The sequence below is a fragment of the uncultured Tissierella sp. genome, assembly GCF_902479755.1.
GTDB lineage: Bacteria > Bacillota > Clostridia > Tissierellales > Tissierellaceae > Tissierella > Tissierella carlieri.
This window is the reverse complement of sequence record NZ_CABSQO010000005.1, coordinates 57672-115342: the sequence shown is the minus strand read 5'-3', so window position 1 is coordinate 115342 and position 57671 is coordinate 57672. Positions and strand designations below refer to the sequence as shown.

Sequence of the window (57671 nt, the reverse complement as noted above, 5' to 3'; positions counted from 1 at the left end):
AAAATATGCATGTACTAGATAATAAATAATAATTTTGGAGGGAGATAATATGATTTATAAAAAAATAAAAACTATAATCGCAACACAATTTAATATTGATGAGGATGAAATTACAAAGGATACTTCTTTTAAAGATACACTAAATGCTGACTCACTAGATTTAGTAGAGTTAATAATGGCACTAGAAGATGAGTTTGGTCTTGAAGTAGAAGATGAAGAAATGGAAAATATAAAAACCGTTGGAGATGCTGTTGAATATATTACAAATGCTCTAGAAGAATAATAATCAGGGCTAAGTTTGGCCCTGATTACTCTTGAAAATTTGGGGGTATTAAAGTGAAAGAAAATATTAAAGGAGTTAAATGGTTAGAACCCTTAGAAATGAACTTAAATTATAAATTTAGGAATATTAATTTATTGAAAACTGCACTGACTCATAGCTCCTATGCAAATGAAAATAAGATGAAAATAACTGATAATAACGAAAGACTTGAATTTTTAGGTGACACTATTTTAAACTTAATAGTAAGTCAATATTTATATAAAAAGTATCCATATTATCCAGAAGGGGAATTAACCAAAATCAGAGCAAAAGTAGTCTGCGAATCTTCTCTAGCGTTTGCAGCTAGAAAGATTGATTTAGGCAAATATCTTCTATTAGGCAAAGGCGAAGAAACTACAGGAGGACGTGATAGGGATTCGATTTTAGCTGATGCCAGTGAAGCATTAGTGGGTGCTGTTTATATGGATAGTGACTTTCAAGTTGTAAACAAACTATTACTTGAAAATTTTGAAGCTGATATAGTATATGCAGTAGCAAAAGGAGCATTATTTATTGATTATAAAACTGAATTGCAGGAGAATCTTCAAAAAATAACTAGAGCTAAAATAGAGTATAAGGTTGTGAAGGAAGAAGGTCCAGATCATAATAAAATATTTTATATGGATGTAATAGTTGATAATAAAACTGTTGGGACAGGAACAGGACGTAATAAAAAAGAAGCAGAACAAATGGCTGCTAAAGAGGCACTTCTAGTAATGGGGGAAACTGGTGATGAGTAAACATTATATAATCCCAATATTTGTTCCCCATTATGGTTGCCCCCATGATTGCGTTTTTTGCAATCAGAAAAAAATCACTGGATTATCAACTAATGTAACACCAAGAGATGTGAAAAATATCATTGAGGAACATTTAGTTACTTTTAAGCCTGGGTCTACTATAGAAGTTGCATTTTATGGAGGGAGTTTTACTGCAATAGATATAGATATTCAAAAAGAGTTACTAGCTATTCCATACCAGTATAAGATTGAAGGAAAGATAAGTGGTATTAGATTATCTACTAGACCAGATTGTATAGATAAAATAATACTAAGAAATTTAAAGGACTATTTAGTAGATACTATTGAACTAGGTGTTCAATCCTTAGATGATTCAGTACTATTTGCAAGTGGAAGGGGACATACTTCGAAAGATGTATATAAAGCAGCGGATTTAATAAAGGAATTTGGATTTAATCTTGGACTGCAAATGATGGTAGGTCTTCCAGAGGATACTAGAGAAAAGACAATATACACCTGTAAAGAATTTATAAAGCTAAATCCATACTGTGTAAGGATATATCCAACTTTAGTAATAAAGGATACTTATCTAGAAAGACAATTTTTCAATGAGAAATATTCACCTGTATCTTTTGAAGAAGCAGTAGATACATGCTCTATACTTCTTATGCTTTTTGAGATAAATAGCATTGATGTTATTAGAATTGGGTTACAGCCTACGGAAAATATTCAATTAGGGAAAGATGTGGTTTCAGGACCATTTCATCCTGCTTTTAGGCAGATGGTAGAATCAAATATATTTAAACTTCTATTAGAGTATTATTTTGATATAAATAACATTAAAACCGAAGATAAAAAACTAACTATAGACTCTAATAGTAAAAACATATCCTCTATTGCTGGTCAAAGGTCAAGTAATGTAATGCATTTTACTGATAGATATAAGTTTAGTAATATAAAAATATATAGAAAAGAAATAGATGCAAACCATATTGGAGTTACAATTGATGAATTTTATGATAAAATAAATATGAAATTATTAATAGAGTCCTATTTAAAGGACAATTCTATTATTTAGATTAGTATTAAAGGTTTCCTTTAGCCTAGGAAACCTTTAATTATAAGAAGAGGTGTTTTGCTTGCGACTAAAAAAGGTAGAGATACAAGGATTTAAGTCCTTTGCTGATAAGACAGAAATACAAATTAAAAATGGAATTACAGCTATAGTAGGGCCAAACGGTAGCGGTAAGAGTAATATATCTGATGCCATAAGATGGGTTCTAGGTGAGCAAAGTGTAAAAAATCTTAGGGGTAGTAAAATGGAAGATATAATCTTTGCTGGTACAAGCAAGAGAAAAGCATTAGGATATTCAGAAGTTACTATTACATTTGATAATAAGGATGGAGAAATACCTATAGATTATACTGAAGTAGCAGTTACACGAAGGATGTTTAGATCAGGAGAATCGGAATATTATATAAATAAAAATTCCTGTAGACTAAAAGATGTCCGAGAATTATTTATGGATACAGGAGTAGGAAAAGATGGATATTCAATTATTGGACAAGGCAGAATAGAGGAAATACTTAGCAATAGACCTGAAGATAGAAGAAGTATTTTTGAAGAAGCAGCAGGAATAGTAAAATATAAATCAAAGAAAGAAGAAGCTGAAAGAAAACTAGAGAAAACAGAAGGAAATATAATAAGGATAAAGGATTTAGTATTTGAGTTATCTAGTCAATTAGAGACATTAGAGGTACAGTCCCATAAAGCCAATTGCTTTACTGAATTATATAATCGATTAAAAAAATTAGAGATTAATTTATTTATAAAAGATATAAAAAAAATTAATACACAGATAGAGGAAATAAACAAAGAAAATCTTAATTTAGAAGAACAGCTTGCTGGAAAAACAGATGAGAGACAAAAGATTGAGGATAAATTCAATTTACTTAAAGAAACTATTGAAGATTTAGAATCAAAAATTGAAATATGCAGAAATAAAAGTTTGGGAATTATAAATGAGTTAGATAAAAATCAAAATCAACTTGCTATAATTGAAGAAAAGGATAAATTTTTTAATAAGGATTTAGAAAGATTAAAAGAAGAAAAGCACAATTTAAATTGTAGATTAAAAGATATCCAAAAGGTGAATGTTGACTTAGCAAGAGAAAAAGACATAACTCAAGAAGAATATAATAAGCTTCTAGAAGAATATAATAAAAAAACATTGGAACTAGAAAAAAGTTTTGAGGTCCTGCAAGAGAAAGAGAGAGAGATTGAACTTGAAAAAAATAATATAATTAAAATATATAATAATTCATCAGATAAAAAATCGGAATTAAATAGTATTATTTCTTTTAATGAAAATATCGAGAAGAGAATATCTCAATTAAGTAAAGAGATAAATAGTATGTATATTGAAAAGAAGATAAATATAGAAAAGTATGATGATTTGGTTAATAAGGAAGATGAATTAAAAAAACAATTATGTACTTTAAGAGATGAACTAGAGAATATAAAGAAATTAGAACTAGATAATAGCAATGATTTAGATATTATTAATAAAAAGATAAATACTAATAATATGGAGATCCAGTCTAAAACTTCTAGCTTTAAGTTACTTAAAAATATGGAAGAAGATTATGAAGGATATTATAAAGGTGTTAAATCTTTACTAAAGGCTGCCAAAAAGGAAATAAGATTAAAAGAAGGACTTATGGGGGTAGTAGCAGAGCTTATAAATGTAGATGAAAAATTTGAAAGAGCTATAGATATTGCATTAGGATCTAATGCACAGAATATAGTTACTAAAACAGAAGAGGATGCAAAAAATATAATAGAGTACTTAAAACATAATAAACTTGGAAGAGTAACATTTCTACCACTTAATATAATTAAAGGTAATACTTTAGATATAAATCCTCAAGATAGAAATAATTTTATGATTCATGGTTTAGGATTTGAACTAATTAAATTTGATAGAAAATATGAAAATATATTTAAATTTTTACTTGGAAGGACTATAGTAATTGAAAATATAGACTATGGAATTAAGTTTGCAAATAAATCTAACCACTCCTATAGAATCGTCACTTTGGAAGGAGAAGTTCTAAATCCAGGTGGCTCTATGACTGGAGGAAGTCATAACACAGGTGGAATAAGCATAATTAGCAGAAAAGGCAGGATACAAAAACTAATTGAGGATATTAATGAATTAAATAAAATTCAAGAAAGCTTAGAAGAAGAAAGAAATATATTTTTAGATAAACAAAAGGATATTAGAGAAAAGAAAATTAAATTAGAGGAATCTATTAAAGATACGGAGTACTCAATAATTGATGTAAAGAATCAAAAAGAAAAGTATATGAATGAAGCAACTAGACTAGAAGAAATTATAAACAAGTCTAAGAAAGAAATAGATAGTCTAGATGTTGAAATAAATAACTATGAAAATAAAAAGAAAGAATTACTTGCTTTATTAGCTCAGTTAGATGAAGACAGTATAAATCAGAAAGAAAAAATTAAAGATTTAACAAATCATTATAATGAGGAGAAGTTAGTTAGGGAAGATAAAGTGAAAGTTGTTACAGATATGAAAATTAATCTTAATTTAATCCATAGTAAAATAAATAATTTACAGGAAAAACTAGCTAAAAATGAATCAGAATTTGAAAACATTAATAATTCAATCAAAGAAAAAGATGAACTAATAATATCTAATAAAGATAATATTGAAGAAATAATAGAGAATAGAGCTACTTTAGATGAAAAGATAAAAGAATTAAATATTATAGAAGGAGATACAAAGAAGGAGTTAGAAGGTTTGATATCTGACAAAAATAAGTTTATGGAAGGTTTTTACTCTGAACAGGATAGGCTAAAAGAAATTAATAAATTAATTGTGGATACTGAAAAAAATATTAATTCTAATGAAGTCAAATTAGCTAGAATTTCTGTACAACTTGAAAATTATCATAAAAAATTAGCCGATGATTATGAATTAAGTTATGAAGAAGCATTGGTCTATGAAGGTGAAATAAAAAACACTCAAGAGGCAATAGTGGAGGCAAGAAGATTAAAGGTAGAAATAAAAGAACTAGGTACAGTTAATTTAAGTTCCATAGAGGAATATAAAAATTTGAAAGAAAGACTGGATTTTATTTTAAATCAACAAAAAGACTTAATTAATGCAAAAGAAAATCTAAAAGAAGTAATTAAGGATATAGAAAATAAAATGAAAAATCAATTCCTTATAAATTTTAATGAAATAAATACTAACTTTCAAGAAATATTCAAGATTTTATTTAATGGAGGACAAGCAGAGTTAATTATAGAAAATAATGAAGATATTTTAAATTCTGGAATTGAAATTAAAATACAACCTCCAGGAAAGAAACTTCAAAGTTTGACTTTATTATCTGGTGGAGAGAAATCTTTAACTGCAGTAGCACTTTTATTTGCAATATTAAAATTGAAACCTTCTCCCTTCTGTATTCTAGATGAAATAGATGCTGCTCTTGACGAAGCTAATATTAGCAGATATACTAACTATTTAAAAACTTTTTGCGATGATACTCAGTTTGTTCTTATTACTCATAGAAAAACAACTATGGAGATAGCAGATATATTATATGGTGTAGCTATGGAAGAGGAAGGAATATCCAAACTAATATCGGTTAAACTAAAAGATAATGTAGATGAAATAGCAAGTTAGGGGGAATAAAATGTTTAAGTGGTTTAAGAAACTTAGTAAAAAAAATGAAGAATTAAATGAAGATGAAAAAATTATTGAAACAAATGAAGAAGAATTCCTTGAGGAAAAAATTGAGGAGTTGATTGAAGAAGAAATAGATCAGTTAGAAGAACAAGAAGAAATTATAGAAGATATGGAAGAATCTGTGGAAGAAACTATAGAGGATTTTCAAACAGAGTTAGTGGAAGAATCTTTAGAGTTTGAAGAACATGAATTTGAAGATGAAGAGATTATAGAAGAAAATTTAGAAGAGTTACCTATAGATGCGGAAGAGGAAATTGAAAATTTCCAGCAATCTCTACCTGAAGAGGCTGAAGAAGAAAAAAATACTAAAAAGAAAATTGGATTTTTTGAAAAACTCATGAATGGACTAACTAAGACCAGAGATGATATCTCCAATAAGATTGACGGAATTTTAAAGTCCTATAAGAAAATAGATGAAGAGCTTTTTGATGATCTAGAAGAAGTATTAGTTACTGCTGACGTAGGTGTAAACACCACTATGGAACTTATAGATAGGTTAAGGACTAGAGTTAAGGAAGAAAAGGTAACTGAGCCAGAAGAAGTAAAAGAACTTCTCAAAGATGAAATTAGAAAACTTATGTTAGAGTCAGTTTCTGATAATGAGTTAAACATAGAGCCTTCACCTGCATTAATTTTGGTTGTAGGCGTAAATGGTGTTGGTAAAACTACTACAATTGGAAAGCTTTCTAATAATTATAAAAAACAAGGTAAAAGGGTTTTAATAGCTGCAGGAGATACTTTTAGAGCCGCCGCTATTGAGCAATTAGAAGAATGGGGTAATAGAGCTGGGGTCGAAGTTATAGCTCATAGTGAAGGTGCAGACCCAGCAGCAGTTATTTATGATGGTATCCAAGCTGCTAAAGCAAGAAAAACTGATATATTAATTTGTGATACAGCTGGTAGACTTCATAATAAATCTAATCTTATGAATGAATTAAATAAGATATTTAGAGTTGCAGAAAGAGAATATGGGGATGCTACTAAAGAAGTGTTGCTAGTATTAGATGCTACAACTGGACAAAATGCTATAAACCAAGCAAAGGTATTTAAAGAAGTAGCAAATATCACGGGTGTTGCACTTACTAAACTAGATGGAACAGCAAAAGGTGGCGTTATCATAGCTTTACAAGCAGAGCTAAAAATACCTGTTAAACTAGTAGGTGTGGGAGAAGGAATCGAAGATTTACAGCCTTTTATTGTGGAAGATTTTGTAGAAGCAATATTTCACTAATAATCATTGACAAAAGAGAAATTATATACTAGAATAATACTGTCAAGTAAAACACTTGACAGTATTATTTAGTTGGTGATATAATGGTTGAGAAACTTGTAGAGATAGGTACTTTATTTGATTTTTACGGGAAACTACTTAGTGAAAAACAATATTTAGTAGTGGAATTATATTATATTCACGATTTATCCTTAGCTGAAATCGGAGATGAACTTAGTGTTACTAGGCAGGGTGTATTTGATCTTTTAAGGAGGGCAGAGCAAAAGCTATATCAGCATGAAGAAAATTTGGGATTGGTAAGGAAATTTTATAGCAGCCATGAAGAGATTAAAAACATAATAAATATTTCGGAAGAAATAATAAAAATTGCGAAGGCAGAGGATAATGATGAAATTCAAGAAAAAGCTATGACTATTAATGAAATCGGTAAAAAAATATTAGATAATAGTCGGGAGGTTGTTGATTGATGGTATTTGAATCTTTGTCAGAAAAGCTTCAAAATGCTTTAGGAAAATTAAAAGGAAAAGGTAAACTTTCAGAAAAAGATGTAGACTTGGCTATGAGAGAAGTAAGATTAGCTTTATTAGAGGCTGATGTTAACTTTAAAGTAGTAAAGGATTTTATTAAAACAGTCAAGGAAAGAGCTATTGGTTCTGAAGTAATGGAAAGCTTAACTCCTGGACAACAAGTTATTAAAATAGTAAATGAAGAATTAACTAATCTTATGGGTAAGAGCGAAGCTAAGCTAAATTTCTCTTCGACTCCACCTACAGTAATTCTTATGTGTGGTTTGCAGGGTGCTGGTAAAACAACTACTACTGGTAAATTAGCTTTTAATTTAAAAAAACAAAATAAAAGACCTTTGTTAGTGGCTTGTGATATCTATAGACCTGCTGCTATTAAACAGCTTGAAGTTGTAGGGGAAAAAGTAGGTGCTCCAGTTTTTACTATGGGAGATAAGATAAATCCTGTAGATATAGCTAAAGCCGCCTTAGAACATGGAAAAAAACATGGTAATGATGTCATTATTATAGATACTGCAGGAAGACTTCATATTGATGAAGAATTAATGATTGAGATAAAAAACATTCATGAAGCGGTAAAGCCAAATGAAGTACTTTTAGTACTAGATGCTATGACTGGTCAAGATGCAGTTAATGTTGCTGATTCTTTCAATCAGAGATTAGGTATTACAGGAGTTATACTTACTAAGCTGGATGGTGACGCCAGAGGTGGTGCTGCATTATCCATAAGAGCTGTAACAGAAAAACCTATAAAGTTTGCGGCTATGGGAGAAAAATTTGATCAATTAGAACCATTTCATCCAGATAGAATGGCATCAAGAATACTTGGAATGGGTGATGTACTTAGTCTTATTGAGAAAGCACAGGCCAATATAGATGCTAAGAAGGCAATGGAGTTGGAGCAAAAAATTAGAAACCAGCAATTTTCTTTCGACGATTTTTTAGACCAGCTAGATCAGATGAAGAATTTAGGACCTATTGACCAATTATTAGGTATGATTCCAGGAATGAATTCTAAGGCTTTAAAAGGTTTAGATGTAAATGAAAAAGATATTAATAGAATCAAAGCTATAATTCAGTCTATGACTAAGAAGGAAAAAGATAATCCTGACATAATAGACAGTAGTAGAAGAAAGAGAATTGCCCAAGGTAGTGGTACTACCGTCCAAGATGTAAATAAGATACTAAAACAATTCAAAGAAACAAAAAAAATGATGAAAAGATTTACAGATATGGAAAAAACCATGAAGAAAAAAGGGAAATTTGGATTCCCCTTTTTCTAAATAGATAGTTAAATTTATAAGGAGGTGAAAATAGTGGCTGTTAAAATTAGATTAAGAAGAATGGGAGCTAAAAAAAGTCCTTTCTATAGAATAGTTGTTGCTGATTCTCGTGCTTCAAGAGATGGAAGATTTATTGAAGAAATTGGCTATTATAATCCATTAACTGAGCCTAAGACAGTTAAAATAGATAATGAAAAAGCAATTAACTGGATGAAAAATGGAGCAAAACCAACTGATACTGTAGATAGACTATTTAAGGAAAATGGTCTATATGAGAAGGAAACTGAATAATTACTTAGGGATAGTATCTAGGAGGTGCTAGAAATGGGAGAATTAGTAGAATTTATTGCAAAATCTCTTGTGGAGAATCCAGATGAAGTGGTAGTCAATGAGATAGAAGGAAGTCAATCTATCATTATTGAACTTAAAGTCCACCCTGAAGATATGGGTAAAGTAATAGGTAAGCAAGGTAGAATTGCAAAGGCCATTAGAACTGTGGTTAAAGCAGCTGCTATTAAAGATAACAAAAGAGTTGTTGTTGAAATTATTCAGTAAGGGATTAGAGGACCTAATCCCTTTAAATAATAAAGATAGGTGAAAAAATGGATTATACAATAATTGGAAAGATAATTAGTACCCATGGAATTAAAGGAGAAGTAAAAGTTTATCCAATGACTGATAACCTTGATAGGTTTGATTATTTGAAAACTGCATATATTGGTGATAAAAAAATCAAAGTAGAATTAGAGAAAGTTAAATATCATAAAAATTTAGCTATATTAAAATTTAAAGAATTCAATGATATTAATGAAATAATTCCATTCAAGGATAGTTTTATCTATGTTGATGAAGAGGGAAAAATTATTTTGCCTGAGAACCATTTTTTTATTTATGATTTATTAGCCTCTCAAGTTTTCGATACAAAATCTAATTTGATTGGCACCATAGTAGATGTTTTACAAGGGGCTAGTAATGATATCTACGTAATTAAAGATATTGAAAAAGATAAAGAATATCTTATCCCTGCTGTGAAACAATTTGTAGTTGATGTTAATCCAGTTGACAAGAAAATAGTTATTGATCCTATTGAAGGAATGATAGAATGAAGATAGACATTCTAACACTGTTTCCAGAGTTTTTTTCTCCACTAATAAGTTGGAGTATAATAGGCAGAGCTTATGAGGATAATAAAATTGCAATAAATAGTATAAATATTAGAGATTTTTCCCAAAATAAGCATAGAAAGGTAGATGATTATCCTTTTGGAGGAGGCTCAGGTATGGTCATGAAGCCAGAGCCAATTTTTGATGCTATTAGTAGTGTAAAAAATAAAAACTCTAGGGTAATTTATCTATCACCTCAAGGTAAGAAATTTAATCAAGAACTAGCAAATGAATTGTCGAAAGAAGAGCATTTAATTCTACTATGTGGACATTATGAGGGTATAGATAATAGGGTTATTGAACATTATGTAGATGAAGAAATATCAATTGGTGATTTTGTATTGACAGGCGGAGAAATCCCTGCAATGTTAATCATTGATGCTGTTGTAAGACTATTACCAGGTGTACTTCGTTCAGATGAATCTTTTATAGATGAATCTCATTATAATGGGTTATTAGAATATCCTCAATATACTAGACCTAGAGAGTTTAAAGGACATTTTGTGCCTGATGTACTACTATCTGGTAATCATCAAAAGATAGAGACATGGAGAAAAGAGGAGGCTTTAAAAGCTACTTTGTTAAAAAGACCTGATTTACTTGAAAAGAAAACTTTATCAAAGGAAGAAGTAGTTATTCTATCAAAAATAAAAAAAGATTTAGAACTATAAATTAGTTGTAATTAAATCACGCATATGCTATAATACCTAGCGTATGGAATTACGGATGGTCCTCTACCATTGGGGTAAGAACATCTAAGGAGAAGGGAGGTCTATACAGTGGATATAATTAAAATGTTAGAAGATGAACAATTAAGAAATGATTTACCAAGTTTTAATGTAGGAGATACTGTTCAAGTTCATTACAAAGTTGTTGAAGGAACTCGTGAGAGAATCCAAGTATATGAAGGTACAGTAATTAAAATTCAAGGTGGCGGAGCAAGAAAGACATTTACAGTAAGAAGATTATCTTATGGTGTAGGTGTAGAAAGAACTTTCCCTATACACTCTCCAAGAATTGAGAAATTAGTTGTTACTAGAAGGGGTAAAGTAAGAAGAGCTAAACTTTACTATCTAAGAGATAGACAAGGTAAAGCTGCTAAGGTTAAGGAAAAAAGAATTTACTAATTTATTGGGACTATATAGTCCCAATTTTATTTAGGTGGTGAAATCATGAATATTAACTGGTATCCAGGGCATATGAAGAAAACAAGAGAATCCATACAAAAATCTCTTACAATGGTAGATATTGTTTTTGAATTAATTGATGCTAGAATACCCGCAAGTAGTCAGAATCCTGTTATAGATTCAATAGTTGGAGAAAAGCCTAGAGTAATTATATTGAATAAATCAGATTTAGCTAACTCCCATGGAAATAAGATATGGCAAGAATATTTTTTGAAAAAAAACATCTCTTCAGTCTGTCTAGATGCATTAAGTGGGAAAGGCATAGATAGATTGCTAGAAATTTCTTATAGTCTTACAGATGAAAAAAGAAAAGCCTATGAGAAGCGTGGTGTAATAAGTAGACCCACAAGAGCTATGATTTTAGGAATACCAAATGTAGGAAAATCAACTTTAATCAATTCCCTTTCCGGCAGAAAAGGAGCAAAAACTGGGAATAAGCCAGGTGTCACAAAATCTAATCAATGGATTAAAACTAAGGGAAATTTAGAATTATTAGATACACCAGGTATATTATGGCCAAAGTTTGAAGATCCAGATGTAGGTTTAAATCTTGCCTTTACGGGCGCAATAAAGGATGAAATATTAGATATAGAAACCTTAGCTCTTAGATTAGTGGAAAGACTTGCCAATTATTTTCCAAATCTTTTAAATAATCGTTATAATATTGAAATAGAGGGTAAATCATATTTAGAAATAATGGAAGAAATCGGCAGACGAAGAGGATGTATCATTAAAGGTGGAGAAATAGATTATACAAAGGTTAGTAATATTGTTCTAGATGAATTCAGAAAAGGTGTAATTGGGAATATAACACTTGAATTCCCTAAAGAATAGGAGATGTTACCGTGTTAGAGATTGAAAACAATATTTGGCAATTAGGATTTGATAATGTTGCTTGCATAGATGAAGTAGGTAGAGGATGCTTAGCTGGAGATGTGGTTGCCTGTGCAGTAATAATGCCTAAAGATTTAATAATTAATGGGGTAAAGGATTCTAAAAAGCTTTCCGAAAAAAAACGTGAAGTTTTATATGATGAAATTTTATCTAATTCAATTGCATGTGGTATAGGCAGAGTAAATTCCAATATAATAGATAAAATTAATATAAAAAAAGCTACTCTCTTAGCTATGAAGATAGCAGTAGAAAATTTGCAGGATAGAGATGGAAATAAAAATTATCCAGATTTTTTACTTATTGATGCAGAAAAGATTGATCTGAAGATACCACAAGAATCTATTATAAAGGGGGATGATAGATCTCATGGTATAGCTTGTGCATCCATCGTTGCTAAAGTGTTTAGAGATAGATTATGCATAGAATGGGATAAGGAATTTCAAGGATATAATTTGAAAAAACATAAAGGCTATGGAACTAAAGAACATAGAGAACTTATTAAAGAGTTAGGTCCATCACCTATACATAGAATAACATTTTTAAAAAATATATTAAAGTAGATTATAAAGGGTGATTGTATTGAGAATTGAGAATCTTTTATTAAATAAATTTATATTAGACAATAGGGAAGGAATATTCAAAGAAGGATATTCTTTTAAGGGGAAGGTGTTAGAATTAATAGATAATCTAATACTTATTGATATCAAGGGGCATGGAACTATTCAAGCTAAATTAGATTCCAATGTAAAGATCGCTGTAAATGATGAAATATCCTTTCTAGTAGAATCAGTGGATAATAATGAGATTATCCTAAAGCCTTTAATCAAAGACAAACTTCCAGAAGTACAATTATCTAAGGATTATAAAGAAAACAATCCTATATCCCATTTGCTTAAGAGTATTAATATAAAAGAAACTAAATTATCAATTGGAATTGTAGAAAATCTAATGAAATATAATGCACCTATAACTGAGCAAAATTTAACAGATGGGATAAAAATCTTAGAAAAGTTATTTCAATTATCTAATTTAGAAGATGGAGAAAAGGTTATTCAAGTTAATTCCCCTACTGTAGAGAAAGATTCTATATTAGGAAAAATGGAATTGGATAAAATAGAAGTCCATAAAGAAAATTTTACTATAGATTTAGAAACAAAGAAAGCATCATTAACTGGAGATAATGCTTTAGAGAAGTATGTTCCATCAGAAAAAGTAGATATAAAATCTTTGTTAGTTATTCCTAAAGATGATTATGAGGGAAGTGAGGATGTAACTCAGCTGGTAAAAGAATTTCTAGGAAACCAAGTAGATATAGATAGAGAAGATGAATATATTAAAATAATTAGTTTCTTTTTAAAGAACAATATTAAGCCCTCACTTAATAACATAAAAAACTTTCAAGAGTTCAATAAAAATCCTATAGAGTTTATAAATGAATTAAAACTAATAGATAAAATGATAAATAAACCTGAATTTAATGAATTAAATAAAATATTGTCTGATGATAATGAAAACATTAATAAAAGATATATAATTTCAAATAGAGATGAAAAGCTTATTGATCTACAAAAGAATATTCGCAATTTAGATAATATAACAGATTTGAAATTGAAGGAAGATCTTAAAAGCTTAAATAACAAAATAGATTTTTTTAGAGACATGAATAGAGACCTATCTTTTATATTTTTGCCTATTAGCAATAGACAAAAACAACTTGATGGTATATTAACTTTTATAAAAGAGAGTAAAAAACGAAAAAACTATAATGAAAGAACGAATATTTATATAAATGTAGAAACACATAATCTAGGAAATATCAAGGTTTCTTGCCAGCTTATATCTAATTCCTTATCTATAAGAATGAATATAAAAAGTGAAGATTTAGAATTATTTAAATCAACAGAAAAACAATTAGTTGAAAAAATTTCATTAATAGGTTATAGTCTAGACAAGATTGATTTTGTATTAGATAATGATATTCAAATAATTGATACCATGGTTTCTAATCCAAATCCAATTTATATTTTAGATTTGAAGGTGTAATCCCATGGATAAAGGAAAAGATTTAGTTAAAAAAACAACAAGTAAGGCAGTTGCATTATCTTATGAAACTAATGATGTAGCACCAAAAGTCATCGCTAAAGGTGAAGGATTTGTTGCAAATAAAATAATTGAAAAGGGATTAGAGGAAGATATAACTATTTATAAAGATGAAAACTTAGTAGAAAGCCTTATTGGATTGGAAATAGATGAAGAAATACCTGAAGAGTTATATGACGCTGTTGCAGAGATAATCTTTTATATCTATAATTTAGATACACAAAGAGGAAAAAATTATGGGAAATAATATAAAAAAGGGAAAAAAGGGCGAATTGATTGCTAAAGAGCACCTTATTTTAAAAGGATATAATATTTTAGATTTAAATTATAGAAATAAAGTTGGAGAAATAGATATAATTGCTTTAGATAAAAATACATTGGTTTTTATCGAGGTTAAATCAAGGACAAGTACAAATTTTGGATATGCTTATGAAGCAGTTAATAGAAGGAAACAAGAGAAGATTATTTATTGCTCTTATCTATATCTAAATCAAAAAAGATTAATGTCGTATCAGATAAGATATGACATAATAGAAGTATATTTGACACCGAATATAAAAATAAATCATATAGAAAATGCTTTTTGTTGATAATGATTGGAAAATTGAAAATTTTCACTATTGCCTAGGTAATAAAGTAAACTATTGATGGAATAAAGGGATAAATTAAATGGGGAAAAGGGGTTTATTATGTATTCAAAAATTAATACTTGTGTACTTCAAGGACTCAATGGTAGTATCGTTGAGGTTGAAGCCGATTTATCTAGAGGTTTGCCAGTATTTAATATAGTAGGATTACCTGATACATCTATAAAAGAATCTAAGGAAAGAGTGAGAGCGGCAATCAAGAATAGTGGATATGAATTTCCTCTTAGCAGAATCACTATTAATTTAGCTCCAGCTAACCTGAAAAAAGAAGGCTCTCAAATAGATTTAGCAATTGCTATAGGTATTTTGAAATCTTCTGGTGTTATAATAGAAAAAAACATGGATAATACAATTTTTATAGGAGAACTGTCCTTAGAAGGAAAGATAAATCCAGTTCAAGGGGCATTACCAATGATTATTTCAATGAGAGAATTAAATGTTTCAAGATGCATAGTTCCTTATGATAATAAAGAAGAATGTAGTGTTATAGAGGACATGGAAATAATACCCGTAAGAAGCCTAAATAATGCGGTTGATTTTCTGAATAATGATTTACACATAGATCCATATATTAGAGAATTAAATGAGTTTAATACTGAGAATAGTGAGTATCTTTTAGACTTTGCAGATATAAAAGGGCAAATTGGTCTTAAGAGAGCCTTGGAGGTAGCTGCCGCAGGTTCTCATAATTTGATTATTATAGGACCTCCTGGTGCCGGGAAGACTATGGCTGCAAGACGACTGCCCACAATATTACCTAAACTATCATTTGAAGAAGCAATAGAAGTGACCAAAATCTATAGTGTTTCAGGACTATTACAATCTAATTCTTTAATTAAAGAGCGCCCATTTAGGGCTCCTCATCACACTGCTTCTGCTATATCTTTAATTGGTGGTGGCAGAATTCCAAAACCTGGAGAAGTTTCATTGGCAAATAATGGTGTTTTATTCTTAGATGAGCTCCCCGAATTTTCGAAAAATGTATTAGAAGTGCTACGTCAACCATTAGAGGATGGAATCGTTACTATTTCAAGAGCAAATGCAAGCTTGTCATATCCTGCTAAGTTTATGTTAGTGGCAAGTATGAATCCTTGTCCTTGTGGTTATTTCGGAGATCCCCTACATGAATGTACATGTTCTCAAGCTAGTATTGATAGATATCTAGGTAAAATTAGTAATCCATTACTTGATAGAATTGATATTCATATTGAGGTATCGCCTGTAGAATATAATGATTTGAAAGGAGATAGGGAAGAAGAGTCATCTTTAATTATTAGAGAAAGAGTAAGAAAGGCAAGAGATATTCAAATTAATCGATATAGAAACCAGAAAATATTTAATAATTCGCAAATACCCAACAAAGATATAAAAAAGTATTGTAAGCTTACTAATAGCTCTGAGAATATAATGAATCAAGCTTTCAAAAAATATAAATTTAGCGGTAGAACTTATAATAAATTGCTGAAGGTATCTAGAACTATTGCAGATTTAGATGGGGAAGAAGTTATTCAAGATAAACATATTTTGGAAGCTATTAGATATAGAACTTTAGATGATAAATATTGGGGGTAGAAGGATTTGAATATTACTCAAAGGGATATTCTTATTTGGTTAAGTAGTTTGGGAGTAGGAAATGTTAATATAGGGAAGATTATTGATCATTTTAATGATATAAGAGATTTATGGGAACTTAATAGTAATCAATTTAGTTTTATAAAAAATCTAAATAATGAAGTAAGAGAAAAACTCATATATAATCGAAACAATGAATATATAAAAAGATTATTTGATAATATAGAGAAAGAGAATGTTCATGTTATTACTATATACGACGAAAACTATCCTACTAGATTGAGATATATTAATGATAGTCCAAGAGTGATTTATGTTAAGGGTAATATAATCGAAGAAGACAGGGTTGCAATTGCCATAGTAGGTTCTAGAAAAGCAACAGCATATGGTAAATGGGCTTGTGAAAAATTCACTAAAGAATTAGCAAATTTAGGAGTAACAATTATTAGTGGGTTGGCTTCAGGTATAGATACAATTGCACATAAAACAGCTTTAGATAATGGAACTAGAACAATTGGCGTTTTAGGCAATGGCATTGATATTGTTTATCCAAAGAAAAATTTATTTTTATATAATGACATAGAAAAAAATGGCGGCATAGTTTCTGAGTTTCCTCTGGGAACTCCTCCTTTGGCTTTTAATTTTCCACAAAGGAATAGAATAATATCTGGATTATCTATGGGAGTTATAGTAATTGAAGCCCAGGAAAAATCAGGGTCACTGATTACTGCCCATCATGCATTAGAGCAAGGGAAGGATATTTTTGCATTGCCTGGTAATATTAATAGTATATTTAGTGGTGGAACAAATAAACTAATTAAAGATGGAGCAAAGCCGCTTTTAGAAATAGATGATATAATTGAAGAAATTAATGAACTGCAAGAAAAATTAATATTAAGTAAAAAAGATGGTTTAGATTATTCAAATTATAGTGAAACAGAAATTAAAATAATCAAGTTTTTAGAAGAAGGACCTTTACATTCAGATACTATTGCATATAAAATGGGCATAGATATAGTTACTTTAAATAGTATACTAACAATTTTAGAATTAAAGGGTTCAGTTAAAGAACTATCTGGTAGAGTATTTACCATTTGTTAGATTTATTTAGTGGAGGTGTAAATATTGCAAAAAAACTTAGTAATAGTTGAGTCCCCAGCTAAAGCAAAAACTATTGAAAGATTCTTAGGAAAAAATTATAAAGTTGTAGCTTCTGTAGGGCATATAAGAGATTTACCAAAGAGTAGTTTAGGAATTGATATAGATAAACAATTTGAGCCTAAATATATAACGATAAGAGGTAAAGGTCCTGTAATTAAGGATTTAAAAGAGGTGGCTAAAAAATCAAAGAAGATATTTCTTGCTACTGACCCTGATAGAGAAGGGGAGGCAATTTCTTGGCATTTGGCTCATATTTTAGGGATAGATGAAAAAGAAAAAGTAAGGGTAGAATTTAATGAGATAACTAAAGATGCTATAACAAATGCTATTAAGAAACCTAGAGCAATAGATTTAAGCTTAGTTGATGCACAGCAGGCTAGAAGAATATTAGATAGACTTGTTGGTTATAAAATTAGTCCTTTGTTATGGAGAAAAATCAGAAAAGGTTTAAGTGCAGGAAGAGTACAATCTGTTGCTGTTAAATTAATTTGTAATAGAGAGAATGAAATTCAAAATTTTATACCTGAAGAATATTGGAGTATAAAGGTAAAACTAGAAAAAGATAAAGAGAAATTTGAGGCTAATTTTTACGGAGAAAATATAAATGGTAAGGAAACAAAAATCGAATTAAAGACAAAGTCTGATGTAGATGATATATTAAAAAAAGTTGATAATAATAGTTTTACAGTTAGTAATGTAAAAAATGGGACAAAAAAAAGAAATCCCTATCCACCGTATACTACAAGTACATTACAACAAGATGCTTCAAAAAAACTTGGATTTTCTACTAAAAAAACTATGATTATAGCTCAACAATTATATGAAGGAATCGATATTAAGAGTGAGGGTTCTGTAGGTTTAATTACTTATATGAGAACCGATTCTACAAGAATTTCTAAAGAAGCTATCCAAGCGGCTAATCTATATATTAAAGACCATTTTGGGGAGAAATATACTGATGGTGGGAAAGATTTTATTAATAAATCAAAGAAGGATTCACAGGATGCTCATGAAGGAATTAGACCTACAAGTATTACTAGATCTCCAAGTTTAATTAAAGATTCTCTAACATCGGAACAATTTAAGTTATATAAAATGATCTGGGAAAGATTTTTAGGTTCACAAATGACTCCAGCTATTTACAACACAATTTCTGTTACAATAAAAAGTAATAATATTTTATTTAAATCTAGTGGCTCAAAGCTAATGTTTGATGGTTTCCTAAAGATATATACTACTACAGATGAAGAAGAAAAGGATATGCAAATTCCACTGCTTGTAATAGGTGATAAGTTAAAATTAAAGGATATTAATCCAAATCAACATTTTACTCAACCGCCTGCTAGGTATACAGAAGCATCTCTTATTAAGACTTTGGAAGAATTGGGAATTGGTAGGCCAAGTACATTTGCACCTACCATAGCGACTATATTAGCAAGAGATTATGTCGTTTTTGATAAAAAATCTTTTGTGCCTACAGAATTAGGGATATTAGTTAATGATTTACTTATAGAATATTTCAAGGACATAGTAAATGAAGAGTTTACAGCTGAATTAGAAGAGAAACTTGATGAAATTGCTGAAGGAGATCTACCTTGGGTCAAAGTTGTCGAAAGTTTTTATAAGGATTTCGACCTATTTTTAAAAAAGGCTGAAGAAGAAATCAAAGAGATTGAAATACAAGATGAAATTTCCGATGTAATTTGTGAGAAATGTGGTAAAAATATGGTGATTAAGCATGGAAGATTTGGAAAATTTTTAGCATGTCCTGGATATCCTGAATGCAAGAATACTAAAGCAATTGTAGATGAACTTAATGTTAAATGCCCTAAATGTGATGGGAATCTTGTAAAAAGGAAATCAAAAAAAGGTAGGGTTTTCTATGGATGTAGTAATTATCCAAATTGTGATTTTGTATCATGGGATGAGCCTATAGAGGAGAAATGTCCACAATGTGGAGGAATAATGGTAATAAAGAGAAATAAGAAAGAAAAAATAATTAAATGCATAAGCAAGGAATGTGAATACATGGAAGTCAAAAAAGTATAAATAATTAAAATTTTCTGTACATTTTTATTTTTTTGTAGTAGAATTGTATATGTAGTTAAATGTAAAAAACAATCGATTTAAAATCTTATAGATAATAAATTGAGTTTATTTTAAGGAGGATGTATATATGGAAAGTTTATTACAAAGAACTAGAAAACTAAACAAGACGTTGCAGGGATATGGCTCTAGAGCTGTGTCTTTTTCAGATTTAAGTGAAATACTTAGTGATATACTTGATGCTAATGTCTATATAGCTAGTACTAGTGGGAAAGTTTTAGGATACGAATTATCAGGAGGATTTGATTGTGATATAGTTCAAGCTGAAATAGTCAAAGAAAAAAGATTTCCTAAAAAATACAATGAAGAATTGTTGAGATATAATGAAACAAATGAAAATATGCGGGAAGTTACCGATTGTGTTTTTGACCAAGTATCAGAATGCCCTTATCCAGATAAAATTGCAACTGTAATTCCAATAAATAGTGGAGGAAAAAGATTAGGAACTTTAGTTTTAGCTCGCTTTGGAAAAGAATTTACTGAAGATGATCTTGTACTAGCTGAATATAGTGCAACTATAGTAGGAATGGAAATACTAAGAGCTAAATCAGAAGAAATAGAGGAGGAGGCTAGAAAGAAATCCATTGTTCAAATGGCTATAGGAACTTTATCTTATTCTGAGTTAGAAGCAATGGAACATATTTTTAGTGAACTAGAAGGTAATGAAGGCTTACTTGTTGCGAGTAAAATTGCTGATAGAGTTGGTATAACAAGATCTGTTATTGTAAATGCCTTGAGGAAATTTGAAAGTGCAGGAGTTATAGAATCTAGATCTTTAGGAATGAAAGGAACACATATTAAAATCTTAAATGATAAATTAATAGAAGAGCTTCTAAAATCAAAAGAATAGTAAATTTACTATTCTTTTTTTATGGGACTTTGGTCTATGGGACTTTAGGGTGATTTAGTTAATTAACGTAATTTTTACTTGCAATAAAATGTTAAAATATGTAATATTAAAAAAGAAGATATTTATCGTTTTATAAGGTTTTTCTAATTATTATGTAGAAAATTCTTATAAAATAGGGTAATATAGAGATACTAGAATAGTAAGAGGTGAACTATATGTTAAGGGGTATTTATAATAATGTGGACTTTTATAAAAAGGCTTTAGATGGAACTTGGGAACGACATAAAGCAATAACAAATAATATTGCAAATGAAAATACGCCTAATTATAAAAGAAAAGTAGTTACATTTGAAGATCAATTAAAACAATCAGTTCAGAATAGCAGAATCAATTTAATGAAAACTCATGAAAAGCATATTGGTTCTGGGACAAGCAATTTTGCTCCTAGGGTTATGGAAGATAAATCCACATCCTATAGATTAGATGGAAATAATGTGAACAGTGATACAGAATCAGCTAATCTAGCTATAAATAATATTATGTATGACACTTTAATCAAGCAAGTAATAGGTGAGTTTGATAAAATAAAAAATGTTATCGCTGAAGGGAGCAAGTAATTATGAGTATTTTTAATTCAATAAATGTATCAGCAACTGCTTTAACTGCAGAAAAAACAAGAATTGATATTATAGCTAAGAACATGGCTAATGCAAGTACTACTCGAAGCACAGGTGGAATGCCATATAGAAGACAAATGGTTGTTTTTGAAGAAAATAAATCAACACCTTTTTCAGAATATCTAAGTAGGCAAACTAATAAATTTGAGGGAAAAGGTGTTAAGATTAGTAAAATCGTCGAAGATGAATCACCTTTTAAACTTGTCTATGAACCAGGGCATCCTGATGCTGATGAAAATGGTTATGTTAAAATGCCAAATGTCGACACTATAAAAGAAATGGTTGACCTAATTAGTGCACAGCGTTCCTATGATGCTAATATAACAGCCATGAATGCATCCAAGTCAATGCTTATGAAGGCTTTGGAAATTGGTAGGAGGTAAGATATATGAATGTAAACAGAATTGATGGGTATAAAAGCCTTGCCGAGATTGGTGAAAAGAAATTACCTGATTCAAAAGAAGAAAAGAGTTTTAGTAACTTTTTAACAAATGCCTTAAATCAGGTTAATGAAATGCAATTAGAAAGTACAGAATATAAAAAATTATTAGCTGTAGGAGAATTGGACAACCTCCATGATCTAACCATAGCTGCAGATAAGGCAGATACTGCTCTACAAGTTGTTATGAGTATAAGAAGTAAAGTTGTAGAGGCTTATAAGGAAATTATGAGAATTCAAATTTAGTAATCCATAGGGAAGAGGTGCAACGGTGCAGGAATCAATACATAAAGTAAGTCTACAACTAACTGAATATTGGAAAGAGATGGATAAAAAGAAGAAAATTAGACTAGTGCTTATTAGCTTGTTTATCATTTTTGCTGTAACTGCACTTATTCTTACATTGACACGTACCAAATATGAGGTACTATATGGTGATTTAAGTTTAAAAGATATGGGACAAATAACTACTAAGCTAGATGAAATGGGTACTCCTTGGAAAACCGGAGATGACCAGAAAAGCATTTTGGTGCCAGCTGAAAGTAAAAATCGTATTAAAATAGAATTGGCTACCTATGGTTTACCCAAAGAAGGATACACATATATGGATGCTTTTAATGATAGTAGTTGGACAATGACAGATTATGATAAGAAGCAAAGGATGAAGTTAGCTTTACAAAGTGAATTAGCATCTACCATATCTGAAATCGATGGAATCCATAGTGCAGAGGTATATATAGCTGAAAAAGAAACAACAAACTTCATTTTAAATAATAATGATGATGATAAAACTACTGCTTCCGTATTTATTGTAAAAGATAGTGGTGGGAAATTATCAGGAGAAAAAGTAAAAGCTATAAAGCATCTTATATCAGGTCCAATAAATATAGATCCAGAAAATGTTAGGGTAGTTGATGATGAGGGAAGACTTTTAGAAGAAGAAAATGAAAATGATGTTTTTGCAGCTGATCAATTTGCAGTGAAACATAATCTAGAAACTAGAATTAACGATAGTATAAAGAAATTTCTAGAGAATATCGTTGGATTGGGAAATGTTGATGTTATGTCAAGTGTAAAAATTAACATGGATATAGAAAATACTACAATAGTAGAATTTTCTCCGCCTATTGAAGGAAATGAAGAGGGGCTTATTCGTTCCCTTGAAGAAGTAGAGGAGCATATGGTAGGTGGTGCTACAGGTGGAATTCCAGGAACTGACACCAATGTAGAAGATTATCAAATGGTTGACGATGGCTCTAGTAGATATGATAAAGTAAGTAGAATAATAAATAATGAACTAAATGAGATAAATAAAGAAATTAGAAAGACACCAGGTCAAGTAGAAAGTGTTACTGTAGCAGTACTGATTAATAAGGATGCTTTGGTAGATGGTGAAATGACTCCAGAAAGAGAAAAGGAATTTTCTGATTTAATATTTGCAGCAACTGGTTTAGACACTAAGCAAGTACAAGTAAAGGCAGTGAGCTTTAATAAACAAGCAGTAGATACTAATATTCTTCAAGGAAAGTCAAATAATTGGTTATATATTGGTATTATTTTATTAGTGTTACTAATATTAGCAATAATTATTTATATGAGGTTAAAAGCTAAAAAATCTGCTACTGATGAATTAGAAAGAATGTTGGAAGAGAGATCTTCAATTGAATTAGAAGTTGCGGACCTTGACTTTGATGCAGAAGAATCAAAAATGAAGGCTCAAATTGATAAATTTATTGAAAAGAAGCCTGATTCAGTTGCTCAGTTGCTTAGAAATTGGTTAAATGAATAGGAGCGAGTTAATATGTCTAAGAGACAATTTAGTGGGAAAGAGAAGGTAGCAATATTACTAATTGCATTAGGACCTCAAAAATCTGCTGAGATATTTAAACATCTAAATGAAGAAGAAATAGAAGAGTTAACATTGCAAATTGCAAATATGAGAATGGTTTCTCCTGAGGAGAAGCAAACGGTAATTGAGGAATTTTATCAAATATGCTTAGCTCAAGAGTATATATCTGAAGGCGGTATTAACTATGCTAAAGATGTATTAGAAAGAGCTTTAGGATCTGATAAGGCCATAGATATAATTAATAAATTAACATCTTCATTACATGTGAGGCCGTTTGAGTTTATAAGAAAGGCTGATCCAAATCAGCTTTTAAATTACATACAAAATGAGCACCCACAAACAATAGCATTAATATTATCTTATTTGGGATCTTCACAGGCAGCGCAAATTCTTTCATCTTTACCATTGGAAAAGCAATCAGATGTTACTAGAAGAATAGCAATAATGGATAGAACGTCTCCAGAGGTTGTAAGAGAAATAGAAGATATTTTAGAGAGTAAATTCTCAAATATTTTAGCACAGGATTATACAACTACTGGCGGAATTCAAGCAGTAGTAGATATTTTAAACTCTGTAGATAGAGGAACAGAAAAACATATAATGGAAGATCTTGATATTAGTGATGCAGAATTAAGTGAAGAGATTAGAAGAAGGATGTTTGTATTTGAAGATATTATTACCCTTGATAATAGAAGTATCCAAAGAATTATTAGAGAGATTGATAACTCTCAATGGGCTATTGCCCTTAAGGGTGCAAGTGAAGAAGTTAAGGACCTTATATTTGCTAACATGTCAAAACGTTTAGTTGAAATGATAAAAGAAGATATAGAATTCATGGGTCCTGTGCGTATTAGAGATATAGAAGATGCACAACAAAATATAGTTAATATTATTAGAAAACTAGAAGATGATGGGGAAATAATTACTCCTAGAGGAGGAGATGAGATAATTGTCTAGTGTTATTAAATCCTTTAGAGTAGTAGAGACAGAGCCAGTGCATTTATCGAAAGACTCAGATAATGAACATGAAAAAATTATGGAATCAATTATTGAAAAAGCAAGAGATGAAGCAAAAGATGAGTATGAAAAAATAATTGATGATGCTAAAAAAGAATCAGCAAGAATAATAGAAGATGCTGAGACTCAAAAAGAATCCATGATAAGCTCTGCTTATATTAGATCCAAGGAAGTTTTAGAACAATCTAAAGAAGAAGGTTATAAAAAAGGTTATGACGAAGGTCATGATGAAGGGTATAAAGTAGGTTATAATGAAGGAAAAATTAAAGCTAACGCTCTAATAGAAGAAGCTTTGGAAATAAAAAACGGATATCTATCAAAAAAAGAAAGTATGTTAAAAGAGCTAGAAGCAGATATTATTGAATTAGTTACAAGCATTTATGAAAAGGTAATAAATAAAAAAAATGAAGAAGATACTGATATGATAGTTTCTTTAGTTTTAAATGGAATTAATAGTTTGGATTTAACAGATAAGTTAACTATTATTACTTCTAAAGAAGATTATAATATCTTAGAAATGGCTAAGGATGAAATATTAGCCAAGGCAAGTATGATTTCTCAACTTGATATTAAATATGATATTTCTTTAGAAAAAGGTGATTGTATTTTAGAAACCTCTAAGGGAAATATTGATGTAAGTCTTAAAAACCAATTAGATGAAGTTAGAGAATTACTGACAACAATATTAAATAATGAGTGATGATATGGAAAATACAATTAATATAAAGAAATATATTGAGGCTATAAAAGAAAAAAGATTTGTTAAATATACTGGCAAGATAACAAAGGTTACGGGACTCACTATTGAGTCTAATGGACCAATGGCTACTATTGGAGAACTATGCTACATATACCCTTATGGAAGCAATAAACCAATTTTATCTGAAGTTGTTGGGTTTAAAGAGGATAAAATACTTCTTATGCCCCTAGGTGAAATGGAGGGAATTGCTAGTGGTAGTGTAGTTGTTGGAAGTGGTAAAACTCTTAGGGTAAATGTAGGAGAAGATTTAATTGGGAGAGTTCTAGATGGACTAGGAAATCCAATTGATGGATTAGGTCCAATTAAATCAAATAAATATTATCCAGTATCTAATGCTCCACCAAGTCCATTAGATAGAATGGTCATAAAAGAACCTTTGTCCGTAGGAGTTAGAGCAATTGATGGCTTGTTGACCTGTGGTAAAGGGCAAAGAGTTGGTATATTTGCAGGTTCAGGAGTAGGAAAAAGTACTTTAATGGGTATGATTTCACGAAATAGTACAGCTGATGTCAATGTTATAGGTTTAATCGGAGAACGTGGAAGGGAAGTTAATGAGTTTATCCAAAATGACCTAACAGAGGAAGGCCTAAGAAAATCTGTAGTGGTTGTCGTAACTTCAGACCAACCTGCTTTAATAAGGATAAAGGGAGCGATGGTTACTACTGCTATAGCAGAATATTTTAGAGATAAGGGATTAAATGTAATGCTGTTGATGGATTCATTAACAAGATTTGCTATGGCTCAACGTGAAATAGGTTTAGCAATTGGAGAACCACCTGTTACTAGAGGATATACACCTTCTGTTTTTGCAACTATGCCAAGATTATTGGAAAGAACTGGGGCTTCAGATAAGGGTACTATTACAGGCCTTTACACTGTACTAGTAGATGGGGATGATTTAACTGAGCCTGTAACTGACACTGCAAGGGGAATCTTAGATGGACATATTGTTTTATCTAGAAAGCTTGCAAATGCTACCCACTATCCTGCCATAGATGTTCTTGCTAGTATCAGTAGGGTAATGCCAAATATATCAAGTAGAGAACATATTAAAATTGCCAATTATATAAAGGATATTATGGCTGTATATCAAGAAGCTGAAGATTTAATAAATATTGGAGCATATAAAAGAGGGTCAAATAAAAAAATCGACACAGCAATTGATTTGATGGAGGATATAGAAAATTTCTTAAAACAGGAAACCTATAAAACTTCAACTTTTCAGGAGACAATAGAGGCGATGGAGAATATTATCAATAAAATGAACTAGATAGCAATGGGGGTAAATTCAATTGATGGGTTATAGTTTTAGATTAGAAAAGGTTCTAGGCTATAAAGAAAACGTAGAGAACCTGAAAAAAGCTCAGTATGGAGATGTTAATAGAAGGCTTAATGATGAAGAAGAGAAACTACTGAATTATAATATTCATAAAGAAAATTTGCTGACTAAAAAAAATGAATCCACTAAAAATACTAGTGTTGGTAATTTAAAACTATATAATAATTATTTACAAGATATATCTTCTAATATAAAGAAACAAGAGAGCATAATTGCTGATATAAAAGAGGAACTTGAGAAAACAAAAGAAGAATTACTAGTTGCAGTGAAGGAAAAAAAGGTATTTGAGAAATTAAAGGAAAATGACTATAATGAATTTCTTTCAGAAATTAAAAAGAATGAAGAAAAAATTGTTGATGGAATAGTTACATTTAATAGTACTACCCAAAAATAGGGGGCAGATCTATGGAAATAGCCAATACAGAAAAAAATAAAAAGGACAATAAATTATCTAAGATAGTAATTATATTACTTATTAGTCTAATAGCTATTCCTTTAGCTATTGTTGGCCTTATTTATAATACTAATAAAAATTTTAAAAATGATGTAAACAACCTACTATCAAAAATGCCTGGAAGCGTAGGTGAGCATTTTAGGAATTATCCAACAGAGGTAGAAAAAAGTGAGAAGATAGATTATTTATCTAGTTATTTTATAAATCTAGACGCAAATACAGCTGCTGATAAAATGTATATAATAAAAAAAGATGATGAAAAGCTTTATATTGATATTCTTAGGGGGATGAATTCTATTTCGATACCTAAAACAGAAGAAATAGTACTTAAAATACGAAATATGGAGCTAAGAAAAGATTTATTGTTTTCACTTTATGATGATGCACAAAAAGAAGAAAAAGAAAGATTTTTATCAGAAGTATCTAGAGTTGAGAAGCAAGATATTATGACTTCATTATTGGAGACAGAAAAAAGATTTTCAGACAGAGAATTTTTAAAGATTTTAGCTGAAATCAAAACAGATAAATTAGGTGAGGTACTTTACTATATAGACTCTGACATAAGAAATTATATATTAGATACCTTTAAAGAAGACAAAAAGATGTTAGTAGAAGCTATTATTTATGAAAAGACAAACGAGGTAAATACTTTAATAGATATAGCTAAAGTATATGAAACAAAACCAATAGATGTAGCGATAGATGCAATAGGTAATACCAATAACTATTCATTATATAAGCTTGGAATTATTTATAAAAATTTGTCAGTGCTAAAGTCAGCTGAACTATTATCTAATATAAAAGATGAAAAATTCATAGAAGACCTGTTTGCATCAATAATGCGTGAAGAAAAATTGACAAATTCAGATACTAATATTACTGGTGATATAAGTAAAGCTATGGAGTTTTTAAATGAATACGGTAATAAAGTAAAAGATTTAGTCGCCATTTATGAAAAAATGTCGCCTGATAAAGTAGCTAAGATTGTGGAACAGATGATTAAAAATAATGATACTATAACATCTTTTGAATTAAGTTCTGAAGAGGTTTATGAATTGTCTGATAGTAGTATTATTATTGATGTGTTGTCACAAATGAAAAATCAAACCTTATCAAAGGTTTTAGATTTTATGGAGCCAGACAAAGCTTCACAAATTACAAGGCTTTTAGCTAAGCCGAAAAATAACAATTGAAGGAGGTGAATAAGTGGAAACTATAGTTGTTGATTTTAAAAGACCTATTAAATTAAATACTGAATTGAGCAGTAAAAGCGATTTGCCAAAAAGCAAGGATTTTTCCTCTACATTTGAATCTCTAAATAAAAAGATTAATAGTAAAGATTCTTCTCAAAATACTTTAAAATCTAATGAAGATAATAAAAATACCATATCTAAAAAGGATGAGGTTCTGAATGAAAATAAGGATATCGATTCGGAGCCGATAGAAGATAATGATGAGAAGAATGATTATTCCTTAGTATATGGAAATATGATGTATTTTTTTAATAATATTTCTGATATAGAAGATGATTCTAAAGGTAGTGAAGAAGTGGAGTTAGATGCTGTTGATAGCTCTGAGACTCTAATCCTAGAGCAAAATCTAGAATATATTTTAGAGACAGAGGATGAAACTGATGAAATCCTTTTAGAAGACAAAAACATTGATTCAATGATAAAAAAAGATGAAAACAATAAAGAGATCAATATGAAGGAATCTAATTTAGCTTATGTAACTAAAGATATAAATGAGAATGTAGGAGAGAGCAAATTGGTTAATAAAGAATTTAATCCAAATTCTAAAGCCTTACAGAACAAAACTGATGAAGAAAAAAATGATAAAATATCTCCAACTAATGAAAAAAATTCATTTTATATTGAATCCTTGGATAAGAAAATGGAATTTAGCTCAGAACAAAAGAATAATTCCAAAACATCTTTGTTTGAACATAATTTAGATACTAATGAAGTGGAAAAGACAGATACAGATATAGAAGTTAATGATGAATTTTTTATTTCCATGGATAAAGATGGTATTAAGTTTATAAAAGATGACACTGTGGAATTAGATAAGCCTGATACAATAAATCACAAAGAAGTAATAGAACAAATAGTTGAAAAAGTTAAAATTGATTTATCTAATACTAAAAATGAAATAAGGGTTAGATTGAAACCAGAAGTGCTGGGTGAAATGACTATGAACATTGAAGTGGTTAAAGGTGCAGTTACAGCTAAGATTATGGTTGACAATCAAAGAACTAAGGAAATTATCGAAGGAAACTTAATACAGCTTAAAGAAGGAATAAAAGATACAGGGTTGGAGATTAAGACAGTTGAAGTTTTTGTAGGAAACAATAGTGATTTTGACAAACATAACTCTGGACAATTTAGTTTTAAACAGAATAACAAAAAAATAAAGATTAAATCTCAAGAAAATAAGACTATAAAGCTATATGGTGAACAGCCTATAGAGAATGGAATCAATGCTAATGAAGCATATTTAGAAAACAACTTAAATTTATTCGCTTAGGGAGGAGGAAAAAAATGGAGGTAAATAAGAATTATACAGAGTATATTTATAAATTTAAAGATCAAGAAAATAAAAAAATAGAAGATAAACGAAATAATGACTTAGATAAAGATGCTTTTTTAAGATTATTGACTACACAGTTAGCTAATCAGGACCCTCTTAATCCAATGGAGGATAGAGAATTTATTGCACAGCTAGCACAATTCAGTTCATTAGAACAGATGCAGAATTTAAATAAGACTTTTAGTGATAATTTTAAAGAAACGCATGAAATGTTAAAATTAATGAATAAGAATCAAGTAGAGGCAGATATTGCGATATTAAAGGAAATTCTAAATATAAAAAAAGCAATGGAAGCTTATATGGGTAAAGAGCCAGAAATAAAGGATCCAGAGGAAAAAGATCCAGTAGATGACGGTGATGGAAAGAATCCAGAAGGAGATAACACAATAGAAGATTAATATGGAGTTGTTTTTATGAGTAAAATAGATATTAGGCAACTTGAAAACCGGTTGATTAATTCATCAAAATCAATTGAAAAAAAACAATTTAACTCAAATAAAGACTTTGGGCAAATATTAGAAAAAATTCAAAACAAAGATGAAGAAATTAAGTTTTCAAAACACGCAACTGAAAGATTAAATAGTAGGGATGTAAGTTTAAGTTTAGATGAAATGAATAGGTTAAAATCAGCTTTTTATAAAGCTGAAAGCAGAGGAGTAAAAGATGCTTTAATCTTAATGGATGATAAGGCTTTTATAGCTAATGTCCAGAATAAAATAATAATTACGACAGTTAACAAAGAGCAATTAAAAGATAATATATTTACGAATATTGACGGAGCAGTAATAATATAGCTGGACCTTGTAGGAAGCTATATAGACCGGACTGACAGATGGTCTATAACTGCCCGATAAAATGGAGGAATGAAATATGATGAGGTCAATGTACTCAGCCGTATCAGGCTTGAGAATACATCAAGGTAAGATGGATACAATCGGTAATAACATAGCAAATGTTAATACCGTAGGATTTAAAAAGGGACAAGTTACATTTCAAGAAGTGTTTAGTCAAGTTGTAAGAGGTGCTAGTGCTCCAACTGGTGGCAAAGGTGGTACAAATCCTCAGCAAATAGGTATGGGTGCAGCACTAGGTTCGATTAGCACTATTCATACCAAGGGACCAGGTCAAAGAACAGATAATCCCACCGATTTAATGATAGATGGGGAAGGTTTCTTTGTAGTATCTGATGATGTAAACTTCAACAATAGATATTACACAAGAGCGGGAAACTTTACTTTAGATAGAGATGGTAACTTGGTAACAGCAGATGGATTTAAGGTATTAGGATATGGTGCAGATTCAGATGGAAATATATTAACAGATGTAACTAATATTAGGATTAATAGATCTGCAACGAAAGCACCTACTGCAACAGAGTTAATTTGCTTTGAAGGTAATTTAAATTCTAATACTGAATTAATTGACCCAGCTGATCCAAATAAAAAAGGACATCTTATAGACACTGAGATAAAAGATTCACTTGGAAATTCCTATAAAATAACCTTTGAATTAAAAAAAGTAACAGAAAGTCAGGCAGATGGTAATGGATGGGAAATGGTAGTTAAGAGAATAACAGATCAAGGTACAAAGAATTATGTGGAATATCCAGATAATGTACTTGATTCTCTTTCTTTGAAGTTTAATAGTGATGGAAAATTGACTACAGTTGGTGATGCTGATGGTGAGATAGCAAACGTGAAGCTAGATTTAAGTGGTATTGCTTTTACACATAATAAAGATGATGTTGAACTTCCTACAGCAGTTACTCCCTCTGGTACATTTAAAGAAATAAAATTATTTGATCCAGATGATGATAGCACTTTTAAGGACTTGACTCAATATGCAAATGAAATGGATGTTAAACCTAAGGCAAAAAATGGTAATACATCTGGTACTCTAGAAGGATTCTTTATAGATGATAAAGGAATAATTACGGGTACATTTACTAATGGTGAAAGAAAAGCATTAGGTCAAATTATGCTTGCTAAGTTTGACAATCCTATGGGACTTCAAAAGCTAGGAAGTAACTTCTTTGGAGATACAAGAAACTCTGGTGAACCACAATTCGGTGGTGCAGGTGTTAGTGGCTTTGGAGCAATAAGCCCAGGAAATCTTGAGATGTCTAATGTAGATATATCTCTTGAGTTTACTGAAATGATAACTACACAAAGGGGATTCCAAGCAAATTCAAGAATTATAACAACTTCAGATGAAATGCTGCAAGAACTAGTTAACATGAAGAGATAATCTAATTGAATAGGGTAGATTTTTTCTACCCTATTCAAAAAAAAGGTGGGATAATTATGATAAAAGTAAAACGATTAAATGACAAAGAATTTGTAGTAAATAGTGAACTTATACTTTACATAGAAGCCACTCCAGACACTGTTATTACACTTACAAATGGTCATAAGATTGTAGTTTCTGACTCTGTTGATGAAATAGTAGATAAAGTAATTAAATATAAGGCAAGGATACATGCATTCGAAAGAAGACATGATGGAAACGAGGTGTAGGGATTGGATATTGCAACAATAGTAGGTTTGCTTTTAGGGATTGGATTTACAGTTTGGGGAATTTTAGAGTCAGGAAGTTTGTGGGATTATTATGATTTTGCTTCAATTGTAATTACACTGGGTGGTACTGTAGCCGCTACTTTTTTGGCATATCCATTGAAGGATATAGTTAAAATAGGAAAAGTTTTTCAAAAAGCATTTTTATACAAAGCTACATCAGCTAATGAGATAATTGAAGATATAATTAAGCTGGCTAATATTGCTAGGAAAGAAGGCTTACTTTCTCTAGAAGAATATGGCTCTAAACTAGATGATGAGTTTTTAAAAAAAGGAATTATGTTGATTGTAGATGGAACTGATCCAGATCTTGTTAGAAATATACTTGAAACTGAGCTTATGTTTTTGGAAGAAAGACATGGACAAGGACAAGGAACTTTAGAGGCTATGGGTTCATTCGCTCCTGCATTTGGTATGCTAGGTACTCTAATAGGATTGATAAACATGCTTCAAAAGATGGATGATCCAAAAGCAATAGGGCCAAATATGTCTGTAGCATTGATAACTACTTTTTATGGTTCCTTTCTAGCAAATGTTATATTTTTGCCATTAGCTAAAAAACTAAATGTGAGAAGTAAGTCAGAAGTATTAATTAAAGAATTGATGATAGAGGGATTACTATCAATTCAAGCAGGAGAAAATCCTAGAATAATTGAAGAAAAGTTAAAGACTTTTATTCCACCTGAAATGAGAGGTTCTATTAAAAAGGAACAACTTGGGAAGGAGGAAGCATAGTGGCTAGACGAAGGAGACAAGAGGAATCAAGTGGAGGAGCACCTGAATGGCTAACTACTTATAGTGATTTGGTTACATTATTATTGTGTTTCTTTATTCTTCTATATTCTTTTTCTAACGTAGATGCCGAAAAATTTCGAAGTATAATGGCAAGCTTTCAAGGTGGTTCAGGTGTTTTAGATGGAGGAACTACATTGGAGTTTCCAATAGAATCTTTTGAAGATGATTTAGATGAAGAACTTCTTAGCCTTTTGAAAGATCTAGAAGAATATACGGAAACATTAGGATTAGAAGAAAAAATTATTATCAAGCCAGAAGAAAGAGGTTTGGTTGTTAGATTTTTGGAAAATATACTTTTTGATTCTGGAAGTGCAGATATAAAGCCGGGATCTATAGAAATTTTAAAATCTGTTGCGGAAATATTGAATAGAGATGAATTTTCAAAGAGACAAATTAAAGTTGAGGGACATACCGACTCAGACCCAATTCTGAGATCACCTAAGTTTCCTACGAATTGGGAATTGTCATCTGCTAGAGCAACAAATGTATTAAGGTACTTAGTTGAAACTGAAAATATAGAGGGAAATAGAGTATCTTCTTCTGGGTATAGTTACTATAGATCAATTGCACCAAATGATACACCTGAAAATAAAGCTAAAAATAGAAGAGTAGATATTGTTATATTAAAGGATTCTTATGAAGAATTAGAACCATAGTAAAATAAAATGGGGTGATAATATGTCTAAAAATACAATTTTAATAGTAATTATTGTTTTGTTGTTGTCATTAATCGCTGGTATAGCTGTAGGCATATTTTTCTTTTCAAATAACTCTGGAGAAAAAAAGGTAAAAAAAATTGAGACTTATTCCATAACATTAGAAGATCTTTATTGTAATATTAAAGATAGTAAGAGAATATTAAAAATAAAAATTACTTTAGAAACTATTAATGAAGACACTCTTACAACTCTAACTGAAAAACAATTTCTTATTAGGGATGATGTCAATAAAATAATAACTAATCTAACAGAGGAAGAATTGCGAGGAAAAGAAGGACAAATTAACTTACAAAATCAAATAAAAACTAATATGGTAGAATTATTTAACGATGAAAGTATAATTAATGTGTATTTTAATGATTTTATAATTCAGTAGAGGAGGGATTCTATTGTCTGAAGTAATGTCACAATCTGAAATTGATGCCCTTCTCAATGCACTTAGCTCCGGTGAGGTGGATGTTGAGGAAATTCAAGAAGTTGATAACTCTAAGAAAACGAGGAAGTATGATTTTAGGAATCCTCAAAAAATTTCTAAAGATCAATTAAGAACATTAGAAGTTATTCATGAAAATTTTGCAAGACATATGCAAACCTTCTTAACTGGTTATCTTAGAGCACCAGTTAAGATAAATATATTAACTGTAGATCAATTTGCATATAGTGAGTTTAGCAATGCTTTATCTAATCCAGCATTCTTAACTATTATAGATTTCAAACCTCTAGATGGGCAAATATTAATAGATATTTCTACTAATATTATTTATACAGTAATTGATAGACTCTTAGGAGGAGATGGCATTGGAAAGCAGGAAATGAGAAGTTTCACAGAAATTGAGCTATCTCTTTTAAGAACCATGATGCATAAGATAGTGGGTGATATCAAAGAAGCCTGGAGCAACGTCATAGAATTAAAGCCGATATTAGAGAAAATTGAAACTAATCCACAATTTGCCCAAATAGTTCCACCTAATGAAACTATTGCATTAGTAACTATGAGCATAGAAGTTGGATCTATAGAAGGAATGATGAACGTCTGTATTCCATATATATTATTGGAGCCTGTACTGGATAAATTGAATACAAAATTTTGGTTTACGACTTCTACAAAAGAACATTCTAAAGAAGAATTAAAGGCAATTAGAGATAGGATATTGCAAACTAGAATTCCAATGGTTGCAGAATTAGGATCTACCAAAATTGCAGTAAGAGATATATTAAACTTACTTCCTGGTGATGTTATTAAACTAGAAAATAATGAAGATAATAAAATTCCGATTAAAATTGGATCTAATGTGAAATTTAAGGGCGAAATAGGTGTAATTAATAGAAAAATGGCTATAAAGATAGTTGAAGTTCTAAAGGAAGGTGAAATGATAAATGGCAAGTGATATGTTATCTCAAGAAGAAATAGATGCTCTATTGAGAGGTGGAGCAGATGATGAGCATATGGTTGAATTTTATGAGGATGATCATGAAGAATTGTTATCAGATATAGAAATAGATGCTTTAGGGGAAATAGGAAATATTAGTATGGGGACAGCAGCAACAACTTTATCTACCTTATTAAACAGAAAGGTAAACATAACTACTCCTAAAGTAACTATAACGACTGCTGATGAACTAGCAGATGATTATAAATTACCTTTTGTAGCCATAGATGTTAGTTATAAAGCTGGTTTAGAGGGTTCAAATATTTTAATACTTAATACTGATGATACTAAAATAATTACAGATCTTATGATGGGCAAAGATAGTTTTGATACAGGAAGAGAATTAACAGAGCTTGATTTAAGTGCTGTTAGTGAAGCTATGAATCAAATGATGGGGTCTGCTTCAACTTCACTGTCTGAAATGTTTATGAGAAAAATAGATATAGAACCCCCTAAATCTATAGAAATAACTTTCGCTGAAGGAAAAAATACAATTGACTTATTAAATTCATCTTTACCTATTATTAAGATATCCTTTAAAATGGTCATAGGTGACTTAATTGATAGTAATATAATGCAGCTAATTCCAATCGAATTTGGGAAGTCTATGGTTGAAAAATTAATGGGGTCTTCTCACAATACTAACGAGTTGACAATGGAGGAACAAACCCCTGTTCAGTCAATGAATTATGCTGAAGATCATATTGAAGTTCCAACAAAATCAATAAATCAAGAATCCTATAATGTTTCTCAAACTCTAACAAGGGATGTTGCGAGAACTGAGAATATCAATTATAATAATGTTAGCAAGATTAATGAAGAAAAAGTTATAGTTAAAAAACCTGAATTCCAAAGTTTTGATACCTCTTTTAACTTATCTCATAATAATGAGTCTATTGATTTAGTAGGAGATATTCCTGTTGAAATAACAGTAGAATTAGGTAGGACACACAAGAAAATTAGCGAAATATTAGAATTTGGACAGGGAACTGTTGTAGAACTGGACAAGCTAGTTGGAGAATCTCTGAATATTTACGCTAATGGTAAGTATATTGCTAAGGGAGAAGTTGTAGTTATTGATGATAATTTTGGAGTTAGGGTAACAGAGATTGAAAATTCAAATAGAAAAATCATTTAATAGTCAAAACAGGAGGTTTTTTAAATGTCAAATGGAATTTTAGTAGTAGATGATGCATCTTTCATGAGAATGATGATAAAAGATATTTTATCAAAAAATGGTTTTACGATATTAGGAGAAGCTGAAAATGGAGTAAAGGCTATAGAAAAATATAAAGAGTTGAATCCAGACTTAGTTATAATGGATATTACTATGCCTGAAATGGATGGAATTCAAGCGGTAAAGGAGATTAAAAAAATAAATGGTAATGCAAAAATTGTAATGTGTTCGGCGATGGGTCAGCAAGCTATGGTAATAGAAGCAATACAAGCTGGGGCAAAAGACTTTATTGTTAAACCATTCCAAGCTGATAGGGTTGTAGAAGCTGTAAAAAAGGTTTTGAGCTAAAATATGAGCAAAATAAAAAGAATCAATTTGTTATTTATATTTATCTTCGTAACTTTATACGGGTTACCGGCTTATGCTGCGGGATATGAGGAAATTAGTCCAACTAAGATAATTTTTCAGTTGATCTTTTATATTGTGATATTTATATTAGTTATATTTCTTACTTTATACGGAACGAAACTTATTGCAAAAAATTTTAAAGGAATTACATCTAGTAAATATATCTCTTTATTAGATGTAATAAATATTCCAGGTGGTGTTAAAATTATCATAGCTAAAATTAATGATAAAATATATATTTTATCGGTAGCTGATAACAACACAAATGTTATTGATACAATTGAAGCGGATAATTTTCCCACTCATGAAGAAAATTTTGATAATTATTTAAGTAAATATCTACATGGAAACAATAATGATAATAAAATAAATAAGAAATTAGAAAACTTATTTGATAAGTTTAATATCAAAAAGGATAAGGAAGACAGAAATGATGAAAAAAAATATTAAAATAATTATTCTTTCTATTGTTTTAGTAATTGTATTTACAAACATTGCTTCCGCTGAGCCATCTATATCCTTATTTGGAAAAAGTGTTAGTTTAGAAGATAATAATAACCCGCAAAATTATGTATTTTCTCTTCAATTGCTTTTTCTTCTAACAATTCTTACTTTAGCACCATCTTTATTAATAATGATGACTGGTTTTACTAGAATACTTATTGTTTTATCCTTTATAAGGAACGCATTAGGTCTTCAGCAAACTCCTCCTAATCAGGTGATTATTGGATTAGCTTTGTTTTTAACATTTTTCATTATGACACCTATTGCTACAGAAATAAACAATGAAGCTATTCAACCATTTGTTAGAGAGGAAATCACTCAAGATGTAGCAATTGAAAGAGCTATGAAACCAGTTCGCGACTTTATGTTTAAACAGACGAGAGATAAGGATTTGGGACTATTTATGAGTATGAAGGGAACAGATAACGTAAGTAACTTAGATGAAATACCTACTCACGTAATAATTCCTGCTTTTATAATATCTGAATTAAAAACTGCATTTCAAATAGGTTTTATTATATACATTCCTTTTTTAGTTATAGATATGGTAGTTGCAAGTACCTTAATGGCAATGGGAATGATGATGTTACCGCCAGTAATAATATCCTTACCTTTTAAGATATTATTATTTATACTTGTTGATGGATGGAACTTGATTGTAAAATCATTAGTACTTGGATTTAAATAGGGGTGATATTATGAATAATGTAGATATGCTAAAACTTGCTCAAGATGCTATACGAACAGTACTTTTTGTCTCTGCCCCTATGCTGATAATTAGTTTAGTTGTTGGGCTGATTGTTAGTGTAATTCAGGCTGTTACGCAAATACAGGAGGCTACTCTTGCATTTGTACCTAAAATTGTTGCGGTATTCTTATCATTGCTTTTATTTGGCCCTTGGATAATAAAATTGGTAACTCAATTTACATCAGAGTTACTTACAAATATTAATATGTATATTTATTAAGGGTGACTACTATGGATGCAGTTATGGAATTAATTTTTAGTAAGTATCAATTATTTTTATTAGTTATGGTAAGAACATCAGGAATTTTTATTTTTTCACCTTTTTTTAGTTCTCAGAACATACCAAATATAATGAAAATAGGATTGTCTTTTTCAGTATCTTTATTAATAACATCAACTTTATCAATTCCTCCTGATTTTAGTAATGAGATATTGATATTACTTATATTAAAGGAGTTGATGGTAGGAGTAATTATTGGATTTATATCCTACGCTTTCTTTTCGGCTTTTTATGTAATGGGACAAATTGTTGATATGAAAATTGGATTTGGAATGGCCAATGTAATAGACCCCCTAAACAGGATACAAGTTCCATTAATGGGAAACTTTTATTATATTCTATCATTTCTTTTATTAATGAGCTTTAATGGTCATCATTTAATTATATCGGCTTTAGTAGATAGCTATAATTTCTTACCTATTGGTGGTTTTAAATATACAGGAGATACTATGAATCTCCTTATAAACTCTTTATCTAGATCTTTTGAAATTGGATTTAAGCTAAGTACGCCAATAGTAGCAATAATATTTCTTACTGACGTAGTTTTAGGCATTATATCAAAGACCATTCCTCAAATGAATGTTTTTGTTGTTGGAATGCCTCTAAAGGTACTAATTGGGTTATTAATTATTTTAATCAGCATGCCTATTTTTTTTACTGCCATAAATGGTATTTTTGATCTAATAGTTAATGATATATACAAATTTATTAAGACTTAATATAAGGTTGATATTATGATAATAAAAATTAATTTGCAACTATTCTCTGAAAAAACTGAAAAGCCTACCCCTAAGAAAAGAAGAGATGCTCGGGAAGAAGGACAAATACTCCAAAGTAAAGAAGTTAACACAGTTGTAATTCTCTTTAGCTGTTTTTTAGGGTTAAAGTTATTTGGGGGATTTATGAGTGAGCAATTAAAAAAATTTATGGTTGATATTTTTACTGAAATCAGTAATGTAGAAGTTTTTTTAAATCCCAATAACTTAATGATTAATTTTCTAAATATCTCAACGATTTTTATAATAATAAGCTCACCTATTCTAATAGTTGCTTTTTTATCTTCTTTGATTATCAACTATTTTCAAGTAGGTTTTTTATTTACTACTAAGACGTTAAAAATAAAATTTAATAGGCTAAATCCTGTTGAAGGTTTTAAAAAGATATTTTCAAAACGTGCTTTAGTAGAACTTGTAAAATCTATTTTGAAGGTTACTCTAGTTGGGTATATTGCTGTAAAATATGCAAATAGTCAAGTGACTAGAGTGATTAAATATTCTAGTATGGAACCTTTTGAGTCATTTATAAACTTTTCCAATTTGATGTATGGTTTTGTTATAAGAATTTTAGGAATTTTATTAGCCTTAGCAATTATGGATTATTTTTTTCAGTGGAGAGAACATGAAAAGAACCTTATGATGAGCAAACAGGAAATAAAAGAAGAATATAAACAAACTGAAGGAGATCCATTCATTAAAGGAAAAATAAAAGAAAAGCAAAGAAAAATAGCCATGAGTAGGATGATGCAAGATATACCAAAAGCAGATGTCATAATCACTAACCCTACTCATTATGCAGTTGCTATAAAATATGATAAAGATAAATTTGATGCTCCTTATATTATTGGGAAAGGAGTAGATATAATAGCTGAAAATATAAAAAAAGTAGCCAAGGAAAATATGATTCCAATAATAGAAAATAAGCCATTGGCTAGAGCTATATATGATTCAATTGAAATTGGTGATATTATCACAGAAGATTTATATGAAGCAGTTGCTGAAGTATTGGCATATGTTTATAGTTTAAAAGACGAATTCTAGGAGGATAGAAAATGAAGTTAGGAGATATATTGGTAGCTTTAGCTGTAATTGGAATAATACTTATAATAATAATACCCATAAATACAGGTGTCTTAGATTTTTTACTAAGTTTAAATATTTCTCTATCCTTATTAATTCTATTATTATCTATGTACGCCGAAGATGCTTTACAGATAACTATTTTTCCATCTTTATTATTACTTACTACATTATTTAGACTTGCCCTTAATATTTCAACTACAAGGGGTATTCTTTTAGAGGCAGATGCTGGTAAGGTTATAGAAGCTTTTGGAAACTTTGTAATTGGGGGAAATTATGTTGTTGGATTTATAATATTCTTCATTATTGTTATTATAAATTTCCTAGTAATCACTAAAGGTGCTGAGCGTGTTTCAGAAGTAGCTGCTAGATTTACTTTAGATGCAATGCCTGGTAAACAAATGGCTATAGATGCTGATTTAAACTCTGGTCTAATTACTGAAGAAGAGGCGAAGAAAAGAAGGAAAGATGTGCAAAAATATGCTGATTTTTACGGCGCTATGGATGGAGCCAGTAAGTTTGTAAAAGGAGATGCTATTGCAGGTATTATTATTACAATTATAAACATTGGTGCAGGCTTTCTTATTGGGATTATTGGAAAAGGTATGCCTTTGAGTCAAGCACTTCAGAGATATACATTATTAACAGTTGGAGATGGACTAGTAGGGCAAATTCCTGCATTACTTATTTCAACTGCCACAGGTTTAGTAGTTACTAGGGCAGCTTCTGAATCTAATCTTGGACAAGATTTAATTAAACAGTTATTCTCTAACAATCCAATTATTTTATATATAATTGGAGGAGTTATGATTATGCTTGGAGTATTTACTCCTTTACCAAACTTCGCCAATATCTTGTTGGGAATTATATTTATTATTGCTGGATTAAAAACAAAGAGTGCTGTTAAGGAAGAAATAAGTGAGCATATAGATGAAATTACAGAGGCAGATGAATTGAGGAAACCAGAAAATGTATTAAACTTATTGAAAGTTGATGATATTGAACTTGAATTTGGATATGGTCTTATACCATTAGCAGATATTGATCAAGGTGGAGACTTATTAGATAGGATTGTAATGATTAGACGCCAGATTGCTATGGAATTGGGATTAGTAGTTCCAATAGTTAGATTAAGGGATAATATTCAATTGAATCCAAATGAGTATATAATTAAGATAAAAGGAGTTAAAGTTTCAAAGGGAGAAGTTTATTTTGATCACTATTTAGCAATGGATCCAGGAATTGGAGAAGGTAATATAGAAGGTATAGACACTATAGAGCCTGCTTTTGGCTTACCTGCTAAATGGATTACAGAAAAGGAAAGAGAAAAGGCAGAGATATTTGGATATACTGTAGTCGATCCACCGTCTGTAATAGCTACTCATTTGACAGAAGTAATAAAAGAAAAGGCTTATGAACTAATTGGAAGACAAGATGTAAAAACTTTAATTGAAAATGTAAGGGAGGAATTTCCTGCTGTTGTTGAGGAAGTTGTACCTAAAGTGTTATCTCTTGGTGAAGTACAAAAAGTTTTATCTAATTTACTTAGAGAGCAAATTAGTATAAGAGATATGGTTACTATACTAGAAACATTGGCAGATTATGGAAACATTACTAGTGATACTGATTTACTTACGGAGTATGTTAGACAAAAAATGTCTGGGTATATTACTAATAAATATGTTGAAAATAACAATCTAAGTGTAGTGACATTGGATAATCAGGTAGAGGAACTTATTATGAACTCAATTAATAAAACGGAAACTGGTTCATATCTATCAATAGAACCTAATAAGGCACAGACAATTCTAAATAATACTTTTAAAACTATACAAAAACTTACTTCTATTGGTGAACAACCCATAGTGCTTACAGCACCAATTGTTAGACTGTATTTTAAGAAATTAACTGAGCAAATGACTCGAGACGTGGTAGTCATATCCTATAATGAACTAGAATCCTCTGTGGAAGTTCAATCAGTTGGGGTGGTAGGTATATAATGAAAATAAAGAAATATGTTGGTCAAACAGCCCATGAGGCTATGTTAAAATTAAAAATGGAATTAGGGCCTGATGCAGTTGTATTAAATACAAAAACTATTAGGCCTAAGGGCTTATTTAGATATTTTAAGAAACCTTTAGTTGAGATCACGGCTGCATTTGAAGATAAAGATTTATTAAATAAAAATACCATTAGCAAATATGAAAACAAACTAAATAGTATCAATGAAGAGCTAGTTGAGTTGAGAAATCTTGTAATGAATATTTCTGTAAATAAGAATGAAGATGAATTTTTTTCACCTATCTTAAAAAAGTTTTATAACACAATAGTAAATAATGGTGTAGATCCTGAGATTGCAATTAAATTATTTAAAAAAATGAATAGTAAAATAAACTTAGAAGAAAAAGATACAGATACTATCGAGAAAATAGTAAGATTTAATTTAGCTGAATGCTTAGGAAGTCCTGGACCTATTATAGTAAATGAGGAGCAAAAAGTTATTTTCTTTATTGGCCCAACAGGTGTAGGTAAAACAACTACTCTAGCTAAAATAGCTGCAAATTTTGTTTTAAAAAACAAATATGACATTGGTTTAATTACCTCAGATACATATAGGATTGCTGCAGTAGAGCAATTAAAAATTTATAGTGATATTTTGCAATTGCCATTAGAAATAGCTTATAATAAAGAAGAGATGATTAAGGGAATTGATCATTTTCAAAATAAAGATATTATTTTAGTAGATACTGCTGGAAGAAATCATAACGACTTAGGACAAGTAGAAGAATTAAAAGAGATACTGAATACGGTTAAAAAAAAGGAAGTATTTTTATTAGTTAGTGCAACTACTGACTATAAGGTATTGGAATCAGTAATAGATAAATATAATTTTTTAGATGAATACAAATTAATTATTACTAAAATTGATGAAGCCGAAAACTACGGGAATATTTTAAATATTAAACATATTGCGAATAAAGAGCTTTCATATTTTACGACAGGTCAGAATGTTCCAGATGACATTCAAATCATTGATGTTGAAAATATTGTTAAAAAACTCATTGAGGAGAATAACAATGATTGATCAGGCAGAAAAACTAAGAAAAATTATGCAATCAAGAGATATAAGAAATGAAAGAGAACCATTAACTGAAAATAAAGCGAAGGTTATTGCAATATCTAGTGGTAAAGGTGGGGTGGGTAAGACCAATTTCGCTATAAATTTTTCTATATCTCTTAGAAGACTAGGTTATGAAGTCGTAGTGATTGATGCTGACATTGGATTAAGTAATATTGAAATACTAGCTGGTCTCAATGTTAACAATACCATATCAGATATAATATTTTCAGATAAAGATATATTTGAAATAATGACTGATGGTCCAGAAGGGATTAAGATTATTTCGGGTGGCTCTGGATTGAAAGAGTTGAGATTACTTAAAGATGATAATTTTCCAAAGTTAATTCAAGAAATAGAAAAGTTACAAACGGCTACGGATTATATTATAATTGATACAGGAGCTGGAATTTCTAATTCTGTGACTGATTTTATTATGACTTCTAATGAGTTAATTGTTATTTGTACTCCAGATCCAACTTCACTTATGGACTCTTATACACTAATAAAATCAATAAATTATTCTGGATTTGCAGGCAAAATAAATGTTGTTTGTAATTTAGTTAATAATAGAAATGAGGGCAAGGAAATTTATGATAAATTAAGTAATGCAGCAAATAATTTTCTAAGAGTTCAAATTAATTATTTAGGGTATATAGAAAAAAATGACCTAGTTAATTTTGCCGTAAGAAATCAAATACCGTTTATAATTTCACATCCAAATAGTCCCATTTCTAAGAGAATAAATATAATGGCTATGGGGTTTTTAGGAAATGAATCTCTAAAAACTGAAAGCGATAAGACAAGCTTTGCCAAAAGAATATTAGATGTTTTTTTCAAGAGAGGTGATTAAGTGAGTTTCACATTTGATTCTTTAAATATAGGTGCGAAGATTGAAATTATAAAAATAAATGATAAAGAAGAAATCTCATATCCATCACAGGTTTTAGATATAATTAAACCTAAAGAATTAATAATTAGCGGTCCAATTAAGCAGAATAATTTAGTTTTTATACACAAGGATGAGCATATAAGAGTTTCATATAATGTTGAAAACAAAGGAAATTATTATTTTACTGCTAAGGTTTTATCTAGAAATTATTCTTCTATATATACTTTACACATAAAAAAAATATCTGAAATTAATAAAATTCAATTAAGAAACCATTATAGGCTTTTGACTACATTAAGTGTATATAAAGAACATTTAACAGTTGAAGGCGATAATGTTGAAACACTAATTGAAACATGTGATACTAAAGATATTTCAGGCGGTGGAATGAAACTTTATTGTAATTACGAACATAAAGTAAGAGATGAGATAATTTGTTCATTTAAAATAGGTGATCATTTAATAAAATCTAAAGCCTTAGTTGTAAGAACAGAAGAAATCAATAGTTTTAATTATAGATTTAGTATTGGGGTTTCATTTTTAGAGATGAGAGAAGAGGATAGAGAAGTGATCATCAAATATATTTTTGAAAAACAAAGAATCTTAAGATTAAAAGGGCTGATATAGATGATAAAAGTTTTAATAGTAGATGATTCTGCTTTAATTAGAAAAATATTAACAGACATACTTAGTTCAGATACTGAAATATCTGTTGTAGGTACTGCTAGAAATGGACAAGAGGCCTTAGATAAGATAGAAATCTTAAAACCCGATATAGTAACTTTAGATATTGAGATGCCTTTAATGGATGGCTTAACAACTTTAAGACATATTGTATCTAAGTATAAACTACCTGTTATAATGATTAGTTCTCTAACTTCTGAAGGGGCAGAGCTTACATTAAAAGCATTGGATGAAGGTGCAGTTGATTTTTTACCTAAGCCTACAAATATTTTTAGTTTAAGTCAAGCGGATATAAAAAGAGAAATTGTAGAAAAAGTCAAGGCTGGTGCAAAGTCAAAATTTTATATTAAGGAAACTGTTAAAAAAACAACTACAGTAAAAGTGGATAGGTTAAATATAACTTATGAAGGATTTCAAAATATTATAGCTGTCGGGACTTCAACAGGTGGTCCAAGAGCTTTACAATCTTTGATTTCAGAGTTACCTAGTGATATTAATGCTTCTATCCTTATAGTACAACATATGCCACCTAAATTTACGAAGTCTTTAGCTGATAGATTAAATTCCATTTCTAATATTAAAATTAAAGAAGCTGAAGATGGAGATGTATTATCAAGAGGATGTGGTTATATCGCACCAGGAGATTATCATATGACAGTGGTTAAAGAGTCTAATGACCTTGTAATAAGATTAAATCAAGAACCTCAGGTTATGGGGTTAAGACCAACTGTTGATAAGATGATGGAGTCAGTAGCTAAAATCAGTGGATACTCAAAAATAGGTGTTATTTTGACAGGTATGGGATCTGATGGAACAAACGGTATAATGAAAATGAGACAATCTGGTAGCTATACTATAGCCCAAGATGAAGCAACCTCAGTTGTATATGGTATGCCTAAGTCGGCTATCGCTACAAATTGTATAGATATAATATTGCCTCTAGACAAAATTGCAAATAAAATAATAAATAAAGTGGGGGTGTAGTCATGGATTTAGATATTAGTCAATATATAAATATATTTGTTGAAGAAGCAAAAGAACATTTACAAAATATGAATGATGTTTTATTAGAATTAGAAAAAAATCCTTCTCACTTGGGACATATAAATGAGATTTTTAGGGTAGCTCACACAATTAAAGGTATGTCTGGGACTATGGGATTTCATAATATGGCTAATTTAACTCATGAGATGGAAAATGTTTTGCAAGCTGCAAGAAATAATGATATAGAGCTTTCAGAAAATATAATTGATATTTTATTTGAATGCTTTGATGCGTTAGATTCTTCAGTAAGTCATATTATAGATTTCGGAACAGAAGAAGATGATAATAACCAGATAATAATAAATAAATTAACAAATTTATTAAATGAAGAAAAAAATGGAAAACATGAAAATATCCCTGTTGATGATTTAAAGATTGATAATTTTGTTTTAGAAGCCGTAAATAAAGCAAAAAAAGAAGGTTTGAATATATACAGAATAGATTTTGTTTTAAGTGAATCATGTATGTTAAAATCTGCAAGAGCTTTTATTATATTTAATACTTTAGAAACCTTTGGAGAAATTATTTATTCTAATCCGTCTGTTGAAGATATTGAAGATGAAAAATTTGATTTAAAGTTTTCTGTTCTTTTAGTAAGTGATAATGATAAATCAATTATATTAAGTGAATTAAATCAGATATCGGAAATAGAAAACATTACTTTAACAGATTCTGAGGATAATAATTCTAATAAGATAATTGAGCCAAAAGAATCAGAAATACCTACTGATTCAAATATTATAATGGATGAAGTTAATGTTAAAAGTGAGAAGACAACTCAAACTCACTCTGGTAAAGTTGGAAAGACTGTTAGAGTTGATATCGACCGATTAGATAATCTAATGAACCTAGTCAGTGAACTAATAATAATCAAGACTAGGATGGATGATTTAAGTGAAAAGACAACTGGCGAAAATATGACAGAAGCTATTGAATATTTAGAACGAATAACCACTAATTTACACGATGCGGTTATGAAAGTTAGAATGGTGCCGATAGAAAGAGTTTTTAATAGATTCCCAAGGTTAGTAAGAGATTTATCTAAAGAACTAGGAAAAGAAATAGATTTACAAATGAGTGGAGAAGAAACTGAAGTAGATAGAACAGTTATTGATGAAATTGGAGACCCTTTAATTCATATGATTAGAAATTCAATAGATCATGGGATTGAGCTACCAGCAGATAGAATTAAGATTGGGAAGCCTGAAGTGGGAACCGTTGTACTTAAGTCCTATCCAGATGGAAACAATGTAGTAATCGAGGTAGAAGACGATGGAAGAGGCATGGATCATAATTTAATTAAGAGAAAAGCAGTTGAAAAAGGAATATTAGATGAAAGAGAAGCTGAAAATTTATCAATAGAGGATAGTATTAATTTACTATTTGAACCTGGATTTAGTACAGCTGAGACCATTTCAGATGTTTCAGGAAGAGGAGTTGGACTTGATGTTGTTAAATCTAAAATCGAATCAATAAATGGAAATATAGAAATTGAGAGTGTAAAGGATAAGGGTACTAAGTTTATAATTAGAATTCCATTGACATTGGCTATAATTCAGGCATTACTAATAAAATTAAATGATGAAATATATGCGATTCCTTTGAGTTCTATTACGGAGATTATTAATATTTCTAATGATCAAATAAGAGATGTGCAAGGACAAGAGATTGTATTATATAGAGGCATGACTTTACCAATTATAAGATTAAAAGACATACTAGGTATAGATGATAATAGAGAGAGTGAAGATTTAGTAGTTGTCGTAGTAAAAAAGGGAGATAAACAGGCAGGTTTAATTGTAGATAACCTAATAGGTCAGCAAGAAATTGTTATTAAAGGATTAGGAAAATATTTAGGAGGAGTAAAATATTTATCTGGTGCTACAATCCTTGGTAATGGTAATATTTCATTAATTCTAGACATTAATTCACTAATATAAGGGGGAATCAACATGTCTGAGGTAATAGACAATAAATATGTAGTATTTAAACTAGACAAAGAATATTATGGAATTCCTATTAACAAAGTAATTTCTATAGAGAAAATGCAAGAAACAACAAGAATACCTAATGGTCCTATACATGTTAAAGGAGTTATTAATTTAAGGGGTGAGGTTATTTGTCTAATTGATTTAAGGCTAAAGCTTGATATGGAACCTAAAGAAATAGATAATAACTCTCGTATAATAATTGTTTCACATGATGAGATAATAGCAGGTTTAATTGTAGATTCATCATCTGAGGTAATAGAAATAGCTAAAGAAAACATTGATAATCCACCTACTTCTTCTGAAAATGAAAACTTATCTTATATACAAGGAATCGGTAAGGTTAAGGATAGATTGATAATATTACTTGAATTATCAAAAGTCCTTGAGTATTAGAGGTGTAATAATATGACAATCAATGTTGATAATTTAAATAATTTTATGATAGATGTACTTAAAGAATTAGGAAATATTGGGGCTGGGAATGCTGCTACTGCTCTAGCAAATATGATATCTAAGAAAATCGATATGAAGGTTCCTAATGTTCGTATAATGGAGTTTAGAGATGTAGCTGAGATATTAGGAGGAGAAGAAAACTTAGTAATTGGAATTTATTTTGAATTAATGGAAGATATCGTTGGTAATATGATGTTTGCCTTAGATATAAATTCTGCTATAAATTTGACTAATATGTTATATAATCGTGAAAAAGAAGATAAGGAACTTGATGAAATGGATATATCTGCATTATCTGAGGTAGGGAATATTATCGCTTCTTCATATGCAAATTCACTATCTTCACTTACTGGATTAAAAATGTATATATCTGTTCCATCAATTTCAATTGATATGGCAGGTGCTATCCTTAGTGTGCCAGCTATACAATATGGACATGTTTCAGATCATGCTTTGATGATAGAAACAATTTTCGAAGAAGAACAAAATCTTGTTGCTGGAAATTTATTTTTTCTTCCAGACTTATCTTCTTTCGATAAAATATTATTAGCGTTAGGGGTAAAATAGGATGAATGTTAAAACTATAAAAGTTGGAATGGCCGATCTCAACGCAACAAAATCACCTAACTTCTTAACTACTTTAGGCTTAGGATCTTGTGTAGGGATCACATTATATGATAAAGTCAATAAAATTGCTGGCTTAGCTCATATTATGTTACCTTCTAGTAAAGAAATAAAAAACAATGAGAATAAAGCAAAGTTTGCAGATACTGGAATTGAAGAGTTAGTAGAAGTCATGATAAAGATAGGTGGAGATAGAAATAATTTTGTAGCTAAAATAGCTGGAGGATCCCAAATGTTTAACTTTAATTCTAGCAATGATATTTTAAAAATTGGTGAAAGAAATGTAATTGCTACTAAAACAAAGCTTAAGGAGTTAAATATAAAAATTATTTCTGAAGACACTGGAGGAAATTTCGGTAGAACAATAATATTAAATGCTAATGATGGTTCATTACAAGTCAGGACTATTGGCCATGGAGAAAAAACAATATAATTTCCATGGGGGGAAATCAAATGAATATTGAGAACTTATGGATAAAATATACTGATACTAAAGATAAAGAATTAAAAAAAGAGTTAATAGAATATTATATAAGTTTAGTTAAAATTGTTGCAGGAAGAATGTATAATTTTTATGGAAGTAAAATTGAATATGATGATTTATTAGGATATGGTGTACTAGGGTTAATAGACAGTATTGATAAATTTGACATAACCAAAAATATTAAATTTGAAACTTATGCTCAAATAAGAATAAAAGGGGCTATAATTGATAATATTAGGAAATTAGATTGGATACCTAGGTCATTGCGAAAAAAATCTAAGGATGTACAAAACTCTATATCTTTTCTCGAAAATAAACTTGGAAGAAGCCCCAAAAATGAAGAAATTGCAAAACATTTAAAAATTTCACTAAATGAGTTAGAATTATTATTATCTGATATATCAACTTTTAATGTTTCTTCATTAGAAGAAGTCTTGTTAACAAAAGGGGATTATTCTTCTGAAATTCAACAGGATATAGGAACACCAGAAGATATTTATGAAGGAAAAGAAATAAAGGAGATTTTATCAACTTCAATTGATGCCTTAAATAAAAATGAAAGACTAGTAATTTCCTTATATTATTACGAAGAATTAACTTATAAAGAAATAGGACATGTTATGGAACTATCAGAATCCAGAATTTCACAAATACATAGCAAAGCTATTTTAAAAATTAAAATTTTTTTAGAAAAAGAAGGAATAGTTAAAGGATCATAGGGGGTGGAGTATGTATAATATCGGTAATGACATAGTGCTTGAAATTAGTAGAGATGGGTTATATGGCTATATTACTATATTAAAATATGAAGGTGAAGATCAAGATTATATTCAGATTGATAATAAGGATTTATTAAATGAAATAAAAAAACATATAAAATATGGCTTAAAAGAAAGTCTATTACAGAATCTTTTAGATAATAGAATCACTGGAGAGAAGTTTTGCATAGCTGAAGGGAAAGTACCAATACCAGGAAAGGATGGAAGTATCAAATATCATTTTGATATGGAAAAACCTTTATTACCTAAATTAAATGATGATGGGACAGTGGACTATAGAGAGCTAGATTCTATTAATACAGTTAATAAAGAAGATGTCTTAGCTGAGATTATACCTCCAACCGATGGAGAAGAAGGAAAAAAAGTTAATGGAGATACAATACCATATGCTAAAGGCAGGGTGCCAAAATTTAAATATGGAAAAAATGTTAAAGTATCGTTAGATGGTATATTTTTGATTTCAGAAAGTAACGGATTAGTTGAATTAAAGAATGGTAAGGTAAGTGTTTCTGAAGTACTGTCAGTGGAAAATATTGATAATAGTACAGGTAATATAAATTTTGATGGAAATGTAATTGTGAATAAAGACATTCTCAATGGTTTTACCTTAAGGGCAGGAGGTTCTGTTGAAGTAAAGGGTGCAGTAGAGGGAGGACTAATTGAGTCTAATGGAGATGTTTTAATACGACAAGGAATTCAAGGATACAATAGATTAACAATTAATACTACGGGAAACTTGTCTACTAAGTTTATTGAAAATTCTGTTGTCAATGCTGGATCCAATATAACAGCAGAAGCTATTATGCATAGTAATGTGTCTTCCAAGTCTAACATTCTTGTTCTTGGAAAAAAAGGATTAATTGTTGGTGGTGTTTGTAAAGCTAAGTATGAAATCAGAGCTAGAATCATTGGTTCTACAATGGCAACGACAACAGTCTTGGAAGTAGGTATTGATCCAGATGTCAAGCAAAGACATGATGAATTAGACGAAAAATTTAAAACATCTAAAGAGAATCTTGAAAAAATAGATCAGTCTTTAAAAGTATTGGAGGTATTAAAGAGATCAAATAAACTTGATGTAAGGAAAGAAGAGTTATACAATGAACTCAGCAAAGCCCAATTAACCCTAAGTTTAGAAATTAGTAAAGTAGAAAGAGAATTAATTGAAGTAAAAAATCAAATGAATACTTTATCTAGGGGACAGATAAAAGTTGCTGATACCATTTATCCAGGTGTTAAAATTATTATAGGAAATAGTTTTTTGTATATAAGAGATGAAATGAAAAGATGCACATTCTATAAAGAAGATGGAGATATAAGGATTGGACCATATTAAGAGGTGATAATATGTCTATTAAACCTATTGATTACAATGTTATGCTTCCAAAAACTCAAGAAGTATCAAGCGCAAAGTATATAGAAAATATTAAAAACAAAAATATTGTAGAAAGTGGATTTATTCAACAGGAAAAAATCATAAACAAAAACAAGAAAAAAGTCATGGATACAGATAAGAGTAACAAATCGAGAATTATTGATGATAATAGATCAAATAAACAAGGATATTCACGGAAAAAGGACAATAAAAAATCTGAAAAATCTACTAATAAGAAAATAAATACTAAAAATATAGGAAATAATATCGATATACGTATATAATAGAGGTGTAAGATGATAACTATCATTTTAAATATAATTGGATTAATTTTAATTATTTATTCAATTTATATTATAAGAAAGGATTTGACAAATCATAATACTGCAGTTAATGATTTAAATCAAATTGAAGAAAGGGTAAAGGAATATTATAATCTTACTGAGGAAATAATTGAAGAATTTGATGAAATGATTGATTCTAAATTAGAAATGATAAATAAAAAAAATGAGAAGATACATAATGAACAATTAAATTCTATCATTAATAGTGATAATAATCTTTTAAGTAATGACAGTTCAGATATGGTCAGCATAAATTCAAGCTCTATCCATAAAAATGTCGTTGAGTTAAAAAAAATTGGATTAACAAATGAAGAGATCGCAAAAAAATTGAATAAAGGTATTAGAGAGGTTGAAATTATACTAAAAATGTACGAGAATATAAAAAGCTTACATTGAATCATTAACACATGAAAGAAATGTTTCGTAAAATCTAATCAGGTCAAAGTTATATTATGATTATAAAAAATAGACAATTTTATGTAAAAATGATTGCTTTAAGAATTATGGTATGTTATACTACTATAGTGATTACACACATTCCTTGATATTTGAGGCAGTGCCTAATGGTTCCTCTAATATATGAAAGGGATGGAGGAAAAAAACTTGGAGGTGAATAGTATGTCAGTAATTACAATGAAAGGTTTATTAGAAGCAGGAGTTCATTTTGGACATCAGACTAGAAGATGGAATCCCAAAATGGCACAGTATATTTTTACTGAAAGAAATGGAATCTACATTATTGACTTACAAAAAACAGTTAAGAAGGTAGAAGAGGCTTATGATTTTATTAAGGAAGCTATTGCAGATGGAGGCGAAGTTTTATTTGTAGGTACAAAGAAACAAGCTCAAGAAGCTATTGAGAGCGAAGCCAAAAGATGTAATATGCATTTTGTAAATCAAAGATGGCTTGGTGGTATGTTAACAAACTATAAAACTATCAGAAATAGGGTTGACAGACTTCATGAATTAGCTAAAATGGAAGAAGAAGGTATTTTTGAACTTTTACCTAAAAAAGAAGTTATCAAATTAAGACATGAAGCAGAAAGACTAGAAAAATTCCTTGGTGGAATTAAAAATATGAATAGAATACCAGATGTTCTGTTTGTTGTAGATCCAAGAAAAGAAAGAATTGCAGTAAAAGAAGCTCAAATTCTTGGAATTCCTGTTGTTGCTATAGTGGATACTAACTGTGATCCAGACGAAGTTAATTATGTTATCCCTGGTAACGATGATGCTATAAGAGCTGTTAAACTACTAACAGAAACTATGGCTAATGCAGTTTTAGAAGGAAAGCAAGGGGAACAAATAGAAAATATAGAAGAGTAAATAAAAGGGTAAGGGTTTAAAAGGGGCGGTCCCTTCTACTCTTACCATTTTTAACAATATAGGAGGGATAGAATGAATATAAGTGCTTCAATAGTAAAAGATTTGAGAGAGAGAACAGGCGCTGGAATGATGGATTGTAAAAATGCTTTAGTAGAAACAAATGGAGATATAGAAAAAGCTATCGACCTATTAAGAGAAAAAGGATTATCAAAAGCTGCAAAAAAATCAGGAAGAATCGCAGCTGAAGGCCTAGTAGAGGCATATATCCATAGTGGTAGAATAGGTGTTTTAGTAGAAGTTAACTCTGAAACAGATTTCGTTGCTAAGACTGAGGAATTTAAACAATTTGTTAAGGATATAGCTATGCAAATTGCTGCTTCAAATCCTAAATATGTATCAAGAGAAGAAGTATCTGAAGAAGAAATAGCTAGAGAAAGAGAAGTACTTACCCAACAAGCGATTAATGAAGGTAAACCAGAGCATGTAGCTGCTAAAATAGTTGAGGGTAGATTAGAAAAATTCTTTGAGCAAATATGTCTACTAGACCAAAACTTCATAAAGGATCCAGATGTTAAGATTAGAGATTTACTAAATGAGAAAATCGCTAAAATAGGTGAGAACCTAAAGATTAGAAGATTTGCAAGATTTGAAGTAGGCGAAGGAATTGAAAAGAAAGAAGAAAACTTTGCTGATGAAGTTGCAAAGCAAATTAATATGTAATTAAATGGAGAACATATATTTGTTCTCCATTTAAATAACACTATACTTGACATTAGGAGTGAATTAGATGGACCCAATATTTAAGAGAGTCGTCTTAAAGATAAGTGGTGAAGCCCTCTCCGGTCCTAAGGGTGCTGGAATTGATATAGATATGATTAATCAAATATCTATGGAAGTCAAAGAATTACACAACTTGGGTGTACAAGTATCTATTGTAGTAGGTGGAGGAAATTTTTGGCGTGGAAGATCAACTAAAGAAATGGATAGAACCACATCTGACTATATAGGAATGCTTGGAACAGTAATGAATGCACTTGCATTACAAGACTCCCTAGAACAATTAGGTGTAGACACAAGAGTACAATCTGCAATAGAGATGAGGCAGATAGCTGAGCCTTACATAAGAAGAAAAGCTGTTAGGCATTTAGAAAAGGGGAGAGTAGTGATATTTGCTGCGGGAACAGGTAATCCCTATTTTTCAACTGATACTACGGCTGCTCTTAGGGCTGCTGAAATAGAAGCAGAGGTAATATTGCTAGCTAAAAAAGGTGTAGATGGAGTTTATGACTCAGATCCAAATGTGAATTGCAATGCAAAGAAGTTTGATACATTGAAATATATTGATATTTTAAACTTAGGGCTTGGTATAATGGATTCAACTGCAACTTCATTATGTATGGATAATAAGATTCCCCTAATTGTATTTGGCATTGATGAACCAAATAATATTATTAATGTTGTTTTAGGTAAAAAAATTGGAACACATGTAAAGGAGGATTAATTATGTATACTGGACTTTACAAAGAAGCAGAAGAAAAGATGAAAAAGACTATTTCGGTTTACAAAGAAGAGTTACAAAGCATTAGAGCAGGGAGAGCAAACCCGTCATTACTTGACAAAATCACAGTAGATTACTATGGACAGATAACACCTTTAAAACAAGTAGGAAGTGTTTCAGCTCCAGAACCAAGAATGTTAGTCATTCAACCTTGGGATGTAAAATTGATACCGGTAATCGAAAAAGAAATATTAAAATCTGATTTAGGTCTAAATCCATCAAATGATGGTAAAGTAATCAGATTGCTGATTCCTGCGCTAACTGAGGAAAGAAGAAAAGAATTAACAAAAGTAGTTAAGAAAAATGGAGAAAATGCTAAAGTTGCTATTAGAAATATAAGAAGAGACCTAAATGAACAATTAAAAAAGATGGAAAAAAACAAAGAAATTAGTGAAGATGACAAAAAATTAGCAGAAGCTGAAATCCAAAAAATAACTGATAAATTTATTGAAGAATTAGATGCAGTAACAAAGAAAAAAGAAGACGAATTAATGGAAATATAATAAGAAACCCCTTCTTCATAGGAAGGGGTTTTTAGTGATGAGGTGATATATGTGGCAGATATTAATCAAACAATAGAACAACTTAAATCTCAAATTGATATGATAAATCTTCCGAAACATGTTGCAATAATTATGGATGGAAATGGTAGATGGGCAAAAAAAAGATTTTTACCAAGAAATTTCGGTCATCAAGAAGGAATGGAAAGAGTAATTGAAATTGTTGGAGCTGCCTCTAATTTGGGGATAAAACATTTATCACTTTATGCTTTTTCAACAGAAAATTGGAAGAGGCCTCCGGAGGAAGTACAAGGCTTGATGAAAATTTTAGTCCAATATATAATGCGAGAATTAGATAAATTACATAAGAATAATGTCAAAGTACAAATTATGGGAGATATTGAAAAATTACCAAAGTATGCTAAAGATGAAGTAATAAAAACCATGAGAACTACATCCCAAAATACTGGAATGATATTAAATATTGGACTAAACTATGGTGGAAGAGATGAAATAATATTTGGAATTAAAAACATTTTAATTGATATAGAAATGGGTAAAATTAATATAGATGATTTAAATGAGACTAACTTTTCCAATTATCTTTATACAAAAGGGCAACCTGATCCTGATTTGCTTATTAGACCAAGTGGAGAACTTAGACTTAGTAATTTTATGTTATATCAAATAGCTTATACAGAATTTTGCTTTTATGATATACTATGGCCAGACTTTACAGAAAAACATTTATTATTATCCATTATTGATTATCAAAAAAGAAATAGAAGATTTGGAGGAATATAAGTGAAAGATTTAAGCAAGAGATTCTTTAGTGGCTTAGTTGGTTTAATCCTATTAATTTTCATTGTCTCAAAGGGAGGATATTTGTTATCTTTTGCTGTTTATATAGTTTCGATAATTGGTTTAAGAGAATTTTATAAGGCTATAGAGAAAGTTAATATTAAGCCTATTTATCTAATAGGATATTTAGGAGTAACTGGATTGTTTATAAATATTATGTTAGAAAATAAATATTTAGGACTTATTATTACTTTACTTATTATTACTTTACTTATCTTATTTATTACTAATAAAAATATATCTATAGAGGATATATCAATAACTCTTTTGGGAATAGCATATATTCCGTTTTTGCTTTTTCATATTATATATTTAGATAATAGTAAGTATATTTGGCTAGTTTTTATTATAGCATTTGGTACAGATACATTTGCATATATAGCAGGGAATTTATTTGGAAAAAGAAAATTATGCCCTAAAATCAGCCCTAAGAAAACAATAGAAGGATCTATAGGAGGTATATTAGGTAGTACTATTTTACTTATCATATATTCAATATACTTTAATTTAAATCCTATGTGGAAAATTATTCTACTTTCTATTGTTTGCTCAGTAATAGCTCAATTAGGAGATTTAGCGGCTTCAAAAATAAAGAGAATTTGTGGAATAAAGGATTATGGGTCTATAATGCCTGGACATGGTGGTGTATTAGATAGATTTGATAGTATAATTTTTACTGTCCCAGTAATATACTACTATATTAGTATCTTTTTAATTTAAAATATAGGTGGTGTTTAAATGTTAACAGCGGTATCAGCAATATTTGTTTTTTTGATGGTAATATTAGTACATGAATTTGGTCACTTTGCCGTAGCCAAAATTGTAGGAATTAAAGTTAATGAATTTTCTATAGGCATGGGGCCTAAATTATTTCAAAAGAAAAAAGGAGAAACTGAATATACTTTAAGAGCATTACCAATTGGTGGATATGTAAAAATGGAAGGTGAAGATGAAGTTTCTGACGATCCTAAAGGTTTCAATAAGGTTTCTGCATTGTCAAGAATAGCAGTTGTAGCAGCAGGAGCAATTATGAATTTCATCTTAGCAATTGTTATATTAGCCATTGTTTCTTACGGAATAGGTATGCCAATAAATATAGTAGATAAGGCATTGCCAGATTCACCTGCAGAGAAAAGTGGATTAATATCAAATGATGTTATAATTAGCATAAATGGTATAGAAACAAATAACTGGGAATCTATAGCTAACTCCATAAACAACTCTGACCCTAATAAAGAGATGGAAATACAAGTTGAAAGAGATGGTCAAGTAAAAAAACTTATGGTTAAACCTACAGTTGATGAAGAAGGAAGAACTATAATTGGTATAGCACCTAAATATGAAAAGTCTATATCCTTAGCTATAAAAGGTGGATTTGAAAAAACTTTAATGTTTCTAGGATTAATGTTTGATTTCGTAGGAATGATATTCAAAGGTAAAGTTGGAATTAAGCATTTATCAGG

General features: G+C 29.9%; 67 protein-coding genes (2 of these 67 cut by a window edge). All 67 read left to right on the top strand.

Annotation, left to right across the window (positions count from 1 at the left end):
* Window positions 1–29: the final stretch of a phosphate acyltransferase PlsX gene (gene plsX / locus RDK80_RS04505; RefSeq protein ID WP_094900051.1), read on the top strand. The gene continues 970 nt to the left of window position 1, outside the view; only the last 29 of its 999 coding nucleotides appear in the window; the start codon falls outside the window, past its left edge; its stop codon occupies window positions 27–29.
* Window positions 30–52: 23 nt separating this feature from the next.
* Complete coding sequence (gene acpP, locus RDK80_RS04500; RefSeq protein ID WP_369819369.1) at window positions 53–283, top strand: acyl carrier protein; 231 nt, start codon at window positions 53–55, stop codon at window positions 281–283.
* A gap of 53 nt (window positions 284–336) precedes the next feature.
* Window positions 337–1062, top strand: a complete 726-nt coding sequence (rnc, locus tag RDK80_RS04495) for a ribonuclease III (RefSeq protein WP_308523597.1) — start codon at window positions 337–339, stop codon at window positions 1060–1062.
* Window positions 1055–2140, top strand: a complete 1086-nt coding sequence (locus RDK80_RS04490) for a radical SAM protein (RefSeq protein WP_308523596.1) — start codon at window positions 1055–1057, stop codon at window positions 2138–2140. Before rnc ends, RDK80_RS04490 begins: the two co-directional genes overlap by 8 nt.
* Before the next feature lie 61 nt (window positions 2141–2201).
* Complete coding sequence (smc, locus tag RDK80_RS04485; RefSeq protein WP_308523595.1) at window positions 2202–5780, top strand: chromosome segregation protein SMC; 3579 nt, start codon at window positions 2202–2204, stop codon at window positions 5778–5780.
* Between the two features lie 10 nt (window positions 5781–5790).
* A complete protein-coding gene (gene ftsY, locus RDK80_RS04480; RefSeq protein WP_094900057.1) occupies window positions 5791–7074 on the top strand; it encodes a signal recognition particle-docking protein FtsY in 1284 nt (427 codons plus the stop codon).
* Window positions 7075–7157: 83 nt separating this feature from the next.
* The gene (gene ylxM, locus RDK80_RS04475) at window positions 7158–7541 is read left to right on the top strand and encodes a YlxM family DNA-binding protein (RefSeq protein WP_094900058.1); all 384 of its coding nucleotides are present in this window, start codon (window positions 7158–7160) and stop codon (window positions 7539–7541) included.
* Window positions 7541–8881, top strand: coding sequence for a signal recognition particle protein (gene ffh, locus RDK80_RS04470; RefSeq protein ID WP_308523611.1), 1341 nt, complete (start codon window positions 7541–7543; stop codon window positions 8879–8881). The genes ylxM and ffh overlap by 1 nt, the downstream gene beginning before the upstream one ends.
* 33 nt (window positions 8882–8914) lie before the next feature.
* The gene (gene rpsP, locus RDK80_RS04465) at window positions 8915–9172 is read left to right on the top strand and encodes a 30S ribosomal protein S16 (RefSeq protein WP_094900059.1); all 258 of its coding nucleotides are present in this window, start codon (window positions 8915–8917) and stop codon (window positions 9170–9172) included.
* Window positions 9173–9205: 33 nt separating this feature from the next.
* Complete coding sequence (locus tag RDK80_RS04460; protein ID WP_094900060.1) at window positions 9206–9436, top strand: KH domain-containing protein; 231 nt, start codon at window positions 9206–9208, stop codon at window positions 9434–9436.
* A 47-nt stretch (window positions 9437–9483) separates the two neighbouring features.
* On the top strand, window positions 9484–9987 hold the full coding sequence (gene rimM / locus RDK80_RS04455) for a ribosome maturation factor RimM (protein ID WP_094900061.1): 504 nt from the start codon (window positions 9484–9486) through the stop codon (window positions 9985–9987).
* A complete protein-coding gene (trmD, locus tag RDK80_RS04450; protein ID WP_094900062.1) occupies window positions 9984–10715 on the top strand; it encodes a tRNA (guanosine(37)-N1)-methyltransferase TrmD in 732 nt (243 codons plus the stop codon). Before rimM ends, trmD begins: the two co-directional genes overlap by 4 nt.
* Before the next feature lie 108 nt (window positions 10716–10823).
* Window positions 10824–11171, top strand: coding sequence for a 50S ribosomal protein L19 (gene rplS, locus RDK80_RS04445; protein ID WP_094900063.1), 348 nt, complete (start codon window positions 10824–10826; stop codon window positions 11169–11171).
* A gap of 45 nt (window positions 11172–11216) precedes the next feature.
* A complete protein-coding gene (gene ylqF, locus RDK80_RS04440) occupies window positions 11217–12065 on the top strand; it encodes a ribosome biogenesis GTPase YlqF (protein ID WP_094900064.1) in 849 nt (282 codons plus the stop codon).
* An 11-nt stretch (window positions 12066–12076) separates the two neighbouring features.
* On the top strand, window positions 12077–12685 hold the full coding sequence (locus tag RDK80_RS04435) for a ribonuclease HII (RefSeq protein ID WP_308523594.1): 609 nt from the start codon (window positions 12077–12079) through the stop codon (window positions 12683–12685).
* A gap of 19 nt (window positions 12686–12704) precedes the next feature.
* The gene (locus RDK80_RS04430; RefSeq protein ID WP_308523593.1) at window positions 12705–14168 is read left to right on the top strand and encodes a hypothetical protein; all 1464 of its coding nucleotides are present in this window, start codon (window positions 12705–12707) and stop codon (window positions 14166–14168) included.
* A 4-nt stretch (window positions 14169–14172) separates the two neighbouring features.
* Window positions 14173–14472 (top strand): EscU/YscU/HrcU family type III secretion system export apparatus switch protein, encoded by a 300-nt coding sequence (locus RDK80_RS04425; protein ID WP_308523592.1) that lies wholly within the window; start codon window positions 14173–14175, stop codon window positions 14470–14472.
* Window positions 14462–14815 carry a YraN family protein gene (locus tag RDK80_RS04420; protein ID WP_094900069.1) on the top strand — a complete coding sequence of 118 codons (354 nt, stop codon included), beginning with the start codon at window positions 14462–14464 and terminating at the stop codon, window positions 14813–14815. The genes RDK80_RS04425 and RDK80_RS04420 overlap by 11 nt, the downstream gene beginning before the upstream one ends.
* A 99-nt stretch (window positions 14816–14914) precedes the next feature.
* A complete protein-coding gene (locus tag RDK80_RS04415) occupies window positions 14915–16444 on the top strand; it encodes a YifB family Mg chelatase-like AAA ATPase (protein ID WP_308523591.1) in 1530 nt (509 codons plus the stop codon).
* A 6-nt stretch (window positions 16445–16450) separates the two neighbouring features.
* The gene (gene dprA, locus RDK80_RS04410) at window positions 16451–17545 is read left to right on the top strand and encodes a DNA-processing protein DprA (protein WP_308523590.1); all 1095 of its coding nucleotides are present in this window, start codon (window positions 16451–16453) and stop codon (window positions 17543–17545) included.
* Between the two features lie 24 nt (window positions 17546–17569).
* On the top strand, window positions 17570–19654 hold the full coding sequence (gene topA, locus RDK80_RS04405) for a type I DNA topoisomerase (protein ID WP_308523589.1): 2085 nt from the start codon (window positions 17570–17572) through the stop codon (window positions 19652–19654).
* Window positions 19655–19781: 127 nt separating this feature from the next.
* Window positions 19782–20561, top strand: a complete 780-nt coding sequence (gene codY / locus RDK80_RS04400) for a GTP-sensing pleiotropic transcriptional regulator CodY (protein WP_094900071.1) — start codon at window positions 19782–19784, stop codon at window positions 20559–20561.
* 215 nt (window positions 20562–20776) lie between these two features.
* Window positions 20777–21178 (top strand): flagellar basal body rod protein FlgB, encoded by a 402-nt coding sequence (gene flgB / locus RDK80_RS04395; protein WP_308523588.1) that lies wholly within the window; start codon window positions 20777–20779, stop codon window positions 21176–21178.
* A 2-nt stretch (window positions 21179–21180) separates the two neighbouring features.
* Window positions 21181–21621, top strand: coding sequence for a flagellar basal body rod protein FlgC (gene flgC, locus RDK80_RS04390; protein ID WP_094900073.1), 441 nt, complete (start codon window positions 21181–21183; stop codon window positions 21619–21621).
* A gap of 5 nt (window positions 21622–21626) precedes the next feature.
* Window positions 21627–21923, top strand: coding sequence for a flagellar hook-basal body complex protein FliE (gene fliE / locus RDK80_RS04385; RefSeq protein WP_308523587.1), 297 nt, complete (start codon window positions 21627–21629; stop codon window positions 21921–21923).
* A gap of 25 nt (window positions 21924–21948) precedes the next feature.
* Window positions 21949–23466 (top strand): flagellar basal-body MS-ring/collar protein FliF, encoded by a 1518-nt coding sequence (gene fliF, locus RDK80_RS04380; protein ID WP_094900075.1) that lies wholly within the window; start codon window positions 21949–21951, stop codon window positions 23464–23466.
* 12 nt (window positions 23467–23478) lie between these two features.
* Window positions 23479–24483 carry a flagellar motor switch protein FliG gene (gene fliG / locus RDK80_RS04375; RefSeq protein ID WP_094900076.1) on the top strand — a complete coding sequence of 335 codons (1005 nt, stop codon included), beginning with the start codon at window positions 23479–23481 and terminating at the stop codon, window positions 24481–24483.
* Window positions 24476–25243 (top strand): FliH/SctL family protein, encoded by a 768-nt coding sequence (locus tag RDK80_RS04370; RefSeq protein ID WP_308523586.1) that lies wholly within the window; start codon window positions 24476–24478, stop codon window positions 25241–25243. The genes fliG and RDK80_RS04370 overlap by 8 nt, the downstream gene beginning before the upstream one ends.
* 4 nt (window positions 25244–25247) lie before the next feature.
* Window positions 25248–26573, top strand: coding sequence for a flagellar protein export ATPase FliI (gene fliI, locus RDK80_RS04365; RefSeq protein ID WP_308523585.1), 1326 nt, complete (start codon window positions 25248–25250; stop codon window positions 26571–26573).
* Window positions 26574–26598: 25 nt separating this feature from the next.
* The gene (gene fliJ / locus RDK80_RS04360) at window positions 26599–27036 is read left to right on the top strand and encodes a flagellar export protein FliJ (RefSeq protein ID WP_308523610.1); all 438 of its coding nucleotides are present in this window, start codon (window positions 26599–26601) and stop codon (window positions 27034–27036) included.
* Window positions 27037–27047: 11 nt separating this feature from the next.
* Complete coding sequence (locus tag RDK80_RS04355) at window positions 27048–28289, top strand: hypothetical protein (RefSeq protein WP_308523584.1); 1242 nt, start codon at window positions 27048–27050, stop codon at window positions 28287–28289.
* Window positions 28290–28302: 13 nt separating this feature from the next.
* On the top strand, window positions 28303–29622 hold the full coding sequence (locus tag RDK80_RS04350) for a flagellar hook-length control protein FliK (protein ID WP_308523583.1): 1320 nt from the start codon (window positions 28303–28305) through the stop codon (window positions 29620–29622).
* A gap of 14 nt (window positions 29623–29636) precedes the next feature.
* Complete coding sequence (locus tag RDK80_RS04345; protein WP_216562485.1) at window positions 29637–30083, top strand: flagellar hook assembly protein FlgD; 447 nt, start codon at window positions 29637–29639, stop codon at window positions 30081–30083.
* A 15-nt stretch (window positions 30084–30098) separates the two neighbouring features.
* Window positions 30099–30479, top strand: a complete 381-nt coding sequence (locus RDK80_RS04340) for a TIGR02530 family flagellar biosynthesis protein (RefSeq protein WP_094900082.1) — start codon at window positions 30099–30101, stop codon at window positions 30477–30479.
* A 76-nt stretch (window positions 30480–30555) separates the two neighbouring features.
* Window positions 30556–31932 (top strand): flagellar hook protein FlgE, encoded by a 1377-nt coding sequence (locus RDK80_RS04335; RefSeq protein ID WP_308523582.1) that lies wholly within the window; start codon window positions 30556–30558, stop codon window positions 31930–31932.
* A gap of 56 nt (window positions 31933–31988) precedes the next feature.
* A complete protein-coding gene (locus RDK80_RS04330) occupies window positions 31989–32201 on the top strand; it encodes a flagellar FlbD family protein (RefSeq protein WP_094900084.1) in 213 nt (70 codons plus the stop codon).
* Between the two features lie 3 nt (window positions 32202–32204).
* Window positions 32205–32993 (top strand): motility protein A, encoded by a 789-nt coding sequence (locus tag RDK80_RS04325; RefSeq protein ID WP_094900085.1) that lies wholly within the window; start codon window positions 32205–32207, stop codon window positions 32991–32993.
* Window positions 32993–33709 carry a flagellar motor protein MotB gene (locus tag RDK80_RS04320; protein WP_308523581.1) on the top strand — a complete coding sequence of 239 codons (717 nt, stop codon included), beginning with the start codon at window positions 32993–32995 and terminating at the stop codon, window positions 33707–33709. The genes RDK80_RS04325 and RDK80_RS04320 overlap by 1 nt, the downstream gene beginning before the upstream one ends.
* A gap of 22 nt (window positions 33710–33731) precedes the next feature.
* Window positions 33732–34148, top strand: a complete 417-nt coding sequence (gene fliL / locus RDK80_RS04315) for a flagellar basal body-associated protein FliL (RefSeq protein WP_094900087.1) — start codon at window positions 33732–33734, stop codon at window positions 34146–34148.
* A 13-nt stretch (window positions 34149–34161) separates the two neighbouring features.
* The gene (fliM, locus tag RDK80_RS04310) at window positions 34162–35160 is read left to right on the top strand and encodes a flagellar motor switch protein FliM (protein WP_256310236.1); all 999 of its coding nucleotides are present in this window, start codon (window positions 34162–34164) and stop codon (window positions 35158–35160) included.
* Window positions 35150–36340 carry a flagellar motor switch phosphatase FliY gene (gene fliY / locus RDK80_RS04305; protein ID WP_308523580.1) on the top strand — a complete coding sequence of 397 codons (1191 nt, stop codon included), beginning with the start codon at window positions 35150–35152 and terminating at the stop codon, window positions 36338–36340. Before fliM ends, fliY begins: the two co-directional genes overlap by 11 nt.
* Before the next feature lie 24 nt (window positions 36341–36364).
* Window positions 36365–36727, top strand: coding sequence for a response regulator (locus RDK80_RS04300; RefSeq protein WP_094900090.1), 363 nt, complete (start codon window positions 36365–36367; stop codon window positions 36725–36727).
* Between the two features lie 3 nt (window positions 36728–36730).
* Window positions 36731–37237, top strand: a complete 507-nt coding sequence (locus tag RDK80_RS04295) for a flagellar biosynthetic protein FliO (RefSeq protein WP_308523579.1) — start codon at window positions 36731–36733, stop codon at window positions 37235–37237.
* A complete protein-coding gene (gene fliP, locus RDK80_RS04290; RefSeq protein WP_094900162.1) occupies window positions 37221–37979 on the top strand; it encodes a flagellar type III secretion system pore protein FliP in 759 nt (252 codons plus the stop codon). The genes RDK80_RS04295 and fliP overlap by 17 nt, the downstream gene beginning before the upstream one ends.
* A 10-nt stretch (window positions 37980–37989) precedes the next feature.
* Window positions 37990–38259, top strand: a complete 270-nt coding sequence (fliQ, locus tag RDK80_RS04285) for a flagellar biosynthesis protein FliQ (RefSeq protein ID WP_094900092.1) — start codon at window positions 37990–37992, stop codon at window positions 38257–38259.
* 11 nt (window positions 38260–38270) lie between these two features.
* Entirely contained in the window at window positions 38271–39038 is a 768-nt protein-coding gene (fliR, locus tag RDK80_RS04280; protein ID WP_094900093.1) for a flagellar biosynthetic protein FliR, read from the top strand.
* 15 nt (window positions 39039–39053) lie between these two features.
* Window positions 39054–40136, top strand: coding sequence for a flagellar biosynthesis protein FlhB (gene flhB / locus RDK80_RS04275; RefSeq protein ID WP_308523578.1), 1083 nt, complete (start codon window positions 39054–39056; stop codon window positions 40134–40136).
* A gap of 11 nt (window positions 40137–40147) precedes the next feature.
* A complete protein-coding gene (flhA, locus tag RDK80_RS04270; protein WP_308523577.1) occupies window positions 40148–42175 on the top strand; it encodes a flagellar biosynthesis protein FlhA in 2028 nt (675 codons plus the stop codon).
* Complete coding sequence (locus tag RDK80_RS04265; protein ID WP_308523576.1) at window positions 42175–43260, top strand: flagellar biosynthesis protein FlhF; 1086 nt, start codon at window positions 42175–42177, stop codon at window positions 43258–43260. The genes flhA and RDK80_RS04265 overlap by 1 nt, the downstream gene beginning before the upstream one ends.
* The gene (locus RDK80_RS04260) at window positions 43253–44146 is read left to right on the top strand and encodes a MinD/ParA family protein (protein ID WP_094900097.1); all 894 of its coding nucleotides are present in this window, start codon (window positions 43253–43255) and stop codon (window positions 44144–44146) included. Before RDK80_RS04265 ends, RDK80_RS04260 begins: the two co-directional genes overlap by 8 nt.
* Entirely contained in the window at window positions 44147–44812 is a 666-nt protein-coding gene (locus RDK80_RS04255; protein ID WP_094900098.1) for a flagellar brake protein, read from the top strand. It abuts the gene before it with no gap.
* Window positions 44813–45853 carry a chemotaxis response regulator protein-glutamate methylesterase gene (locus RDK80_RS04250; RefSeq protein WP_094900099.1) on the top strand — a complete coding sequence of 347 codons (1041 nt, stop codon included), beginning with the start codon at window positions 44813–44815 and terminating at the stop codon, window positions 45851–45853.
* Window positions 45854–45855: 2 nt separating this feature from the next.
* Window positions 45856–47853, top strand: coding sequence for a chemotaxis protein CheA (locus RDK80_RS04245; protein WP_094900100.1), 1998 nt, complete (start codon window positions 45856–45858; stop codon window positions 47851–47853).
* Window positions 47854–47865: 12 nt separating this feature from the next.
* Window positions 47866–48297, top strand: a complete 432-nt coding sequence (locus tag RDK80_RS04240) for a chemotaxis protein CheW (protein WP_094900101.1) — start codon at window positions 47866–47868, stop codon at window positions 48295–48297.
* A gap of 12 nt (window positions 48298–48309) precedes the next feature.
* Window positions 48310–48924, top strand: a complete 615-nt coding sequence (locus tag RDK80_RS04235) for a chemotaxis protein CheC (RefSeq protein ID WP_216562519.1) — start codon at window positions 48310–48312, stop codon at window positions 48922–48924.
* Window position 48925: 1 nt separating this feature from the next.
* Window positions 48926–49414, top strand: coding sequence for a chemotaxis protein CheD (locus RDK80_RS04230; RefSeq protein ID WP_308523575.1), 489 nt, complete (start codon window positions 48926–48928; stop codon window positions 49412–49414).
* Between the two features lie 20 nt (window positions 49415–49434).
* Window positions 49435–50184, top strand: a complete 750-nt coding sequence (locus tag RDK80_RS04225; RefSeq protein ID WP_308523574.1) for a FliA/WhiG family RNA polymerase sigma factor — start codon at window positions 49435–49437, stop codon at window positions 50182–50184.
* A gap of 10 nt (window positions 50185–50194) precedes the next feature.
* Complete coding sequence (locus tag RDK80_RS04220; RefSeq protein WP_094900104.1) at window positions 50195–51580, top strand: DUF342 domain-containing protein; 1386 nt, start codon at window positions 50195–50197, stop codon at window positions 51578–51580.
* 11 nt (window positions 51581–51591) lie between these two features.
* Window positions 51592–51903 (top strand): hypothetical protein, encoded by a 312-nt coding sequence (locus RDK80_RS04215; RefSeq protein WP_308523573.1) that lies wholly within the window; start codon window positions 51592–51594, stop codon window positions 51901–51903.
* Between the two features lie 12 nt (window positions 51904–51915).
* Complete coding sequence (locus tag RDK80_RS04210) at window positions 51916–52359, top strand: DUF6115 domain-containing protein (protein WP_308523572.1); 444 nt, start codon at window positions 51916–51918, stop codon at window positions 52357–52359.
* Window positions 52360–52581: 222 nt separating this feature from the next.
* Window positions 52582–53289, top strand: coding sequence for a 30S ribosomal protein S2 (gene rpsB / locus RDK80_RS04205; protein WP_094900107.1), 708 nt, complete (start codon window positions 52582–52584; stop codon window positions 53287–53289).
* A gap of 72 nt (window positions 53290–53361) precedes the next feature.
* On the top strand, window positions 53362–54009 hold the full coding sequence (gene tsf, locus RDK80_RS04200) for a translation elongation factor Ts (RefSeq protein WP_094900108.1): 648 nt from the start codon (window positions 53362–53364) through the stop codon (window positions 54007–54009).
* Between the two features lie 67 nt (window positions 54010–54076).
* Window positions 54077–54790, top strand: a complete 714-nt coding sequence (gene pyrH, locus RDK80_RS04195; RefSeq protein WP_308523571.1) for a UMP kinase — start codon at window positions 54077–54079, stop codon at window positions 54788–54790.
* A gap of 2 nt (window positions 54791–54792) precedes the next feature.
* On the top strand, window positions 54793–55350 hold the full coding sequence (gene frr / locus RDK80_RS04190; RefSeq protein ID WP_094900110.1) for a ribosome recycling factor: 558 nt from the start codon (window positions 54793–54795) through the stop codon (window positions 55348–55350).
* A 51-nt stretch (window positions 55351–55401) separates the two neighbouring features.
* Complete coding sequence (locus RDK80_RS04185; protein ID WP_308523570.1) at window positions 55402–56151, top strand: isoprenyl transferase; 750 nt, start codon at window positions 55402–55404, stop codon at window positions 56149–56151.
* Entirely contained in the window at window positions 56152–56928 is a 777-nt protein-coding gene (locus RDK80_RS04180; protein WP_094900111.1) for a phosphatidate cytidylyltransferase, read from the top strand.
* Window positions 56929–56946: 18 nt separating this feature from the next.
* Window positions 56947–57671, top strand: partial view of an RIP metalloprotease RseP gene (rseP, locus tag RDK80_RS04175; protein WP_308523569.1) — the 5' portion only. The gene runs 283 nt beyond the window's last position; the window shows 725 of its 1008 coding nt (coding positions 1–725); the start codon lies at window positions 56947–56949; its stop codon lies beyond the right edge, outside the window.

Bases quoted from the DNA above. Each gene is read 5' to 3' on its own strand.
- RDK80_RS04490 (WP_308523596.1), top strand. From the start codon at position 1,055: ATGAGTAAACATTATATAATCCCAATATTTGTTCCCCATTATGGTTGC.
- ftsY (WP_094900057.1), top strand. From the start codon at position 5,791: ATGTTTAAGTGGTTTAAGAAACTTAGTAAAAAAAATGAAGAATTAAAT.
- ylxM (WP_094900058.1), top strand. From the start codon at position 7,158: ATGGTTGAGAAACTTGTAGAGATAGGTACTTTATTTGATTTTTACGGG.
- ffh (WP_308523611.1), top strand. From the start codon at position 7,541: ATGGTATTTGAATCTTTGTCAGAAAAGCTTCAAAATGCTTTAGGAAAA.
- RDK80_RS04460 (WP_094900060.1), top strand. From the start codon at position 9,206: ATGGGAGAATTAGTAGAATTTATTGCAAAATCTCTTGTGGAGAATCCA.
- rimM (WP_094900061.1), top strand. From the start codon at position 9,484: ATGGATTATACAATAATTGGAAAGATAATTAGTACCCATGGAATTAAA.
- trmD (WP_094900062.1), top strand. From the start codon at position 9,984: ATGAAGATAGACATTCTAACACTGTTTCCAGAGTTTTTTTCTCCACTA.
- ylqF (WP_094900064.1), top strand. From the start codon at position 11,217: ATGAATATTAACTGGTATCCAGGGCATATGAAGAAAACAAGAGAATCC.
- RDK80_RS04425 (WP_308523592.1), top strand. From the start codon at position 14,173: ATGGATAAAGGAAAAGATTTAGTTAAAAAAACAACAAGTAAGGCAGTT.
- RDK80_RS04420 (WP_094900069.1), top strand. From the start codon at position 14,462: ATGGGAAATAATATAAAAAAGGGAAAAAAGGGCGAATTGATTGCTAAA.
- RDK80_RS04415 (WP_308523591.1), top strand. From the start codon at position 14,915: ATGTATTCAAAAATTAATACTTGTGTACTTCAAGGACTCAATGGTAGT.
- codY (WP_094900071.1), top strand. From the start codon at position 19,782: ATGGAAAGTTTATTACAAAGAACTAGAAAACTAAACAAGACGTTGCAG.
- flgB (WP_308523588.1), top strand. From the start codon at position 20,777: ATGTTAAGGGGTATTTATAATAATGTGGACTTTTATAAAAAGGCTTTA.
- flgC (WP_094900073.1), top strand. From the start codon at position 21,181: ATGAGTATTTTTAATTCAATAAATGTATCAGCAACTGCTTTAACTGCA.
- fliE (WP_308523587.1), top strand. From the start codon at position 21,627: ATGAATGTAAACAGAATTGATGGGTATAAAAGCCTTGCCGAGATTGGT.
- fliG (WP_094900076.1), top strand. From the start codon at position 23,479: ATGTCTAAGAGACAATTTAGTGGGAAAGAGAAGGTAGCAATATTACTA.
- fliI (WP_308523585.1), top strand. From the start codon at position 25,248: ATGGAAAATACAATTAATATAAAGAAATATATTGAGGCTATAAAAGAA.
- fliJ (WP_308523610.1), top strand. From the start codon at position 26,599: ATGGGTTATAGTTTTAGATTAGAAAAGGTTCTAGGCTATAAAGAAAAC.
- RDK80_RS04355 (WP_308523584.1), top strand. From the start codon at position 27,048: ATGGAAATAGCCAATACAGAAAAAAATAAAAAGGACAATAAATTATCT.
- RDK80_RS04345 (WP_216562485.1), top strand. From the start codon at position 29,637: ATGGAGGTAAATAAGAATTATACAGAGTATATTTATAAATTTAAAGAT.
- RDK80_RS04340 (WP_094900082.1), top strand. From the start codon at position 30,099: ATGAGTAAAATAGATATTAGGCAACTTGAAAACCGGTTGATTAATTCA.
- RDK80_RS04335 (WP_308523582.1), top strand. From the start codon at position 30,556: ATGATGAGGTCAATGTACTCAGCCGTATCAGGCTTGAGAATACATCAA.
- RDK80_RS04330 (WP_094900084.1), top strand. From the start codon at position 31,989: ATGATAAAAGTAAAACGATTAAATGACAAAGAATTTGTAGTAAATAGT.
- fliL (WP_094900087.1), top strand. From the start codon at position 33,732: ATGTCTAAAAATACAATTTTAATAGTAATTATTGTTTTGTTGTTGTCA.
- fliY (WP_308523580.1), top strand. From the start codon at position 35,150: ATGGCAAGTGATATGTTATCTCAAGAAGAAATAGATGCTCTATTGAGA.
- RDK80_RS04300 (WP_094900090.1), top strand. From the start codon at position 36,365: ATGTCAAATGGAATTTTAGTAGTAGATGATGCATCTTTCATGAGAATG.
- RDK80_RS04295 (WP_308523579.1), top strand. From the start codon at position 36,731: ATGAGCAAAATAAAAAGAATCAATTTGTTATTTATATTTATCTTCGTA.
- fliP (WP_094900162.1), top strand. From the start codon at position 37,221: ATGAAAAAAAATATTAAAATAATTATTCTTTCTATTGTTTTAGTAATT.
- fliQ (WP_094900092.1), top strand. From the start codon at position 37,990: ATGAATAATGTAGATATGCTAAAACTTGCTCAAGATGCTATACGAACA.
- fliR (WP_094900093.1), top strand. From the start codon at position 38,271: ATGGATGCAGTTATGGAATTAATTTTTAGTAAGTATCAATTATTTTTA.
- flhB (WP_308523578.1), top strand. From the start codon at position 39,054: ATGATAATAAAAATTAATTTGCAACTATTCTCTGAAAAAACTGAAAAG.
- flhA (WP_308523577.1), top strand. From the start codon at position 40,148: ATGAAGTTAGGAGATATATTGGTAGCTTTAGCTGTAATTGGAATAATA.
- RDK80_RS04265 (WP_308523576.1), top strand. From the start codon at position 42,175: ATGAAAATAAAGAAATATGTTGGTCAAACAGCCCATGAGGCTATGTTA.
- RDK80_RS04260 (WP_094900097.1), top strand. From the start codon at position 43,253: ATGATTGATCAGGCAGAAAAACTAAGAAAAATTATGCAATCAAGAGAT.
- RDK80_RS04250 (WP_094900099.1), top strand. From the start codon at position 44,813: ATGATAAAAGTTTTAATAGTAGATGATTCTGCTTTAATTAGAAAAATA.
- RDK80_RS04245 (WP_094900100.1), top strand. From the start codon at position 45,856: ATGGATTTAGATATTAGTCAATATATAAATATATTTGTTGAAGAAGCA.
- RDK80_RS04240 (WP_094900101.1), top strand. From the start codon at position 47,866: ATGTCTGAGGTAATAGACAATAAATATGTAGTATTTAAACTAGACAAA.
- RDK80_RS04235 (WP_216562519.1), top strand. From the start codon at position 48,310: ATGACAATCAATGTTGATAATTTAAATAATTTTATGATAGATGTACTT.
- RDK80_RS04230 (WP_308523575.1), top strand. From the start codon at position 48,926: ATGAATGTTAAAACTATAAAAGTTGGAATGGCCGATCTCAACGCAACA.
- RDK80_RS04225 (WP_308523574.1), top strand. From the start codon at position 49,435: ATGAATATTGAGAACTTATGGATAAAATATACTGATACTAAAGATAAA.
- RDK80_RS04220 (WP_094900104.1), top strand. From the start codon at position 50,195: ATGTATAATATCGGTAATGACATAGTGCTTGAAATTAGTAGAGATGGG.
- RDK80_RS04215 (WP_308523573.1), top strand. From the start codon at position 51,592: ATGTCTATTAAACCTATTGATTACAATGTTATGCTTCCAAAAACTCAA.
- RDK80_RS04210 (WP_308523572.1), top strand. From the start codon at position 51,916: ATGATAACTATCATTTTAAATATAATTGGATTAATTTTAATTATTTAT.
- rpsB (WP_094900107.1), top strand. From the start codon at position 52,582: ATGTCAGTAATTACAATGAAAGGTTTATTAGAAGCAGGAGTTCATTTT.
- tsf (WP_094900108.1), top strand. From the start codon at position 53,362: ATGAATATAAGTGCTTCAATAGTAAAAGATTTGAGAGAGAGAACAGGC.
- pyrH (WP_308523571.1), top strand. From the start codon at position 54,077: ATGGACCCAATATTTAAGAGAGTCGTCTTAAAGATAAGTGGTGAAGCC.
- frr (WP_094900110.1), top strand. From the start codon at position 54,793: ATGTATACTGGACTTTACAAAGAAGCAGAAGAAAAGATGAAAAAGACT.